This is a genomic window from Microbacterium sp. Beta (assembly GCF_005502545.1).
Taxonomy (GTDB): Bacteria; Actinomycetota; Actinomycetes; order Actinomycetales; family Microbacteriaceae; genus Microbacterium; species Microbacterium oxydans.
On record NZ_SCOG01000030.1, the window covers coordinates 1 to 42,674 of the forward strand.

Sequence of the window (42,674 nt, forward strand, 5' to 3'; positions counted from 1 at the left end):
CGCCCTGCCCGGCCCACCCCAGCGCCCTGAGCGGATGTCTCCCACCGGCATCCGCTCAGGGCAGAGCCGCTCAGGGCGGATTCGCGCCGTCCGCGATGTGCTGCGGCCGATGCTGGGGGCATGAGCGAAGACAACCCCATCCCGCAGTTCGGTCCCGAAGCCCGGCGCGCGCTGTTCCATGAGCGGGTGCTCGTGCTCGACGGCGCCCTCGACGACGACAACGGCACGCTGTTGATGACGCAGCTGCTCGCGCTGTCAGCCGAGGACCCCACGGCAGACATCGCCTTGTGGATCCACTCGCCCGGCGGGTCCGTGCCCTCGATGCTCGCGATCCGCGACATCATGCGGCTGATCCCCAACGACGTCGCGACCCTGGCTCTCGGTCTCGCGTGCAGCGCCGGGCAGTTCCTGCTCTCCGCCGGCACCCCGGGCAAACGCCGGGCGCTTCCGCACGCTCGGATCCTCATGCATCAGGGGTCCGCGGGCATCGGCGGCTCCGCGGGAGAGCTCGAGACGCAGGCCGACGACCTGCGGCACATGCGCGACACCGTGCTCGGACTGATCGCCGACGACACCGGTCAGCCCGTCGCGCGCATATTCGAGGACTCGCTGCACGACCGCTGGTACACCGCGACGCAGGCGCAGGACTACGGCTTCATCGACGCGATCGTGGTCTCGATCGGCGACGTGATGCCGCGACGACGCGCGCGCGTCGGTCTGGGGGTGGACGCATGAGCACCTACTCGATCCCCAACGTCATCGCGCAGCATCCCCGAGGCGAGCGCATCATGGACGTGTACTCGCATCTGCTCGCGGAGCGCGTCATCTACCTCGGCACCGGCATCGATGCGGGGGTCGCGAACGCCCTCATCGCACAGCTGCTGCACCTCGACGCGGACAGCCCGGAATCCGGCATCCAGTTCTACATCAACAGCGAGGGCGGCGATCCAGGGGCCGCGCTGGCGATCTACGACACCATGCAGCACATCCGTCCGCGCATCGCGACGACCTGCGTCGGCCAGGCCATCGGCCCCGCGGCGCTCCTGGTCGCTGCAGGAGACGTGGGGGAGCGGGCGGCCCTCGCCCACGCGCGCATCGTTCTGCATCAGCCCGCAGGGCAGTCGCGCGGTGCGATCCCCGACCTCATCCTCGCCGCCGACGAAGTGGTGCGGGTGCGTTCCGACATGGAGGAGATCCTCGCCAGGCACAGCGGTCGCACGGTCGCCGAGCTCCGAGCCGACACAGACCGTGATCGGGTGTTCACGGCACCCGCCGCGCTCGACTACGGACTGATCGACACCGTGCTCGGCGCGCGGAGCTGAGGCGGCGTCCGGGCTGCCGGACGGATGCATGAGCGACGGGCGGCTGCAGGACCGACGCGGGACCTGTGGTCATGCATCCGTCCGCCGCTCATGCAGGTGACGGGTCAGGACCAGATGACGGGTCAGCGACCACGGGTTCGGGGTCAGGCGGCGAGGGCGAACGCGCCGCGCGAGGGGGCCGTCGATCGCAGACTGTCGGCCACGTCGCTGGTGAGCTCGATCAGACTCGTGTCGAGCGCACCGGCGATCGCGGCGATCATCTCGCTCGACGGCTCCTTCAACCCGCGTTCCACCTCGGAGAGGTACTGCGGCGAGACGCCGGCCTTCTCGGCGGTCTCGGTGAGCGTCTCCTCGCGGTCGTGTCGTCGACGACGCAGCTGGTCGCCGAGGAGGTGACGCCACAGCGGCTCGGGGTCGTTCGACTTCGGGCGGTCGGAGCGAGGAGTGTGCGGGAACGAGATCAGGTCGGCCATGCCTCACGATAGGCCGGGGTGTCCGGACGGTTCGAGCGGTTCTGCTCAGAGCAGAACCGCGGGTCCTCAGGCGTCCGCGTGACCAGGGGCGGAGTCTGTCGAAGCCGAGGAGCCGGCGTGTTCGGTCGAGGGGGATGCAGCGGCATCCGTCGCCGCCCAGCTCGCGAGCATCCTCAACTTGTCGGCCGATGCCGTCCCTGGCTCCGCGGTGTACGTCGAGAGGTGCAGCCCGGGATCGGCCGGCAGCTCGAAGGCCTCGTAGGAGAGCTCGATCTCCCCGACCACGGGATGCGTGATGCGCTTGACCCCGGTGCGGTGGAAGCGCACGTTGTGGGCGGCCCACAGCGTGCGGAACCGCTCGCTCCGCGTCGAGAGCTCGCCCACCAGGTCGGTGAGCTTCCGGTCGAACGGATTGCGTCCGGCTTCCCCGCGCATCGCGGCCACGAGCTCCTGCGTGTTCCGATCCCATTCGGGGTAGAACTCCTGCGCGGCCGGATCGAGGAAGGCGAAGCGCGCGCTGTTCGGCTGCGGCTGCGCGAACACGGGCGCGTAGAGGGCGCGACCCAGGGCGTTCGCCGCCAGGTAGTCGAAGTAGTTGTTGCGCACGATCGCCGGAGCTTCGGTCATGGCGTCGAGGAGGCGCAGGATGCTCGGACGCAGCTCTGTCGTCTTCTTCCGTGGTGCGCGCGCGACCGGCGAGGTGTTCGCGGCGCGGGCGAGGTCGAACAGGTGCGCGGTTTCGGCCTCATCCAGCTGGAGCGCACGGGACAGCGCATCGAGCACGCTGTCCGATGCCCCGGACAGGTCTCCGCGTTCGAGACGCGTGTAGTAGTCGACGCTGACCCCCGCGAGCAGCGCGACCTCCTCGCGACGCAGTCCGGGAACGCGGCGGTTGCCGCCGAACGCCGGGAGTCCGGCCTGATCGGGGGTGATGCGTGCGCGCCTCGTGGAGAGGAACTCGCGCACCTCGCTGCGGGTGTCCATGCATCCGACGCTACGCGCTCGACGACCGCACAGGGAGGTACTGGCGGTACCGGTGACCCCGGGGGCCGTACGTCAGAGGGCCGCGGTCACGCCGGGGAGCAGCTTTCCGAGGATCGCCCCCAGCTGCTCGCGTTCCTCGCCCGTGAGGGGGTCGAGTACGAGCTCCCGCACCTGCTCGACGTGCACGGGGGCCGCCGTGCGGAGCATCTCCCGTCCGGCCGGCGTCAGCGAGGCCGAGAGCGTGCGCTTGTCGGAGCCGCAGGAGGTGCGCTCGACCCAGCCGCGCTCCTCGAGCGAGTCCAGCGCGTGGCTCAGACGCGACCGGCTGAGGCCGGCGATGCGGGCGAGCTCGGTCATGGTCACGGCGCTCTCACCCCGGCCGGCCAGGGTGATGAGGATGGCGTAGCGGGCGTGGTTGAGACCGACCTCTTCCTTCAGCGTGCGGTCGAGCACCTGAGGGAGCAGCTGCACGAAGCGGATGACCGGCAGCCAGGTGTCCATCTCGGTGTCGTCGAGCCGACGCGGATTCTGCTCCGCCGTCCCGTCCGCCTCCGAGGTCATGATGCCCTCCCGTGCTGTCGCGCCTGCCGTCATGCCGCGGACAGGTCGAGTGTGTGCGCCGTGTGGTCGCGCTTGGCCTGCAGGTAGCGGGAGTTCGACTCCGACAGGTGCACCTGGGTGGGTACGCGCTCGGTCACGCGGACCCCGAGGGCTTCGAGCTGCACCGCCTTGTCGGGGTTGTTGCTCAGCAGGCGGATGCCGTCGACGCCGAGCGCGTGCAGCATCTGCGCCGCCACCGTGTAGTCGCGCTCGTCCTCACCCCGGCCCAGGGCGACGTTCGCCTCGTACGTGTCGAGGCCGGCATCCTGCAGGGCGTACGCGTCGAGCTTGGCGTACAGGCCGATGCCGCGCCCCTCCTGGCGAAGGTAGAGCAGGAAGCCGCCCTCCTCCGCGATGCGCTCGACGGCCTCGCGCAGCTGAGGGCCGCAGTCACAGCGTTCCGACCCGAACACGTCGCCCGTCAGGCACTCGCTGTGCGGGCGCACGAGCGGGGCCTCGCCGCCGTCCTCTGCGCGATCGATCGCCGCCCGCCATTCGCCCAGCCCGAGCAGCAGGTGCTCGCGGCCGTCGGCCAGCCCGTCGAAGGTGACCACGTCGGCGGTCGTGGAGAAGCCGTCGCCGAATCGCAGCGGGACGCGGACGCGGGTGCGTTCCGTCGCGACCGGAGCGACGGTTGAACTTTCAATCATGCCGGGTGCAACGCGGCCTGCTGCGGAGTATTCCCCGCGGATCGGATTCCGAGGAGTTCCCTCAGTACCTCCCATCCGCCGTGGAATCGGAGTTGACTGGGGGTCACGCGACAGAAGGAGCATCACGAATGCGCGGAGTAGTCATGCACGCCCCAGGCGACGTCCGGGTCGAGGACAGGGAGAAGCCCACCATCACGCGGCCGACCGATGCCGTGATCCGTATCGCCGCGACCTGCATCTGCGGGTCCGACCTCTGGCCGTATCGCGGCGCGAACCCCGTGGACCACGATCCGATGGGACACGAGTACGTCGGCGTGGTCGAGGCCATCGGTGACGAGGTGCAGACGCTCGAGGTCGGCGACTTCGTCGTCGGCTCCTTCATGGCATCCGACAACACGTGCGAGATCTGCCGAGCCGGATACCAGTCCCGGTGCGTGCACGTCGTCCCGATGGGCCGGTACGGCACGCAGGCCGAGTACGCGCTCATCCCGCACGCCGACGGCACCCTGGTCGTCACTCCAGGACAGCCGGACGCCGACCTCATCCCGTCTCTGCTCGCCGCATCCGACGTCCTGGGAACCGGATGGTTCGCCGCGGTCGCCGCCGAGGTGGGGCCGGGCAAGACCGTCGCGGTCGTCGGCGACGGCGCGGTGGGTCTGCTGGGCGTCCTGGCCGCACGCGAGCTCGGCGCGGAGCGCATCATCGCGATGAGTCGCCATGCCGATCGGCAGGCTCTGGCGCGCGAGTTCGGTGCCACCGACATCGTCGAGGAGCGGGGGGACGAGGGGGTCGCCCGCATCAAGGAGCTCACGGACGGACTCGGCGCGCACTCCGTGATCGAGGCGGTCGGCACGCAGGAGTCGATGATGCAGGCGATCCGTTCCACCCGTCCCGGCGGCCACGTCGGCTACGTCGGTGTCTCCCACGATGTCGCCCTCCCCGGCGAAGAGCTCTTCTTCTCCGGAGTGCATCTGCACGGCGGCCCTGCTCCCGTGCGGCGCTTCCTCCCCGAGCTCATCCAGCTGATCTGGGACCGGAAGATCGATCCGGGCAAGGTGTTCGACCTCACGCTGCCGCTCGAGGACGCAGCGGAGGGCTACCGCGCCATGGACGAGCGACGCGCCACGAAGGTGCTGCTCACGGTGTGATGTGCGGAGGCGTGGGCTCCTGCGGGCGTCGTCGCTGTCGCTGTCGCTGTCGCTGTCGCACGAGCTTCACCTCGCTCGCGAGGATCCCGAGCACGACGAGTGCACCGCCGACGAGCGCGGTCGCGGGCAGGCGCTCGCCGGCGAGGCGTCCGATGACCCCCGCCCACACCGGCTCTCCCGCGTAGATGATGGTCGCGCGTGTGGGGGAGACCGACTTCTGCGCCCAGTTCATCGTCAGCTGGATCAGACAGCTCGCCGCCCCCAGTCCCACCGCGCAGCCGACCCAGATCCAGGAGAAATCGGGAACCCTCTCACCGACCACCGGCATGGTGAGCAGTCCCAGCAGGCCTGCCGTGAGCAGCTGCACGATCGTGATGCGTCCGAGGTCGATCTTCCCGGCGAAAAGGCTGATCAGGATGATCTCGGCCGCGATCGGCAGGGTGCTGATCATGGTCGCGATCTCACCGGTGCCGAGCGTCAGGGCGAAGGCATCCGGCCCCGCGATGAACAGCAGCCCCACGAACGCCAGTCCCGCACCCGCGAACGCCATGGCCGGGGGACGCTTGCGGAACACGGCCCACTGGGCCAGCGGCACCATCGGCACGTACATCGCGGTGATGAACGCCGAGGTGCTGCTGTCGATGGTCTGCAACCCCAGCGTCTGCAGGCCGTAGCCGAGGTAGATCATGACGCCGATCGCGATGCCGGCGCCGATGTCGCGCCAGCGGATGCCGCGCAGAGCGCGTCGGAAGATCACGACGCTGATGAGTCCGGCGATGAGGAAGCGGATGCCGACGAAGAACCATGGCCCGGAGTGCTCCATGGCCCAGTGCACGAGCAGGAAGGTGCCGCCCCAGACCGCGGTGATCGCGATGAGCGCGGCTTCCTGGGGGCGCAGACGCATCCACCGGAGACGAGAGGGCATCGTTGCCCCTTTCTCGACGTTGCCGGATAGAGCCTAACGGGCCGCAGTCGTCGTTCGAATCGCGCGGATGGTGCCGAACAGCCGTCGGATCGAGCCAGTTGCGCGATGCGAAAGTGACGGGAGAAGACGGCCGGGCGCCGATGCCGCTGCGGACTCGGTAGCCTCGCAGCATGAGCGACTTCGTGAGTGCCGTCGAACTGAACGACCTGCTGACCGGGGGTGCGCCGGTGCGTGTGATCGACGTGCGCTGGCGCCTCGATCGTCCCGACGCCGGACACGACGACTACCTCTCGGGCCACATCCCCGGCGCGGTGTTCGCCGCTCTCGACACCGAGCTCGCCACGTACGGCGAGGCCGCGGAGGGGCGCCACCCGCTCCCGTCCACGGCCACGCTCCAGGACGCGGCCCGTCGCTGGGGGGTGCGATCCGGCGACACGGTCGTCGCCTACGACGACTACAAAGGCATCGCCGCAGCCCGCGCCTGGTGGCTCCTGCGGCAGGCCGGCGTCGACGTGCGCGTGCTCGACGGCGGCATCAGGGCGTGGCGGGCTGAGGGGTTCGACATCGCGACGGACGACGTGAGCCCGGAGCCCGGCGATGTCGTGCTCGACCCGATCGGAGACGATGCGTTGTCGATCGACGAGGCCGCGGCCTTCCCGGCGTCCGGGGTGCTGATCGACGCGCGGGCCGCGGATCGGTACCGAGGCGACTCGGAACCGTTCGATCCCGTGGGTGGTCACATCCCCGGTGCGCGCAATCTTCCCGAACCCGTGCACTTCGACGCGGACGGGAAGATCCTCGACAGGGAGACGATCCTGGCGACCTTCGCCGAGGTCGGCGTGACGCCGGGAACGCCCGTTGCCGCGTACTGCGGTTCGGGTGTGACGGCTGCCCACACCGCACTTGTACTGCACGAGGTCGGCATCGAGGCCAAGGTCTTTCCCGGTTCGTGGAGCCAGTGGTCGAACACCCCGGGGCGTCCGGTCGCGGTCGGCGATCAGCCCGGTTGATCCTCGCGGGGGCCGTACCCCCACTGCAGGCCCAGCGCGCCAGGCCCGAAAGCCCGACGCACCAGGTGGACCGAGTTCCCGCGAGGCGGCGGGAGGGGGGTGATCGTGACCCCGTCCGGCGTCTCGATGTGCTCCTCGCACCAGTCCGGGATCGCGTCGGGGTGGAAGCGCGTCCACACCAGCAGCTCCCTGGCCTTCTGCGCCAGCGCGTGGCCGGTGTCGTGGGTCTCCGGGTAGTCGGGCGGATACTCGACCGACCACTCGACCATCGCGGTCTCCGGCGCTGTCAGGGGGACGTCGAGTTCGAACAGCACACCGTGCACCTCGCCGTCCGGGTGGGAGTAGCGCGCCGCGATCCTCCCCCCTGACACGGCCTTGAGCAACGGCGCCGGCGTGCGGACGCCCGGGGTGATCTCCAGGAACGGTATCGCCGTGATCGTGCCCACCGTCGACTGCACGATGCTGCGCGTGATGCTGTACGCGACGTTGCCGTCGGCCCCGACATCCGTCACCGAATGGGTGGTGAGCTCGCGGGAGGTGTCGGGGTAGGCCGCCCCCAGCGCTCGGAAGGCCTCGATCACGGCCACCTCGAGCTCCTCCTCGTCGATCGGGAACTGGTTCGGCCCGAGGGGGCCCGTGCGATTGGTCGAGCGGAGCATCCTGCTCAGCGCGCCGACGCGGAGTCCGAGGAGCTCCTCGATGTCGGCGAGGGCTGCCAGCGACTGCGCGCCCTCCGGTCGCCTTGCGCCCGACCGCCAGTAGCTCAGGGTCGCCATCGACACGCGGTTGCCCCGCGCCTTGAGCTGCCGCTGCAGCCAGGACAGGGTCACCGGTTTGGCGTTTATCGCGTCGCGCAGGGCGCTCGCGAAATCATCGTGCTCGGCTCTGCGCGCGTCATCTTCGATGATTCATCACAGATCCCCTCCGGTATGTGAAGATCAGCGCTTTAGAGTGAGCATACGACCGCACGCGCGTACCTCAGGGGACCGGGTGGGCATGTGGGGTCACTTGGCCGTCTTCGCGGGCAGGGTGCCCGTGCCTGCGAACGACCGGCCTGACGCAGTGATGCCCCCCTTGCTGCGTATGTCGTGAAGCCCGGCAATCGATCTGGGGAGATCCGCCGGGCTTCACGAATCCTCCCCCCGCACGGCTCCCGGCGTCGCGGCCACGCAGCCTTGCGTAGACTGGGAGCAACACCCCGGAGGACTCAGGACCGTCATGTCTGCCCCTGCTCGCGCATTCACCATGCGCCACGTGCAATTGCTGCGCGCGCTGTTCGCCGCCGTCGCCGCGCTCATGATCACGTTCTCGTCTGATCACTCCGCACCCGTCGGTCTGTCCGTCTTCAGCGGTTTCGTGTTCCTCACGGCGCTCGTGCACGTGCTCGCCGCCTGGCTGGTGCTGCCGGCCGGATCGCGCTGGCCGTCCGTGCTGCTCGCCGCCGTCGGGGTGGTCGCCGGCCTCGTGAGCGGCATCCCCGTCTGGCGGTCTGATGATCTGTTCTTCGTCGTCGTCTCCTCCTGGGCGATCGTCAGCGGCGGCATCGAGCTGCTCGCCGGCATCCGCTCCCGTCGTGCCGGCGGCATGCTGTCCCGCGACGCGATCTCCGTGGGGGCGCTGGGCGTGCTGCTCGGTATCGCTCTGCTGCTGATCCCGTCCGGGTTCCTCCAGGAGTACACGATCGACGAGGCCGGCACGTTCGTGCTCTCCGGCATCATCCTGGGCGTCGGCATGTTCGGCGGCTACGCGGCGATCGTCGCGGTGTTCCTCGGCATCGCCGGCCTCACGCCGAAGCAGGCCGACGCGGTCACGACGGCATCCGATTCGAACGACAGCACCGCTCCTGCGGGGCACGGAGGAGAGCGATGAGCGACGAGAAGCCCACCCGCCGGGACATTCTGCGACCCCTGCACCTGCTCCTCATCGCACTCGGCTGCGGTGTGTTCGCCATGGTCGTCACGCTGGTCTCCACCGGTGCCTTCACCGCGCGGGTGAACGCCTCCATCGCCAACGGCACCTACGAGGGGCTGACCCCGATCGCCCTCGGACTCGTCGTGGGCGGCGGTGCGTTCATCGTGACGCTGCTGATCCTCGCGATGCTGATCCTCGCCGTCGATCCCGCCGACGTGACGAAGACGATCGATCGTCCCGTGCTGTACGACCCGGAGCCCGAGGGCGAGAACCCCGATTCCGCGGCGCCCGGTCGCTCCGCCTCTTCCTGATCCGATAGCCCCTCGAGCAGGTTCACCCACTCGACCCCGGCGGAACATCGGGTTAAAGCACTCAGAAGAACGCGCTGTAGCCGACACTTTCGGCATATCTTCTGGACAATCGTCGCTATACATCCGATGTTTCATAGCGCACACTGGCTCCGACGCCTCGCATCCACGATCGGCTGCGAGGCCGCACGGCCCCAGTAGATCAACGATGCTCCGGAGGATTGCTGTGATGAAGGACCCCATTTCCCGTCGCCAGGCACTGCAGGTGGGCGGTCTCGCCCTTCTCGCCCCGCTCGTCCCCCAGTTCCTCGCCGCCCGCCCCGCCGCGGCGAGCACGTTCTCGGCGCAGGCTCCTCTCCGCGCCGTGCCGGCGGGGGCGATCCCGCGCCCACAGCTGTCGCCGTACGCGCTCTGGTACGCGACGCCGGCGACGGACTGGGAGACCCAGGCTCTCCCGATCGGCAACGCCCGTCTCGGCGCGAAGCTGTTCGGCAACCCGGACGCCGAGGTGATCCACTTCAGCGAGCAGAGCCTGTGGGGCGGGGTCAACGACTACGCTCTCGCCGGTCAGCCCGACGGTGCGTACGACACCAGCGTGACCGGCTTCGGATCCTTCCGCGACTTCGGCGAGGTGACGGTGGCGTTCGGTGCGCGCACGACCGTCAGCTCTCCCGGCGGCCCGTACCAGGTGTCCGGCGGCGAGAGCGTCGAGAAGACGTTCGACGGCAACCCCGCCACGAAATGGTGCCTGATCGCGCCGCCCGCAGAGGTGACGTGGCAGGCCGATCTCGCCGCCCCCGCCGTCGTCTCGTCGTATGTGCTCACGAGTGCCAACGACGTCCCTGCGCGGGACCCGCAGGACTGGCGCCTGGAAGGCTCGTCCGACGGAGCGGCGTGGGTCGTGCTCGACGTCCGCTCCGAGGCGCCGTTCCCCCAGCGACTCCAGTCCAAGAGCTTCTCGGTCGCCAACACCACCGCGTACGCCCACTATCGCTTCGTCTTCGCCCCGAAGGCGGGAGTCAGCCACTTCCAGGTGGGGGAGATCGCGCTCGGCGGCGTCGAACTGGCGCAGGGAAGCGCCGTCTACGTGTCATCGCCCAGCGGTCACGCGGACTCCCTCGTCGGCAGCATCGATGCCGATCCCGCGACCGTCTGGGCTGTTCCCGCGACGGGCGGTGGCGCGGTGTGGCAGGTCGAGCTCGCCTCGAAGAACACCCTGAACGGCTACGTGCTCACCAGCGCACCGGACACGCCGGAGCTGGATCCACGCGACTGGATCGTCGCCGGCTCGGATGACGGGCTGACCTGGAAGACCCTCGACACCCGAGTAGGGGAGACGTTCCCCGAGCGCGGCGTGGGGCGGACGTTCACGTACGCGAACACCACCGCGTTCGCGATGTACCGCATCTCGTTCTCCGCGCCGGGTGCCATCCGTCTCGGCGGCATCGCCTTCACCGGCGGCGGTTTCAGCACGGCGGGCGCCAAGGCGGTCGTGGACTACCGGCGTGCACTCGACATCGCGGACGGCACCCACAGCACTCACTTCGCGACCGCACAGGGGACGGTGTTGCGCGAGGCCTTCGCGAGCCGGGAGGCCGACATCATCGCGGTGCGGTTCACCGCCGATCGGCCCGGTGCGCTGACGGCGCTGCTCACTCTGACGTCCAAGCAGGACGGCGTCGCCACCGTGGCCGACGCGGGCGGACGTCGGCTGAGTTTCGCCGGGACGATGGCCAACGACCTCACGCACGCGGCCGTCGTCCGCATCGCCGAGACCGACGGCCGGGTCGTCGCCGCCGAGGGCGGGCTGCGCGTCTCGGAGGCGTCGAGCATCACACTGCTGCTCGACGCGCGCACCGACTATCGTCTGAGCGCGGCGCACGGCTGGCGAGGCGCCGCACCGCAGCCCGCGATCGAGAAGGCGCTGAACGCCGCCGCCTCCCGGTCGTGGCAGAGTCTCCGCTCTGCGCACACCGCACAGGTCTCCGAGCTGATGCAGCGCGCGAAGGTGGAGTGGGGAGCGACCGACGGCACCGTGACGGCCATGCCCACAGATCGCCGGCTGCTCCGCTACGGGAAGGGGGAGGCGGACCCCACGCTCGAGCAGACGCTCTATGCGTACGGCCGGTATCTGCTCCTCAGCTCGTCGAAGCCCGGGGGGCTGCCGGCCAACCTGCAGGGGCTGTGGAACAACAGCAACCAGCCGGCGTGGGCCAGCGACTACCACACCAACATCAACGTGCAGATGAACTACTGGGGCGCGGAGACCGCCGACCTCCCGGAGTCCCATGAGGCGCTCGCGACGTTCATCCGCGAGGTGGCGGTCCCCAGCCGGGTGGCGACGCGCAACGCCTTCGGCGCCGACGTGCGCGGGTGGACCGCCCGCACCTCGCAGAGCATCTTCGGCGGCAACTCGTGGGAGTGGAACACGATCGCGAGCGCCTGGTACGCCCAGCACCTCTACGAGCACTGGGCGTTCACGCAGGACAAGAAGTACCTGCGCGACCTCGCCTACCCGCTGATCAAGGAGATCTGCCAGTTCTGGGAGGACCAGCTCAAAGAGCTTCCCGACGGCACGCTGGTCGCGCCGATGGGCTGGTCTCCGGAGCACGGTCCGCGCGAGGACGGCGTCATGCACGACCAGCAGATCATCTGGGATCTGTTCCAGAACTACCTCGAGTGCGCCGAAGCCCTCGGTGCCGACAAGACCTACCGGAAGACCGTCGCCGACATGCAGTCCCGTCTGGCTCCCAACAAGATCGGCCGCTGGGGGCAGTTGCAGGAGTGGCAGACCGACCGTGACGACCCGAACGACATCCACCGGCATACGTCGCACCTGTTCGCCGTGTACCCGGGGCGGCAGATCACCCCCGACACCCCGGAGCTCTCCGCGGCGGCCCTGGTCTCGCTGAAGGCCCGCTGCGGGGAGAAGGAGGGTGTGCCGTTCACCGCCGCCACGGTCTCGGGAGACAGTCGCCGTTCGTGGACCTGGCCGTGGCGGGCCGGTCTCTTCGCGCGCCTGGGTGATGCCGAGCGGGCGGGGATCATGGTGCGAGGACTGCTCACCTACAACATCCTGCAGAACCTCTGGGCGAACCATCCGCCGTTCCAGCTCGACGGCAACTACGGCATCGTCGGAGCGATCGCGGAGATGCTGGTGCAGAGCCATGGTGGGGTGATCCGGCTGCTCCCCGCCGTGCCGGCGGACTGGGCGGTGAGCGGATCGTTCGCCGGTCTCCGCGCGCGGGGCGGGTATCGCGTGGACTGCACCTGGCGGGACGGGAAGGTCGTGTCCTACGACGTGGTCGCCGACCGCGCGCCGAACATGAGCAACGTGATCGTGGTCGTCAACGGGGAGCGTCGCAAGGTGAAGCCGGGCAACCCGAAGAACGGCAAGCCCATGCGCGACCTCGGTCCGGCGCACTGAGCAGGGGCGGCGAGAGGGACGGCGACGATCCGGAATACCGGTGGGGTGGATCGGCTTGCACCTGAGGTGACTGCCTCCGTCGACCGCGCCTCCATCGGACTCCGGTCGGAGCGCGGACCCATCCTCGGCGCGCTCATGCTCGCCACCGGGCTCATCGCGATCGACGCCACGATCCTCGCGACCGCCGTCCCGAGCATCGTGCGCGACCTCGGCAGCTACCAGCAGTTCCCCTGGCTGTTCTCGGTGTACCTCCTGGCGCAGGCCGTGAGCGTGCCCATCTACTCCCGCTTCGCGGACACCGTGGGCCGCAAGCCGATCATCCTGCTCGGCATCGCCCTGTTCCTGCTCGGGTCCATCCTCTGCGGGTTCGCCTGGAGCATGCCGGCGCTGATCGTGTTCCGCATCGTCCAGGGCATCGGAGCCGGTGCCGTCGCACCGATGTCGATGACCATCGTCGGTGACATCTACACGGTCGCCGAACGCGCCAAGGTGCAGGGATACGTCGCGAGCGTGTGGGCCATCTCCTCGGTGGTGGGCCCCGCGCTCGGCGGCATCTTCGCCCAGCTCGACGCCTGGCGATGGATCTTCTGGATCAACGTGCCCCTGTGTCTGATCGCCGGGTGGATGCTGCTGCGCAACTACAAGGAGCAGAAGCAGACCCAGCGGCACAGCATCGACTACGGGGGAGCGGTGCTGCTCACCATCGGGCTCACGGCGCTCATCCTCGGCATGCTGGAGGGAGGAAACGCCTGGGCGTGGCTGTCCGTGCAAAGCGTCCTCTGCTTCGGGATCGGCGTGGTCGCGCTGCTGGCCTTCGGGGTCGTGGAGCGCCGTGTCGCCGAGCCGATCGTCGACCTGCGGCTGGTGACGCGTCGGCTCATCCTCACGACCACGTTGGTCTCGCTCGGCATCGGCGCGCTCATGCTCGGTGTGACGAGCTTCGCCCCCGCCTACCTCGAGGGATCCATCGGCATCGCTCCCCTGCTGTCGGGTCTCGCGGTGGCAGCTCTGACCCTCGGCTGGCCGCTCGCCGCCGCGAACGCCGGACGGCTGTACCTGCGCATCGGCTTCCGTCGCACCACGCTCATCGGCATGAGCATCACGACGCTCGCCGCCATCATGCTCGCTGCCGTCGCCTCCTGGCCGAACCCGTTCGTCATCGCCGGCATCGCGTTCCTCCTGGGCTTCGGGCTCGGGTGGAGTGCGGCCCCGACGCTGATCGCCGCCCAGGCCTCGGTCGGCTGGGGCGAGCGCGGCGCGGTGACGGGGATGAATGCCTTCGCGCGGTCGGCGGGAAGCGCTGTGGGCGTCGCCGTGTTCGGCGCGATCTCGAATGCGGCCATCGCGCAGGGTGCGGGCGCGGACGACCCCGACACGATCATCCACGCGTCGGTGTGGGTGTTCGTCGCCGTCGCGGTGACCGCGGTTCTCACTCTCCTGGCGGCGTCGTTCATGCCGAAGGACAGCGTCGAGGAGCACTCCGGCGAGTCGGGCTCCTAGCTCCTCCCGGGTTCAGCGCGCGAGCCGCTCCGCGATGCCCGTGTAGGTGGCCGGGGTCAGCGCGAGCAGGCGCTGCTTTGCGGCATCGCCGATCTCGAGGCCCTGCACGAACTCGGCGAGGTCGGCGGCACCGACCCGGTGACCGCGGGTGAGCTCCTTGAGGAGCGCGTACGGGTCGGTGATCGAGGAGCGGCCTGCCACGACCTCGGCGCGGATGACCGTCTGGATCGCCTCGGCGAGCACCTCCCAGTTCACGTCGAGGTCGGCGAGCAGCACGTCGCGCGACAGCGATATCGCGTTCAGGCCGCGGCGCAGGTTGTCGAGCGCGAGCAGCGAGTGCCCGAACGCGACGCCGATGTTGCGCTGCGTGGTGGAATCGGTGAGGTCACGCTGCAGGCGGCTCGTGACGAGCGTCTGGCCGAGCGATGCGAGCAGGGCTCCCGAGATCTCGAGGTTGGCCTCGGCGTTCTCGAAGCGGATCGGGTTGATCTTGTGCGGCATCGTCGACGAGCCGGTGGCACCCGCGACCGGGATCTGCGCGAAGTAGCCGAGCGAGATGTAGGTCCAGATGTCGGTGGCGAGGTTGTGCAGGATGCCGCCCGCGTGACGCACGCGGTCGTACAGCTCGACCTGCCAGTCGTGCGACTCGATCTGCGTCGTGAGGATGTTGAAGCCCAGGCCCAGTCCCTCGATGTACTCGCGGGCGATGGTCGGCCAGTCGGCGTCCGGGTCTGCCGCGAGGTGGGCGGACCAGGTGCCGGTCGCGCCGGAGAACTTCGCGAGATACTCGGAACCGGCGATCTGGCTGCGCACGCGCTCCAGGCGCCAGGCGAAGACCGCGAGCTCCTTGCCCATCGTCGAGGGCGTTGCGGGCTGGCCGTGCGTGCGCGAGAGCATCGCGGCGTCGGCGTGCTCGACCGCGAGCTCGCGCAGCTTCGCGATCACGGTGTCGAGGGCCGGGAGCCAGACCTCCTCGACCGCGCGCTTGACGGTGAGGGCGTAGGACGCGGAGTTGATGTCCTCGCTCGTCGCGGCGAAGTGCGTGAGCTCGGAGATGCGGTCGAGGCCGAGCGTCGAGAGCCGGTCGCGCACGAGGTACTCGATCGCCTTCACGTCGTGCTGGGTGACGGCTTCCTTCTCGGCGAGCCAGTCGATCTCGGCCTGACCGAAGTCGCGGTAGAGCGAACGCAGGCGCTCCTTGTCCTCGTCCGACAGCGGGCTCGTCTCGAACAGCGAACGGTCGGTGAGCGCGATCAGCCACTCGACCTCGACCTCGACGCGTGCCCGGTTCAGGCCCGCCTCGGACAGGAAGTCGGCGAGACCGGTGACGGCGCCACGGTAGCGGCCGTCGAGGGGGCTCAGGGGCTGGGGCGGGAGCGAAGGCTGGAAAGTCAGGGGAGTCCTCCTGATCGGGCCCCTCAGAGGCGGGGCGTGCGGGGGAGACGCAGAGCGGGTTCGAGCTGGCGGAACAGGCCCCGAGTCGCCGCCTCAATCATACCGAGCACGGAATCGAACATCTCCGCGCCCGCGTAGTACGGGTCGGGCACGTCGTGGGTGGTCGCCGTCGGGTCGAAGGCCAGCAGCAGGGTGACCTTCCCCTCCTCGTCCTCGTCGTGGGCCCATTCCCGCAGGATGCGCTCGTGCGTGCGGTCGAGCGCGACGACGAGATCGTTGTCGGCGAAGGCGGCCGCGGTGAACTGACGGGCGCGGTGCTGGGAGCCGTCGTAGCCGCGACGCGCCAGCGAGTCGATCGTACGGTGATCGGCACGCTCGCCCAGATGCCAGTCGCCAGTTCCGGCGCTGCGCGAGACGATGCGCGGGCCGAGTCCCTGCCGCTCGGCGAGGTCGCGGAAGACGACTTCGGCCATGGGAGAGCGGCAGATGTTCCCCGTGCAGACGAAGATCACGCGGAAGGGATCCGGGGATGTCACAGATACATTCTGCCCGCCCATGGCCGTCCTGCACAGCGCGAACCTGCTCGCGCGGCCCCTGCACACCGTGGGCGGGCGACCACCTGTCCACGGGTTGCGTATTCCGGGCGACCCGCGTGGAGCGCGATCCCGAATGCTGGAGCCATGTACTCGTTCGCACCCGAGCAGTCCGGTGGATCCGCGCAGTCGTGGGGGCAGGCCCTCGGGCACCGGGGGATCGGTGATGCCATCACGACGCTGGAGGAGGCGGGAGCGCTGCTGGTCTCGCTCGTCGACGCGACGGACTGGAGCTCGGAGGGGTTCCGCGCGCTCCACGAACTCCTCGCGCGGGTACGCGATGACACCGGAACGCAGCTCGGAAGTCTTCGGATCCGGCAGTGGGAGCTGGAGGGATCGGAATGATAGGGGTCGCACGCGCGCACGACGCCTCCGTTGCCGGCGGCCTGGAGATCGACCACGGCGGCGCGATCGCGATCGACACCGAGCAGTTGCGCGAGGTCGGCGCGCACCTGCGGACGGTCGCGGCGCGATACGAAGAGGCTCGGGATTCGGTGGTCACCGCTGCGGAGGCGATCTCGTCATCCGATGCTCCCGCGCTGCGCGTCGACATCGGCGCTCTGCGACTCAGCGGCGAGCGGATCGGTGCACTCGCTGCGGAGATCGAGAACGCCTGCACGGGAACGCTGTTGATGGCCGACGCATTCGAGCTGGTGGAACTGCGGGCACAGGCCGAGGCGCTCGCCCTCACCGACGCCGCGGCGGCGAACGACGTGCGCGCACGGGCCGACGAGATGATCGCCGACGACGAGCGCGTGGGGCGGATGGCGGACTGGCTGGTCGCCGGCTGGGAGCGACGGAGGTTCGAAGGGCTCGGAGATCAGTACGACCTGGGTGGGATGCTGCCGCCGATGTTCCTGGTCGGGGCGCTGGTCGGGCTCGCCTCGGGGTATGGCAAGGTGCGGCCGGGGGTGGCGGGATCCGAGGTGCCGGGCGTGAAGGCTCCGACCTCCGTGCAGGTGGATCCGGTGCAGGTGACACCGGTGAAGACGTCGACTCCGCGCGCGCCGGACGACCTCGCCGGAGCGTTCAGGAGGATCCCGGGCGGGGGAGCCCAGGTCGCCGTGGAGAAGTACACGATGGTCGGCGACGCGACCCGCTATGTGGCCTACGTGGCCGGTACCCAGAATTCACTGCTGTCCCTGAAGAAAGGCGCGGAGCCGTGGGACATGACCTCGAACATCGAGCTCTATCAGGGCGCTACGTCGGCGTCGTACCAGGCGACTCTCGATGCTCTGGCGGCCGCCGGTGTCGAACCGGGCGATCGCGTCGACGTGGTCGCGCACTCGCAGGGCGGGATGATCGCCACGCGACTCGCCGTGGAGAGCGAGTACGAGGTGTCGATGCAGATCACGGCGGGGAGCCCCACCGAACCGACACTCCGGGAGGAGCAGACGCTGATCCAGCTCCGTCACACCGACGATGTCGTATCGGCGCTCGCCGCGGGCGGGTCGGCAGAGGGGACGGGGTCGCCCGACAGCTTCACCGCCTCGCGGGTCGGTGATCCGGGGGACGGCGTCGAGGACCTGCGGTTGAAGACCCACGGTCTCGAGACGTACATCGAGACCGCCGAGATGGTGGATGCGTCGACCGACCCTCGCGCGGTGGCTCTCGAAGGGTACTGGGATGAGCTCGGGCGGGCCGTCGAGGTCGAGCGCACCGAGTACCGCGCGGAGCGGAGCGGGTGACCGTGGTGGCTGTCGCCGGTGGCTGTCACCGCGGTGTCAGCGGGTCAGTCGCGACGGCTCTTGCTCTGCGGGCGCAGGATGAATCCGAAGATGCCGTTGATCACCGAGATGATCAGTGCTGCGAGCACGCCCCACCAGAAGTCGCCGACCGTGAGACCCCAGCCGAATCCGCTCGTGATCCAGGCGGTCAGCCACAGCAGGAACCCGTTGATCAGGAAGCCGATCAGGCCGAAGGTGATGATGTAGAGCGGGAACGCGACGATCTTCACGACCGTTCCGATGATCGTGTTCACGAGTGCGAAGATCGCGGCCACCGCGAGCAGGGTCAGCACCAGCTGCAGCGTCTCGCCGGGCGGGAAGGCCCTGATGGTCACCTGCAGGGCAGGGATCAGCGTGACGACCCAGAGGGCGAAGGCGTTGACGACGACGCGGATGATGAAGCGCATAGTCCGACCAGTGTCCCACGGACTCTCGTGCGTGTCAGCGGGCGGTGTCTTCCACGGGAATGCGGTTTGCGCGAATGCGTTGCTCCGACTCATCCAGATCGATCGTGCCGGACGCTACGCCGATCACCAGATCGAATGCGTCGTCTGTCGTGAAGCGGTGCTTCCAGCCGTTGATCCACAGAAACGCCACGAAACTCGTCCATGCCGTCCGCTTGTTCCCGTCGAACAGCGGGTGGTTTCGCGCAAGGGATTCGAGGAGAGCTGCAGCCTTCCGGTCGATGGTCGCGTACGCGTCATCACCGAAGAGCGAAGCCGCTGGGCGGGCGAGGGCTGACGCAAGCAAGCCCGCGTCGCGAACGTGAAAGCCGAACCGCTCGACGATCTGGAGACCGTCTTCCAACGTGAGGTATTCGGTCATGCGTCTTCGAGGCGCTCGAGCAGGACCTTGTCATTGTCGAACACGAAGTCGACCGCAGAATTCACGAGAGCCGACCGGCTGGTGTCATTCGCGAACCGCGTCGCTGCCTCGATGATCACCGCATGCTTCGAGGTATGACGGGCGCGTGCGATCGCCTCGAGCTGGGCATCGAGTTCTTCCGGGAGTCGCACCGTCATGGCCATACCAGAATGGTACCACTGGGCATCGAGCCGCGACAGGGGGCGAACGAGCGCGATCCGTCCCCTCGGGCTGTGCTCGCCCGCCCTCGTAGACTCGACCTCGTGACCGAGCCGATCCTGCCCCGCATCCGTCCCGCCATCGCCGCTCTCGCTCCGTATCGCCAGGGAAAGCAGGCCGGCCCCGATGCGTTCAAGCTGTCGAGCAACGAGAACCCGTTCGACCCGCTGCCGTCGGTGCTCGACGCGCTGAAGAGCACCACTCCCATCAACCGCTACCCGGATGCCACCGCCGGTCGCCTGCGCGCGCGTCTCGGGGCCCGCTATGGGGTCGAGCCCGACCAGGTGCACGTGGCCTCGGGCAGCGTGTCGATCCTGCATCAGCTGATCCTGGCCACCGCCTCGGTCGGCGACGAGGTCATCTACGCGTGGCGCTCCTTCGAGGCGTACCCGAGCCTTCCGCTCGTCGCCGGAGCGACCGGTGTGCAGGTGCCGCTCACCGCCGACTCCCGCCATGACCTCGAAGCGATGGCGGATGCGGTGACCGAGCGCACCCGCGCGATCATCCTGTGCACGCCCAACAATCCGACCGGTCCGATCATCACCTCGGCCGAGTTCGCCGCCTTCGTCGCGCGGGTGCCCGGCGACATCCTGATCATCCTCGACGAGGCCTACGCCGAGTTCGTCACGGCGCCGGGTGCGGTCGACGGTCTGGCGGAGCGCGTGTTCGAGCAGCACCCGAACGTGGTGGTGCTGCGCACCTTCTCGAAGGCCTACGGTCTCGCCGGGCTGCGCGTCGGCTATGCGATCGGGCACGAGAAGGTGCTCGACGCCGCCCGCACGACCGGCATCCCGCTCTCGGTCACCTCCGCTGCCGAGAACGCCGCGATCGCCAGCCTCGACGCCGAACCGGAGCTCCTGGAGCGCGTCGCCGTGATCGTCGAACGCCGCGGCCGTCTCGTGGAGGGGCTTCGTGCACAGGGGTGGGAGGTGCCGGACTCCCAGTCGAACTTCGTCTGGCTGCCCGCGGGCGAACGCACCGACGAGGTGGCTGCCGCATTCGTCGATAACGACCTCATCGTGCGTCCGTTCTCCGGCGACGGCATCCGCATCTCGGTGGGCGAGGAGGACTCCGTCGCCCGCGTGCTCGAGGTCGCCGGCTCCCTCCGCTGAGTCGCCGCATTCCGCGCGTTCTCGCGGATTTCTCCGGTTTCCAGGCATTTACGAGGGCGTCCTAGGTATGCGTGACCCGGCATGCGGGCGCGGGTAGCGTGAGAGCGTGACCACCTCCGAGACACCCCTTGTGAGCGTTCTGGACGAGACCGGACGGTACGCTCCGTCCGCCGCCGCAGAACGGTACCTTCCTCTGATCGACGCGATCGGCGATGCGGAACTCGAGCAGTTCTACCGGGACATGGTCGTCATCCGCGCGATCGATACCCAGGCGACGAACCTGCAGCGTCAGGGCCAGCTCGCGCTGTGGCCGCCGAGTCGTGGACAGGAGGCGGCGCAGGTCGGATCCGGGCGCGCGCTCCGCGCCCAGGACACCGTCTTCCCCTCCTACCGCGAGCACGCCGTGACCCGCATCCGCGGCGTCGATCCGGTCGACATCATCAAGCTCATGCGGGGCGTCTCGCACGGCGGGTGGGACCCGACCGACCCCGAGAACGGCAACACCCGGCTGTACACGCTGGTGCTCGGATCGCAGGTGCTGCACGCCGCGGGCTACGGCATGGGCCTCGCCTTCGACGGACGTACCGGCTCCGGTGATCTCGACCGCGACGAGGCGGTCATCGTCTACTACGGCGACGGCGCATCCAGCCAGGGCGACGTGCACGAGGCGATGGTCTTCGCCGCGAGCTACCAGGCTCCGACGGTGTTCTTCCTGCAGAACAACCACTGGGCCATCTCGGTGCCCGTCTCCACCCAGTCGCGCGTGCCGCTCGTGCAGCGCAGCGCGGGCTACGGCATCCCGAGCGTCCGTGTCGACGGCAACGACGTGCTCGCCAGCTACGCTGTCTCCCGTGTCGCGCTGGATGAGGCTCGCGAGGGCAAGGGGCCGCAGGCCATCGAGGCCGTGACATACCGGCTCGGCGCACACACGACGAGCGACGACCCGACCAAGTACCGGGGCAGCGACGAGGAGCAGTACTGGGCCGGTCGCGATCCCATCGTGCGGATGCGGGCCTTCCTCGAAGCGCGCGGAGCGTCGGAGCAGCTGTTCGCCGATGTCGAGGCCGAGGCGGCCGATGCCGCAGAGGATCTGCGCGCCCGCACGGTCGAGCTCGGGCCGCCCAGCGCCGACAAGATGTTCGACCACGTGTACAGCGAGCCGCATCCGCTGATCGACCAGCAGAAGGCCTGGCATGCGCAGTACGAGGCGTCCTTCGAAGGAGGAGCCCAGTGACTCTGGAGACGATGCCGCTCAGCAAGGCGCTGAATGCGGGTATGCGCAAGGCGATGGAGAACGACCCGAAGGTCCTGCTCATGGGCGAGGACATCGGCAAGCTCGGCGGCGTCTTCCGGGTGACGGAGCATCTGCAGCGCGACTTCGGCGATCGCCGGGTGCTCGACACCCCGCTGGCCGAGTCCGGGATCGTCGGCACAGCGATCGGCATGGCGATGGTCGGGTACCGCCCGGTGATCGAGATCCAGTTCGACGGATTCGTGTTCCCCGCGTTCGACCAGATCACCACGCAGCTGGCGAAGCTGACCAACCGGCATGAGGGCACGATCAGCATGCCGATCGTGATCCGCATCCCGTACGGCGGACACATCGGCGCGGTCGAGCACCACCAGGAGAGCCCGGAGGCGTACTTCGCGCACACCCCCGGCCTGCGTGTGGTGTCGCCGTCGACGCCGAACGATGCGTACTGGATGATCCAGGAGGCGATCGCGTCGAACGACCCGGTGATCTTCATGGAGCCGAAGAGCCGGTACTGGCAGAAGGGCGAGGTCGAGCTCGACGCCTCGGCCGTTCCACTGCACTCCTCGCGCGTCGTGCGCACGGGCAGCGACGTGACGCTCGTCGGGCACGGGGCGATGGTCACCACGCTCCTGCAGGCCGCCGCGCTCGCCGAGGCCGAGGGCACGAGCTGCGAGGTCGTCGACGTGCGCTCGATCTCTCCGGTCGACTACGAGCCCATCCTCGACTCGGTGCGCAAGACCGGCCGCATGGTCTACGCGCAGGAGGCGCAGGGCTTCGGCAGCATCGGCGGCGAGATCGCCGCGACCGTCATGGAGCGCGCGTTCTATGCGCTCGAGGCTCCGGTGCTGCGCGTCTCCGGCTATGACACTCCGTTCCCGCCCGCGAAGCTCGAAGGCGCGTACCTCCCGGATGCCGACCGCATCCTCGAGGCCGTCGACCGCTCGCTGGCATACTGACACTCCCGCTCGGCCGAAAGGACTCGTCATGAGCACGCAGAACTTCACCCTTCCGGACGTCGGCGAAGGCCTGACCGAGGCCGAGATCGTGGCCTGGAAGGTCGCTCCTGGCGACACCGTCGCGATCAACGACGTGGTGTGCGAGATCGAGACGGCCAAGTCGCTCGTCGAGCTGCCGTCGCCGTATGCGGGCGTGGTGGGCGAACTCCTCGCGGCGGAGGGCACGACCGTCGAGGTCGGCACCCCCATCATCACGTTCCTGACCGAGCCGGCGGCTGGCACTGCGGCCGCTCCGGCTCCTGCAGCGCCGGCGGCGGAAGAGGGCGGCGGCTCCGTGCTGGTGGGCTACGGCACGGGAGGCGGAGCCACCTCGCGGCGCAAGCGTCCGGCCGAGCGACCCGTCCGCTCCTCGGTGGGGGTGATCGCGAAGCCGCCGATCCGCAAGTTGGCCCGCGACCTCGGCGTCGACCTCACCGCGGTCGCCGCGACCGGTGCCGACGGGGAGGTCACGCGCGACGACGTGATGAAGCACGCCTCGCAGGCGAGCGTCTTCCGCAACATCGAGACCCCCGAGTGGGGGACCGTGCGCGAGGAGACGGTGCCCGCCCCGCAGGCCGCGCCGGCAGGACTCGCTCGCGGCCTCACCGCAACGCGTCCGTCGGCTGCAGGTGACGACCGCACCGAGTCGATCCCGGTCAAGGGTGTGCGCAAGGCCACGTCGTCGGCGATGGTGCAGAGCGCGTACTCGGCCCCGCACGTGACGGTGTGGAAGGAGATCGACGCCACCCGCACGATGGATCTCGTCAAGCGCCTCAAGGCCTCGCCCGACTACGCCGACATCAAGGTGTCGCCGCTGCTCATCATGGCCCGCGCCGTGATCTGGGCCGCCCGTCGCACCCCGATGGTCAACGCCGCCTGGATCGAGACCGAGTCCGGAGCCGAGATCGCCGTCCGCCACTACGTGAACCTCGGTATCGCCGCCGCCACCCCGCGCGGCCTGCTCGTGCCCAACATCAAGGACGCGCAGGACCTGAGCATGAAGGAGCTGGCGCGGGCGCTGAACCGTCTCACGCTCACGGCCCGCGACGGCAAGACCCCGCCCGCCGATCAGCAGGGCGGCACGATCACGATCACGAACATCGGTGTGTTCGGGATGGATGCCGGCACCCCGATCATCAACCCCGGCGAGGCCGGCATCGTGGCGATGGGCACCATCAGCCAGAAGCCGTGGGTCGTCGACGGCGAGGTGCGCCCCCGTTGGGTGACCACGGTGGCCGGATCCTTCGACCACCGCGTGATCGACGGCGACGGCATGAGCCGCTTCATCGCCGACGTCGCCTCTATCCTCGAGGAGCCCGCACTGCTCGTGGACTGACCCGCATCACGCACGTGACCGCCCGGTCACGCACTTTGGCGCAGACGTTCCTCCGCCAACCGCGGCACCGCGTGCTCCCTGGCCGCGCGTCGGGCGGTCGCCACGGCCCCGCGTGAGACGACCTCGGCACCCAGTGTCGACGCGAGGATCTCCGGGGCGGGCAGGTGCAGCTCCTGGGGGAGGATGCGGCGGGCAGCGGTCAGCACGGGCTCGATGCTCTCGGCGACCGCTCCGCACACGATGACGCGAGCCGGGTCGTACATGCTGCCGAGCACACCGACGACGCGGGCCACGGTGGCCCCGACGCGGGAGGTGATCAGCACCGCGTCCCGGTCGCCCGACGCGGCGAGGGTCAGCACGAGTCGAGGGTCGATGCGACGTGTGCCGACGAGGCGTCCGACGGCGCTGTCGTGCGAGATCTCACCGGAGTCGACTGCCGCGCGCACCTGGTCCTGCACGGCATAGCGCAGGCCGAACGCCGAGCCGACACCCACGATGTGATCGAACACGACGCCCTCGCCGACACCGCCGTGCGCGCCGTGCAGCACGTGCCCGTCGACCACCACGCCGCCGCCGAAGCGCTCGCTCGCGAGCAGGGCGACGTAGTCGCGGCATCCGATCGCGGCTCCCTCGGCCCCTTCGGCGATCGCGGCGAGCTGGGCGTCGTTCTTGATCTGCACGACGGGTGCCCAGTCCTCCAGTGCCTCGGCGAGCCCGGGGTTCGTGCGCTCCCAGAAGCCTTCCGGGTGCGGGGGCGAGATGCCGTCGCGGTTCACCGGTGCCGCGACCCCGACGCACACGGCGAGCACCTGCTCGCGCGCGACCCCGGCTTCGGTGAGCGCATCGCCGAGGCGCCCGAGGATCGTCGCGCGCCGCTCGGAGACCGTCTGCGTCGGATCGAACTCCACCCGGTGGTGCACGAGCGTCTCGTCGAGCAGGTCGGCCACGGTCACGGCGAGGTGGGTGTCGCCCGCATCGACGCCGATCACGACGCCCAGGTCGGCGGGCAGCACGAAGCGGCGAGAGGGTCGCCCTGCGCGGTAGGTGCCGGCGGCGCGGGCGTTGGGGAGTTCACGGAGGATCTCCGCGCCGACCAGGGTGTCGATCGCGTCGATGGCGGTCGAGCGGGTCAGCGAGGTGCCGGCCATGGCCTCGGACGCGGTGAACTCGCCAGCCGTCCAGGCGAAGTCGAGCACGGCGCTCACGCTCGCTCGACCGGTGCCCAAGCCTGCGGAGACATCTGCCACGGCGCTTGACCTTCCTCTCGTCCAATGAGAGAGTACCGTTCGACAGAGTAAATTCGCTCACTAGATTTAGTGCACGGATCTACGGGATGGAAGGACGACGGTGTCTGGCACACGAACACGCGCGGCGCGAGCGGTGGCCGCGGCCCTGGGGGTCACCCTGGTCGGCACGGCGCTCGCGGGATGCGCCCCCGGCTCGGGAGCGGAGACCATCCGCTTCACCTTCAGCAAGCGCGAGGCGATCGAGTTCATGACCGCCCTCGTCGCCGAGTACAACTCCTCGCAGAGCGACGTGAAGGTCGAGATCGACACCTCGGGCGTCGACGTCGTCTCGGCGAGCTTCGTGCGGGGCAACCCGCCCGACGTCATGCTCGCCAACTACAACTACGAGATCGCCCGTTTCGTGCAGCGGTGCGCGCTCACCGATCTCTCCGAGACCGACGCCGCTGCGGGCATCCGCGATGACCTGCAGCCGCTCATGGACCAGTACGGCTCCTGCGAGGGCCGCACCAGCGCCCTACCGTACTCGGTGATGGCCGCCTCCGTCATCTACAACAAGGAGATCTTCGACGCTCAGGGCCTCGAGGTGCCGACGACGTGGGACGAGCTGCTTGCGGTGTGCGAGCAGCTGAAGGCGGCGGGCATCGACCCGTTCTACGGCACGTTCAAGGACGACTGGACCGTGGGCCAGGGCTGGTACGACTACACCGCGGGCGGCTCGGTCGACGTGATCGACTTCTTCGATGCGCTCGCGGACGAGGGCGCCGACGTCGGTCCCGACTCCGAGGTCTCGTTCTCGAAGGACTTCGCCGAGCCGATGGACAGGATGCTGCAGCTCGCGAACGACTACACCAACGCGGATGCCCCGAGCCGTGGCTACGGCGACGGCAACCTGGCCTTCGGCAAGGGCGAGGCCGCGATGTACCTGCAGGGTCCGTGGGCGTTCAGCGAGATCGCGAAGACCGCACCCGACCTGCGGCTGGGCACCTTCCCGCTGCCGATGACGAACGACCCGGCCGACCTCGGGGTGCGCGTGAACATGGACCTCGCCGCGATGATCCCCGAGGGGTCGCGCCATCAGGAGGCCGCCCGCGACTTCCTCGAGTTCCTCTACGAGCCGCAGAACATCGAGGAGTACAACGCCTCGCAGCTCGGCTTCACGCCCACGAAGGGCGCTTCCGCCCCCGACGACCCCCGGGTCGAGGGGATGGTCGAGTACTACGACAACGGGCAGATCTATCAGGGCCCGTCCGTGCTCGTGCCCAAGACGCTTCCGATGATGAACTACGCGCAGGCGATGGTACTCGGGGCTTCTCCGACCTCGATCCTGCGCACCATGGACGCCGACTGGGCACGCATCGCCTTCCGGGCGCCGATCCCGTCGACCCAGGACAACGCCGCCGGCGAGGAGGGCGCATCATGAGCACCACGACGACTCCCTCTGCTTCCGACAGCACGACCGTCATCGTCACGGGTGGCGACCGGAAGCTCCGGCGCCACACGCGCCGCGTCGAGCCGATCTACTACCTGTTCCTGCTGCCGACGCTCGTGATCTTCACCCTCGCGATCACGGTGCCGGGGGTCATCGGCATCTTCTTCAGCTTCACCGACTCGATCGGCATCGGGGAGTGGAGCTTCAACGGACTGACCAACTACATCGCGCTGTTCAGCGATCCCTCGATCCTGCAGAGCTACCTGTTCACGTTCGGTTTCTCGATCGCCACGGTGATCGTCGTGAACGTGATCGCATTCCTGCTCGCGGTCGGACTCACCTCGCGCATCCGCTTCAAGACGGGCCTGCGCACCATCTTCGTGATCCCGATGGTGATCTCGGGGATCATCATCGCCTACGTCTTCAACTTCCTGTTCTCCAACTCGATCCCGGCAGCGGGAGCCGCAGCGGGCATCCCGTGGCTCGAGACCAGCCTGCTCGCCAATCCCGACCTCGCCTGGATCGCGATCGTCATCGTCACCGCCTGGCAGGCTGTGCCCGGCACCCTGCTCATCTACATCGCCGGCCTGCTCTCTGTCCCCGGCGAGGTGTACGAGGCGGCGAGCATCGACGGCGCCAGCAAGACGCAGCAGCTCACCCGCATCACGTTGCCGCTCGTCGCGGGATACGTGGTGATCAACGTGATCCTCGGGTTCAAGGGCTTCCTGAACGCCTACGACATCATCGTCGGTCTCACCAACGGCGGGCCGGGCACATCGACCCGCAGCGTCGCGATGACGATCATCGCGGGCTTCAACGGCGGCGACTACGCCTACCAGATGGCCAACGCGACCATCTTCTTCATCGTCGCCGTGCTCATCTCCCTCCTCCAGCTGTCGCTGACGCGCGGAAGGAACGCACTCTGATGTCGACGCAGACACTCACCACGATCCCCACCTCAGGGAAGAAGCCGCGCATCCGCATGGAGCGCGTGAACTGGTCGGGCACGATCATCCTGATCCTGTGCGCCGTCACCGTGCTCCTTCCGCTGTACGTGACCATCTCGATGGCATTCAAGACCACAGGACAGGCGGTCGACGGCAACGCCTTCTCTCTCCCGGCGCCGTTCAGCATCGACGGCTTCGTCGAAGCCTGGACGCTCACGAAGTTCCCGGTCGGCGCGGGCATCTCCCTGCTCGTCACGGCGGGCACCGTGATCGCGACCATCGTGCTGGCGGCCTTCGCCTCCTACGCCATGGTGCGCAACTGGGACCGACGGCTGTTCCGCTACTCGTTCTTCTACCTGCTCGCGGCGATGTTCATCCCGTTCCCGGTCGTGGCCCTGCCGCAGATCCAGCTCACCGGACGCGTCGGACTCGACAACCCGTTCGGCGTGATCATCCTCGCCACCATGTTCCAGCTGAGCTTCAGCGTGCTGCTGTTCACGGCGTTCCTGCGGTCTATCCCGATCGAGCTGGAGGAGAGCGCGCGCATCGACGGCGCGACCACCTGGCAGACCTTCTGGAAGCTGATCTTCCCGCTGCTCGCCCCGATGAGCGCGACCGTCGGCATCTTCGCGTTCCTGTACGCCTGGAACGACTTCATGATGCCGTCGCTCATCATCGCCGACCCCGCGCTGCAGACGCTCCCCGTTCGGCAGAACCTCTTCCAGAACCAGTTCAGCAACAACTACAACGTCGCCTTCGCCTCGTACCTGATGGCGATGGCCCCCGCGATCGTGGCCTACCTGTTCACGCAGCGGTGGGTCATGGAGGGCGTCACGCAGGGCGCCGTCAAAGGCTGACACCGCACGACCACCGCAAGAGAGAAGGAGTTCTCCCCTCATGACCGACGCGCTTCTCGTCGAGACCCGCACCGCCGAAGACGCCGCCTGGTGGCGTCAGGCCGCCGTCTACCAGATCTACCCGCGCAGCTTCGCCGATGCGAACGGCGACGGCATCGGCGACATCCCCGGCATCGTCTCCCGGGCCGACTACCTCCAGGGCCTCGGCATCGATGCGGTATGGCTCAGCCCGTTCTACCCGTCCGCACTCGCCGACGGCGGATACGACGTGGCCGACTACCGGGACGTCGACCCGCGGCTCGGCACGCTCGACGACTTCGACGACATGGTCGAGGCGCTGCACTCCCGCGGCATCCGCGTGATCGTCGACATCGTCCCGAACCACTCCTCCGACCAGCACGAGTGGTTCCAGGAGGCGCTCGCCGCCGGACGCGGGTCGGCCGCGCGCGAGCGCTACATCTTCCGTGAGGGCACCGGTCCCGACGGCTCCGAGCCGCCGACCGACTGGGAATCCGTGTTCGGCGGCAGCGCGTGGGAGCGCGTGGCGGACGGGCAGTGGTACCTGCACAACTTCGCCGTGGAGCAGCCCGACCTGAACTGGGACCACCCCGAGGTGCGCGCCGACTTCCTGAAGACCCTGCGCTTCTGGTCGGACCGCGGCGTGGACGGGTTCCGCATCGACGTCGCCCACATGCTCACGAAGGACCTCAGCGAGCCGCTTCCCTCGCGCGCCGAGCTCGACGCGATGGACCGCACCTCGGGCACGCACCCGATGGTCGACCGCGACGACGTGCACGAGATCTATGCCGAGTGGCGCGCGGTCTTCAACGAGTACGACCCGCCGCGCACGGCCGTGGCCGAGGCGTGGGTGGACACCCCGGAGCGCCGTGCGAAGTACGCCTCGGCGGAAGGACTCGGCCAGGCGTTCAACTTCGACCTGCTCGTGGCCGACTTCGACGCGCGGCAGTTCCGGAGCATCATCGCCGACAACCTGCAGCAGGCGCAGGAGACCGGATCGTCGACCACCTGGGTGCTGTCGAACCACGACGTCACCCGTCATGCCACGCGTTACGGCCTCCCGGCCCTGAACGGACGACCGGTCAAGCAGGGCACGGAGTGGGTCAAGGCCGGCGGTCCGGCGGACGGCCTCGACCGCGAGGGCGGACTCCGCAGGGCCCACGCCGCGACCCTGCTGCTGCTCGGCCTTCCCGGCAGCACGTACCTCTATCAGGGTGAAGAGCTCGGCCTGCACGAAGTGGCGCAGATCACGCCGGAACAGCGTCAGGACCCCGGGTTCTTCCGCGGTGCGGAGTTCGACGGGCTCGGCCGTGACGGATGCCGTGTGCCCCTTCCCTGGACGGCGGCCGGCTCCTCGTACGGCTTCGGCGCCGAGGGCGCGCACCTGCCGCAGCCCGAGTGGTTCGCGGAGTACGCGGTCGACGTGGAGGCCGCCGATCCGGCGTCGACGCTGTCGCTGTACCGCGAGGCCCTGCGCCTCCGACACCTGCTGCAGACCGGGGAGACCCTGGAGTGGATCGACACCGGACGTGCCGACGTGCTGCGCTTCACCCGGCCGAACGGATGGCAGGTCGTGTCGAACTTCGGCACGGAGCCGTTCGACCTCGGGGATGCGGCCGCGGATGTCGTGCTCGCGAGCGCCCCGCTCGACGGCTCTGCGCTCCCCGGGGAGGCCACGGCCTGGATCGCACCGGCCGGTCTGCTCGGCTGAGCTTCCGCCCCTTTGCCGAAACGGAGATGATCCGCGCCCCGCGCGGGGTGTCGAGCACTGACACGCCGCGCGGACGTCGGGTCGTCTCCGTTTCGGCCGTGAGTGACCGAGCGGCCGGGGCGATTTGATAATGGTTCTCATTAGCGTTTAGAGTGAGAGCATGAAGAAGCCCGTCGTCGCCCTCGCCCTCGCATCCGTCGCCGCACTCACGCTGGCCGGATGCTCGACCCCCTCGGCGGGAGAGGGCGACGACGGCACCATCACGGTCGTGGCGAGCACGAACGTCTACGGAGACATCGCGTCGACCATCGGTGGAGACCGCGTCGACGTGCAGTCGATCATCACGTCGGCGTCGCAGGATCCGCACTCCTACGAGGCGAGCGCTCGCGACCGGCTGACCGTGCAGAAGGCCGACCTCGTGATCGAGAACGGCGGCGGGTACGACGCCTTCATCGACACGCTGCTGCAGGATGCGAAGGATCCGCACGTGGTGACGGCCGTCGAGTACTCGCACGACTTCCCCGGCAACGAGGGGCACGACGACGAGGGACACACGGACGAGGCCGACCACGATCACGCCGATGAGACGGCCACCGAGGCGCCCGAGGAGAGCACAGCTCCTGAAGAGGACGCCCACGATCACGAACACGCCGAGGGCGAGGACGGCCACGAGGGGCACGACCACATCGAGGGCTTCAACGAGCACGTGTGGTTCGACCCGCACACGATGATCCATGTCGTCGAGGCCATCGCCGATGAACTGACCGAGCTCGACCCCGACGGCGCGAAGGAGTTCGCCGCCAACGCCGCCACGCTCACCGCCGACCTCGAGGGCTTCGAGACCAAGCTCGCGACCCTCAAGGCGGAGGCGCCGAACGTCAACGTCTTCATCACAGAACCGCTGCCCGGCTACCTCGCGGCCGCCGCCGGATTCACCGACGTCACCCCGGAGGGCTTCGCCGAGTCGGTCGAAGAGGGCACTGACGTCGCGCCCGCCGTGCTGCTCGAGGCGCTGAACGTGATCGACAGCGGACAGGTCACCGCGCTGCTGACGAACGCCCAGACCGGGGGGTCCGAGACCCAGCGCGTCGAGACCGCGGCGAAGGACGCCGGGGTTCCGGTCGTCGCCTTCACGGAGCTGCTCGAGGACGGATCGTCGTACTCTGAGTGGATGAGTGACGCGATCAAGAGCCTCGCCGCCGCCGTCCAGCCGTGAGCGGCGCCCTTCAGCGCGAGAAGCCGGTACTCCAGATATCCGACGCGTCCCTGCACCGTGGGGATCGCGAGCTGTGGTCCGGCCTCGATCTCACGGTCGAACCGGGGGAGTTCATCGCCGTGCTCGGTCCTTCCGGGTCGGGCAAGACCACGCTCCTGCGCAGCATCCTCGGCCTGCAGCCGCTGTCATCCGGGACGATCCGCGTGGCGGGTGAACCCGTCCATCGGGGCAACTCCCGCATCGGGTACATCCCCCAGCAGCGGAATCTCGCCCCCGACACGAGCATGCGGGCCCGCGACCTGGTCGCCCTCGGGGTGCAGGGCAGCCGCTTCGGCTTTCCCATCCCGCACCGCGGCGACCGGGCGAAGGTCGACCGACTGCTCGACGCGGTCGGTGCCTCCCACTTCGCGGATCGCCGCGTCGGACTGCTCTCGGGCGGCGAACAGCAGCGGCTCCGGGTCGGCCAGGCCCTCGCCGACGAGCCCGCACTCCTGCTGTGCGACGAGCCGCTGTCGAACCTCGACCTCGCCAACCAGGTCGCCGTGACCGACATCATCGACCGTCAGCGCCGTGAGCGCGAGGCGGCGGTGCTGTTCGTCACCCACGACATCAACCCGATCCTCGGGCGGGTCGACCGCATCCTCTACATCGCCGGCGGGCGGTTCCTGCTGGGAACCCCCGACGAGGTGCTGCAGACCCGCGTGCTCACCGACCTCTACGGCACCCCGGTGTTCGTCCTCCGCGCCGGAGATCGTCTGGTCGTCGTGGGCGTGCCGGACGCCGAGCCTCACCACGATCACGGTGATCACGCGCACGGGGGAGCGGCATGAACGCGGCGGCAGCCATCGCGCCCATGGTCGGCTGGGATGACATCTTCTCCTTCCAGGACTACGGCGAGCTCGTCGCCCTGCTCGCGAACTCGATCATCGCGGGAGCCGTGCTCGGGATCGTGGGCGGCCTGATCGGCGTCTTCGTGATGCAGCGCGACCTGGCCTTCGCCGTGCACGGCGTGAGCGAGCTCTCCTTCGCGGGCGCGGCGGCGGCCCTGCTCTTCGGCGGCAGCGTGGTGGCCGGATCCCTCGGCGGTGCCCTCGTCGCCGCGATCCTGATCGGCGTGCTCGGGGCCAAGGCCAGGGACCGCAACTCGATCGTCGGTGTGCTCATGCCGTTCGGTCTCGGTCTCGGAATCCTGTTCCTGTCGCTCTACGACGGTCGCAGCGCCAACCGCTTCAGCCTGTTGACGGGGCAGATCGTCTCGGTCTCGAGCCCCGACCTCGGGTGGCTGATCGGCATCAGCATGGTCGTGCTCATCGGGCTGCTGGTGATGTGGAACCCGTTGCGCTTCGACTCGCTCGACCCGGAATCGGCCGCCGCCCGCGGGGTGCCGACCCGCGCCGTGAGTCTGCTGTTCATGGTGCTGCTCGGCCTGATCGTCGCCGTGAGCGTCCACATCATCGGCGCGCTCCTCGTGATGGCACTGCTGGTCACGCCCGCCGCCGCCGCGATGCGCGTCACGGCCGGCCCCATCGCGGTGCCGTTGCTGGCTGCGCTGTTCGGGTTCGTCTCCGCGGTCGGCGGCATCCTGCTCGCCCTCGCCGGAACGCTGCCCGTGAGTCCCTACATCACCACGCTGTCGTTCACGATCTACGTGATCTGCTGGATCGTGCAGCGCTCGCGTGCCCGCATCCGCCGGGTCCAGGCCTGAGATCCACTCCCAGCCCCCGCTGATCGCCGCGGCCTAGACTCTTCTTATGGCTCAGCGGAACACCTGGCAGCGCGAACGCGTGCGCGAAGCACTCGCCGACGCGCGCGGATTCGTGAGCGCGCAGAGCCTGCACGCCTCGCTGCGCGATGACAACACCGGTATCGGCCTGGCCACGGTCTATCGCGCCCTCGCCGGGCTCGCCGCCTCCGGAGACGCCGACTCGCTGCAGAGCCCCGAGGGTGAGGCGCTCTACCGGGCATGCACCACGCAGGGCCACCACCACCACCTGATCTGCCGGTCCTGCGGTCTGACCGTCGAGATCGAGGCCAAGGACGTCGAGCAGTGGGCGCACCGCACGGCTGCCCTGCACGGATTCACCGAGGCCGCGCACGTGGTCGACATCTTCGGACTGTGCACTCCGTGCGCGAACAAGCGCGATGCCGAGAGGGCCGCGTCCGCGTGAGCTCCTCGGCAGCAACGGCGACCCGTCACGGCCACTCCCATCGCCCGGCACCCTCGCCGCGTTCGGCATGGATCGGCGTCGGCCTCGGCGCGGCCATCATCGCCGCCCTGTTCCTGATCGACGCCTTCCTGCCGAAGCTGTTCCCCGCCTCGCTGCCCACCCGCGCGCAGGACGGCCTCACGCTCGCGCTGAGCGTGCTCATCGAAGCCCTGCCGTTCGTGATCCTCGGTGTGCTGCTGTCGATCGTGGTGCAGGTCTGGCTTCCTGCCGACGTCATCCACCGCTGGCTGCCGAAACGCGCGTGGGCCCGTCGCGCGGTGCTGTCGCTGCTCGGCATGCTGATCCCGGTGTGCGAGTGCGGCAACGTTCCTTTCGCCCGTGGACTCATGATGCGCGGCCTCGCGCCGGCGGAGGCGATGACCTTCCTCATCGCCGCACCGATCGTGAACCCGATCGTGATCCTCACCACGCACGCGGCGTTCGGCTGGGACGGCGGCATCCTCGTCGCCCGCCTCGTCGGCGGCTACCTGATCGCCAACCTGATCGGCTGGATCTACAGCCGCCACCCCGACCCCGACGGCATGCTCACGCAGCGTTTCGTCGACACCTGCGACCGGGTGACCCACGAACCGGGCACCCCTGTGCGCCGCAGCCTCACGCAGTTCCTCATCGAGCTGCGTGCCGTGATGCCCGCGCTCGTGATCGGCTCGGCGCTCGCCGGAGCCGTGCAGGTGCTCATCCCGCGGGAGTGGCTGCTGGCGATCGGCTCCAACCCGGTGCTGTCGATCGTCGCGATGATGGCCCTCGCGATGACGGTGGCCATCTGCTCGAATGTCGACGCCTTCTTCGCGCTGTCGTTCGCGTCGACGTTCTCGTCCGGCGCGATCGTGGCCTTCCTGCTCGTCGGGCCGCTCGTCGACATCAAGATGCTCGCGCTCATGCGCACGACCTTCACGGGACGCACGCTCGTCGGGATCGTCGGCATCGTGCTCGCCGCGGCCTTCGCCATCGGGATCGGGGTGAACGTCCTTGTCTGAGCACGTGGCACTGTCTGAGCGCGTGGCGCTGTCTTCGCCCACCGCAGCGCGCGTTCGCGCTCTCGGCACCCGCTGGCTGGGTGTGGGGCTGGCCGCCGTGATCTCGGTCGTCACCCTCGGTCTCGGTCTCACCGGACGCCTCACCCTCTACATCAGCCCCGAGTCGGTGTGGTTCGCGTGCACAGCCGCCGTCGTCACCCTGGCCGGTGCGATCTGGTCGTGCACCCTCCCGCTCGGCGAGGAGAGCGACCACGGTCACGATCACGGGCATGCCCCCGCTCCCACGCGCCGCAGGGCGCGCGCGGACGACGCCGACCCGCAGCACGGCGACGGGCGCCCAGCCACTGCGCCCTCGTCGCGCCGCACGCTCGCCGGTGTCGCCGCCGTCACCGGTGGGGTCATCGCCTCGGGGGTGGTGGTGGCCGGCCTCGTGCTGCCGCCCGCCTCGCTGTCCGTCGAGCTCGCGATGTCGCGCGCGGGAGAGCAGAGTGCGTTGTTCGCCGGTGCCGACACGGTGGCCCTCGGCGTCGCCGACACCTCGACGTTCGGCGTCGGCGACTGGGCGAGCGTGTTCGCCGCAGCGACGAACACTGCCGCGTATGACGGTGCGCCGGTGAAGCTCACGGGGTTCGTGACCCCGGACGATGCCGACGACGGCGTCAATCTCACCCGCCTGGTCATCACGCACTGCGTGATCGACGCGCAGACCGCCATCCTCCCCGTCGACGTGAAGCCCGACGACTACGCGACCGGCCAATGGGTCGAGATCACCGGAACCGTGCGTGCGGATGCCGATGGGAAGCTCCGCATCGAACCGACCGACGTCGTCGCGATCGACGAGCCGGGGGACCCCTATGAGTACTGACGACGAGCGCCCAGAGGTGCCCGCCGTCCCGCGCACACGCGCGGAGATGCGTGCGGCGCGAGAAGCCGCCGAGGCAGCGGAGGCGGAGCGGATCGACCGCGTGATCGCCTCCGCCGAACACGTCGCCGCGGCGCCGGACCACGCTCCGCACACCGCGGATCCCTCGTCTGCCGCTACGGCTTCCGCGGATCCCTCGTCTGCCGACCAGCCGGATGCCGTCGCAGGCGAGGCAGTCCTCCGTGAAGCTGCCGTCCGTGAAGCTGCGGTGCGCGAGGCGGGCGACCGCGAGGTCGCCGAGCAGGAGGCCGCAGCCCGGAAGATGGCAGCCTTCGAGGCTTCAGCCCGAGAAGACGCGGAGGCGACCACCCTTCCGCCCGTCCCGCTCGCGACTGAGCCCGTGTTCGTCGGCGCGGCCCCGGACGTCGAGAGGGAGGGCGCAGAGGCGGCGGAGCCGAACACGCCTCCGGCCCCTCGCGTCGCGGCAGAGCCGGAGCCCGGGCAGACTCCGGGGAGCCGTCGTCGCTTCGTCGTCACGCTCGCCGCCGTGCTGGGTGTCCTCGTCATCGTCGGAACGGGGCTGGGTGTCGCGAGCCTGCTCCAGGGACCGCGCATCAGCGACGTACAGGTGAACGCCGCGCAGGCGATCGAGTCCTCAGGCAGCCGCGTCATCCTCACCGCGAACCAGGCGCTCGCCGACATCGACCCCGCGCAGGTGACGGTCGAGCCGGCGGTGCCGTTCACCGTCGATGCCTCCGGTCGCGGCGTGGGGGTGCGATTCACCGTCCCGCTCGACGATTCGACCGAGTACACGATCCGCGTGGCCGATGTCGTCGGTGCCGGAGGCGGCCCGACGACGACGCTGACCACGAGCTTCACGACGCCGCCGTCGAACATCTTCCTGCTACGCCGCGACGTCGAGGGCAAGGACAAGATCTTCCTCACCGACCTCAGCGGAGAGAAGGCCGTCGCGGTGTTCGAGCACGACAAGATCAACGACTTCCGTGCGACATCGACGCAGCTCGTGGTCTCGGTCGAGGAGGACGACGGATCCCGCCTGCTCGTGATGGACCGCGACGGCAAGAACCAGCGTGAGCTGAAGCTCCCCGGTGACGGCTACGTGGGGGCGATCCAGGTCTCCGAGCGCGGCGGCCTCGTCGGCTACAGCTACTCGGACAAGGAGCTCAGCGATACCGAAGGGCGCGCGAGCGTCCTCGTCACGCAGTCGCTGAGCGGCGACGACGACCCTCAGATCATCGAGGTCGCCGGTGCCGAGGCGAGCGTCTTCGTGTGGCAGTTCGTTCCCGACAGCGCGGCAGTGCTGTTCATCGACTTCGACGGAGCGCTCTCGCTCGTCGACCGCTCGACCGATGCCGGCGTGCAGTCGCTCGGTCTCGCGGCCACCATCCAGGGGATCTCCCGAGGCACGTACACCGCGATCGTGGAGCGGCTCGACGGAGCCGTGGTCGAACTCGATCTGGCCGACGGCTCGGAGCAGCCCCTCGCCGCTTCGGACCCCGACTACGGCACGGCGAGCTCCATCACGCCGTTCCCCGGCGGCACACTGCGTCACGTCGTCGCGCGTGACGAAGAGGGTCTCCCGATCGGACAGGTGGTCGTGCGGGTGGACGACGACGGTGCGGCGACCCCGCTGGTCGAGGTCGGGTCGACGGACTCGATCCTCCAGGCCTGTGCATCGCCGAGCGGTCAGTATGCCGCCGTCGTCGTCGCGCCCGACCTGGCGAACAACGCCTACGACGGGATGCTGCTGCCGCTTCCGGAGAACGTCGAGACGCACCTGATCGACATGGACTCGGGCAGGGAGCTCGTGGCCCTCACCGGCTTCGACGCCTCGTGGTGCCAGACGGCCCCGAGATTCTGAGATGACCGGCGGCCCCGACCCCGTGCGCGGTGCAGAGCCGCAGGAGGCTCTGCACCGCGCCGCCCGCACCGACCTGAGCGGCTCCGCCGTCGACGTCGCTCCGCGCCTGCTGGGTGGAGAGCTGCGCACGTTCATCTCCACAGCGACGGAGGCGGACCCGGTCGAGGTGCGGCTGCGCATCACCGAGGTCGAGGCCTATCACGGGCAGGGCACGGGGGAGATCCCCGACCCCGGCTCGCACGCCCGCATGGGACGGACGGCGCGCAATTCGACCATGTGGGGTGAGCCGGGGCGTCTCTACGTGTACCTGAGCCACGGCATCCACTCCTGCGTCAACGTCGTGTGCGGACCGGAGGGACAGGGCGACGGCGTGCTGCTCCGCGCCGGTGAGGTCGTGGCAGGGGTGGAGGCTGCAGCCCTGCGTCGTGGCGTCGCCCTTCCGCTCGGACGCATCGCGCTGCGGGACCTCGCCCGCGGGCCGGGCCGCCTCGGGCAGGCTGTGGGCCTGCGACATCCGCTGCACGACGGGATCGACGCCGTCACGGCAGGCCAGCAGCACGGGGCGCGGGCGGAACTCTGGCTGGGGCCGCAGCGCGACGACGTGGTGAGCGGCCCTCGGGTCGGAGTGGCAGGCGTCGCGGGGACCGCGGCATTCCCGTGGCGCTTCTGGATCGACGCGGATCCCACGGTTTCCCCGTTCCGATGGGGACGCGGTGCGGCCGAGGCGTCGAGTCGCGCGAACGGCTCGATGTCGGGCTGAGACGATGTCGGCCTGAGATGGTGCCGTGTGCGCGATGCGAACCGCGGCGCCGGCCGTGCTAAACTGACTCTTTGTCTGCGCACACTCCTGTGCGCAGTTCGCATGCTTCCCCTTCTGCGGCCGAGAGATCGGCGGGTCGTGGTCGTGTGCAGACAAGGGATCTTGGGTGGGGCCGTCCGGCCTCACGGTATAGAAGGAGTCACATCATGGCAGCAGTGTGCCAGGTGACCGGAGCTGTTCCCGGCTTCGGACACAATGTCTCGCACTCGCACCGCCGGACGAAGCGCCGCTTCGACCCGAACGTGCAGAAGAAGACGTATTTCGTTCCCTCGCTCGGTCGTAAGATCACGCTCAACGTGTCCGCCAAGGGCATCAAGGTGATCGACGTCCGCGGCATCGAGAACGTGGTCAAGGACCTCCAGGCGAAGGGTGTGAAGCTCTAATGGCCAAGAAGGCTCAGGACGTCCGTCCGATCATCAAGCTGCGTTCGACGGCAGGTACGGGTTACACGTACGTGACGAAGAAGAACCGCCGCAACACCCCCGACCGCCTCGTGCTCAAGAAGTACGACCCGGTCATCCGTCAGCACGTCGAATTCCGAGAGGAGCGTTGATCAATGGCTAAGAAGAGCAAGATCGCTCGCAACGAGCAGCGCAAGGTCATCGTCGAGCGTTACGCCGAGCGTCGCGCCGAGCTGAAGAAGACCCTGATCGACCCGAACGCCACCGACGAGGCCCGCGAGGCCGCACGCGTCGGCCTGCAGAAGCTGCCGCGCAACGCGTCGCCGGCTCGCGTGCGTTCGCGCGACGTCATCGACGGCCGCCCCCGCGGTGTCCTCACGAAGTTCGGCATCTCGCGTGTCCGCTTCCGTGACATGGCACACCGTGGCGAGCTGCCCGGTGTTACCAAGTCGAGCTGGTAAGTCTCAGCAGACAGTCGAAAGGGGCGAGGATCTTCGGGTCCTCGCCCCTTTCGCGTCCCTGCACCGCGCGCCGGGTCAGGTGATCACGCCGGATCACGCCGTTTCCTGGACCTGCTCTCCCGCCCGCCGAGGCCCCCGAACATGTGACTGGAGTGACAAAAGTGACGCGACACGCCCAGTAATTGCCCAAAACCCGCGAAATGACGCGGAAATGAGGGTGGTCGTTGGTACATTCAAGGCGGTCGACAGACCAGGAGCATCCGCTCCGACACCCCACAACGATGCGACGGTCTTCGTCGCTGGAGGATGACATGGCTGACAAGTCCATCACCAAGACCGAGCTCGTCGCGAGCATCGCTTCCGCCACCGGCCAGAGCCAGGCCACCGTCTCCGGTGTCCTCGACTCGCTGTTCGCCACGGTCTCCGACGCTGTTGCCAAGGGCAGCAAGGTCTCCATCCCGGGCTGGATCTCCTTCGAGCAGGTCGACACCGCTGCTCGCACGGGCCGCAACCCGCAGACCGGTGCCGAGATCAAGATCCCGGCCGGCAAGCGCGTCAAGGTGACCGCTGGTTCCAAGCTCAAGGCTGCCGTCAAGTAATTCGACCGCACCTCTTCGAAGGCCGCTCCCGTTCCGACGGGAGCGGCCTTCGTGCTTTCTCATCGCCGGGCGCGCCTAGGCTGGAGGGGTGAGTTCCCGCAGCGAGTCGACGAGTCGGATTTCGGCGTATCGCGTCTCCGGCGTCGCCATCCTCCTCGTCGCCGCCCTCGTGGCCCTGGTGCTGGCGCTCCTCGTGGGCGGCGGGGCCAAGCCGCCCCTGCTGCAGGACCCCGGTCCGTTCGTGCTCTGGGGCACGCCCGTGGCCAAGCTCGTCATGAACGTCTCCGGTGCCGTCATGCTCGGCTCGCTCGTGCTCGCGCTCTTCGGTCTGCGCGCGGGGGAGCGGTCGTTCGATGCGGCTCTGAACATCGCCTCGGTCGGTGCCGCCGTGTTCACGGTGTCCGCGGGCCTCGCCGGGTTCCTGGCCTTCATGGCCGCCTTCAACCCGAAGCTCAGCATCGAGCGCGAGTTCGGCTCTCAGCTCGGCCGCTTCCTGCTGGAGCTGCCGCTGGGTCAGTCCTGGCTCATCACCACCATCTTCGGTGCCATCATCACGGTGCTGGCGTTCGCCTGGCGCTCGTGGACGCCCACGCTCATCACGGCGCTGCTCGCCGCGGCGTCCTTCCTCCCCCTCGCGACGCAGGGGCACGCCGGAGACCTCGCCGGGCACAACATGGCGGTGAACTCGATCCTGCTCCACACGATCGGCGCCGCGGTCTGGCTCGGTGGCCTCCTGCTGCTCGTGCTGCTGCGGGGGCGGACCGACGTCGACCCCGTGCGCCTCGTCGGCCGCTACTCCTCCCTGGCGATCGCCGCGTTCGCCGTGGTGGCGTTCTCGGGGGTCACGCGGTCGGTCGTCGCGGTCGGGAGCTGGGAGGCCCTGTGGGCGACTCCGTACGGCTGGATCGTGCTCGCCAAGATCGCCCTCCTCGGGGGCATGGGACTGCTGGGCGCCTGGTACCGGGCCCGCCTCATCCCCAAGCTGACGGGTCAGCGCGCTGCGGGCTGGTTCTGGCTCCTGGTGCTGTGCGAGGTCGCGCTGATGGGCCTCGCCTCGGGTGCGGCAGCCGCTCTCGCACGCACGCCTCCGCCCACCGGTGAGGTCGCTGCCTTCGCCCAGACCCCCGCACAGATCCTCACCGGCTCGACGCTGCCTCCGGAGTTGACGCTGGAGCGCTGGTTCACCGCCTGGGACTTCGACGTGCTCTGGCTCGTCGCTGCCGGCTTCGGCCTGTTCCTGTACCTCGCCGGCGTGCGACGCCTGCGGCTGCGCGGCGACCGGTGGCCGATCCATCGCACCGTGTTCTGGGTGCTCGGCATGCTGTTGCTGGTCTGGGTGACCAGCGGCCCGCTCAACGCGTACCAGGAGTACCTGTTCAGCATCCACATGATGGGCCACATGATGCTGTCGATGGCCATCCCGCTGCTGATGGTCTCCGGCGCCCCCATCACGCTCGCCCTCCGCGCGATCCACAAGCGCGACGACGGCACGCGCGGTGGTCGCGAATGGATCATGTGGGCCGTGCACTCTCCGTTCGCGCGCGTCGTGACCCACCCGTTCGTCGCTGCCGCGATCTTCATCCTGTCGCTGTGGGCCTTCTACTTCACCGATCTGGTGCGGTGGTCGATGTACGAGCACCTCGGCCACGAGTGGATGGTGATCCACTTCCTGATCTCGGGCTATCTGTTCGTGATGAGCCTGATCGGCGTCGACCCCGTCCCGTACCGTCTGCCGTACCCTGGCCGTCTGATCACCCTGATCGCGGTGATGGCGATGCACGCCTTCTTCGGCATCGCCATCATGATGCAGGAAGGCCTCATGGTCGCCGACTGGTTCGGCTCGATGGGGCGCGACTGGGGTGTCGACCCGATGATGGACCAGTACGTGGGGGGCGGCATCGCATGGTCGATCGGCGAGATCCCCACCCTGATCCTCGCGATCACCGTCGCGATCCAGTGGAGCCGAAGCGACACGAAGCTGCAGAAGCGCCGCGACCGGCATGCCGACCGCACCGGGGACGCGGAGCTCGAGGAGTACAACGCCAAGCTGGCGGCCCTCGCCGAGCGTGACAGCCGCGAGGGGCGCTGACGCCGAAGCGGGGTCCGGTCAGTCGACCGGGGCTTCGCTGGGGGAGCCGACCCTGATCGATGCCGTGCCGTCCGGCAGGATCGTGATCGTCCCGTTGAGCTGGAACGGCACGTCTTCGGACAGCGGCTGGACCTTGCCGTCGAACAGCGACCTGATGTCGACGTCGACGTGGGCGACCGCGTCCGTCGACGGAATCCGCCACTGTCCGCCGTCGGGTGCGACCGTGACACGGGGCTGGGTGGCGATCGACCACTTCGGAGCGGACGCGAGACGATTCGTGACCCGCAGGCCGAACGGGCAGGCGGTCGGCTGGAGGACCTCCTGCGTCGTGCACTCGGCGAGGAAGGACTCGACGCGCTCCTGGACCACGTCGATGAACGCCTCCGTCGGCTCGGTCTGCACATCGAGCGGCGTGATGGCCAGCGGTGTGTCCGCGAGCACCCCGTGGCCCGAGGCGGTCGAAATCGGGGTGTCGACCGTCACGGCATACAGTCCCGGTGTGAAGACGAGCAGGGGCAGCGGGTCGAGCGAGGCGGCGTCGACCCCGTCGACCGAGATCTGGCGCCTGTCGACCTCGAACCCGTTCACGGCGAACCGGTCTGCGCCACGCAGCGTCAGATCCACCACGGCCAGCGGGCTGGTGGTGAAGCGCCAGTTCGGGGTGACGCCCGCCCATCCGTCCTGCTCGATCAGGAAGGTGCTGGTTCCCGGATGGCCGCTCGCCCGGTAGTCGACGGTGACGGCCGTACCGCCTTCCGCCGGCTCCTCGGAGGTGACCTTCACATCGGTCAGGGGGGCGAGCGCGGCGTGACGGAGCATGGCCTCGGACGCGGCGGGATCGATGCCGGCGGCGTCGAGGGTCTCGCGATCGACCGCGACACCCGGCACGCGCAGCGCATCGGCGGCGCGGCCGGAGGAGAGCAGGTCGAGGTAGCGCACGACGAATGCCGACGGTCCGTAGAACTGCTGGTAGAGCGTGGCTCCGCCTGCCCCGAGAGCGGCGACGAGCACGAGGCCGACGACGGCGAGCATCGCCAGGTCGACCCCCAGGCGCGCGCGCCGGGGCGCGCTCGCACGTGCCCGGTCCATGGCGTCAGTCTAGGAGGGCGTCCTGGGGGGACGCCGAGCGTCGGCGGCCGTGCGCGGATGCCGGGACGTAGCATGGACGAGCGCCCT

General features: G+C 69.1%; 44 protein-coding genes. 31 read left to right on the forward strand and 13 right to left on the reverse strand.

All coding sequences use genetic code 11. The features are described from left to right. The first annotated feature begins 120 nt into the window (after positions 1–120). On the forward strand, positions 121–735 hold the full coding sequence (locus FFS56_RS18495) for an ATP-dependent Clp protease proteolytic subunit (RefSeq protein WP_046748605.1): 615 nt from the start codon (positions 121–123) through the stop codon (positions 733–735). Continuing rightward, entirely contained in the window at positions 732–1,322 is a 591-nt protein-coding gene (locus tag FFS56_RS18500; RefSeq protein WP_046748606.1) for an ATP-dependent Clp protease proteolytic subunit, read from the forward strand. Before FFS56_RS18495 ends, FFS56_RS18500 begins: the two co-directional genes overlap by 4 nt. Positions 1,323–1,465: 143 nt before the next feature. Here FFS56_RS18500 and FFS56_RS18505 read toward each other — a convergent pair whose 3' ends face one another. The 4 genes from FFS56_RS18505 to ribA form a co-directional block, all read right to left on the reverse strand. Further along, positions 1,466–1,795 (reverse strand): helix-turn-helix transcriptional regulator, encoded by a 330-nt coding sequence (locus FFS56_RS18505; RefSeq protein ID WP_046748607.1) that lies wholly within the window; start codon positions 1,793–1,795, stop codon positions 1,466–1,468. A 66-nt stretch (positions 1,796–1,861) separates the two neighbouring features. Next, positions 1,862–2,779 carry a helix-turn-helix transcriptional regulator gene (locus FFS56_RS18510; protein ID WP_127012803.1) on the reverse strand — a complete coding sequence of 306 codons (918 nt, stop codon included), beginning with the start codon at positions 2,777–2,779 and terminating at the stop codon, positions 1,862–1,864. A 72-nt stretch (positions 2,780–2,851) separates the two neighbouring features. Further along, positions 2,852–3,340, reverse strand: coding sequence for a MarR family transcriptional regulator (locus FFS56_RS18515; RefSeq protein ID WP_058632825.1), 489 nt, complete (start codon positions 3,338–3,340; stop codon positions 2,852–2,854). Positions 3,341–3,369: 29 nt separating this feature from the next. Next, complete coding sequence (gene ribA / locus FFS56_RS18520) at positions 3,370–4,029, reverse strand: GTP cyclohydrolase II (protein WP_127012802.1); 660 nt, start codon at positions 4,027–4,029, stop codon at positions 3,370–3,372. A gap of 128 nt (positions 4,030–4,157) precedes the next feature. Between ribA and FFS56_RS18525 the strand changes: the two genes are divergently transcribed. Then, positions 4,158–5,177 carry a zinc-dependent alcohol dehydrogenase family protein gene (locus FFS56_RS18525; protein ID WP_046748610.1) on the forward strand — a complete coding sequence of 340 codons (1,020 nt, stop codon included), beginning with the start codon at positions 4,158–4,160 and terminating at the stop codon, positions 5,175–5,177. Here FFS56_RS18525 and FFS56_RS18530 read toward each other — a convergent pair. Further along, the gene (locus tag FFS56_RS18530) at positions 5,167–6,102 is read right to left on the reverse strand and encodes a DMT family transporter (RefSeq protein ID WP_164734126.1); all 936 of its coding nucleotides are present in this window, start codon (positions 6,100–6,102) and stop codon (positions 5,167–5,169) included. The genes FFS56_RS18525 and FFS56_RS18530 overlap by 11 nt on opposite strands. A 170-nt stretch (positions 6,103–6,272) precedes the next feature. Here FFS56_RS18530 and FFS56_RS18535 point away from each other — a divergent pair, with 170 nt between their 5' ends. Then, positions 6,273–7,112 (forward strand): sulfurtransferase, encoded by an 840-nt coding sequence (locus tag FFS56_RS18535; RefSeq protein ID WP_046748612.1) that lies wholly within the window; start codon positions 6,273–6,275, stop codon positions 7,110–7,112. On the opposite strand, the gene FFS56_RS18540 is transcribed toward FFS56_RS18535, so the two are convergent. Continuing rightward, positions 7,100–7,942 (reverse strand): hypothetical protein, encoded by an 843-nt coding sequence (locus FFS56_RS18540; protein ID WP_249353004.1) that lies wholly within the window; start codon positions 7,940–7,942, stop codon positions 7,100–7,102. The two genes, FFS56_RS18535 and FFS56_RS18540, sit on opposite strands and share 13 nt — an antisense overlap. A 388-nt stretch (positions 7,943–8,330) precedes the next feature. Between FFS56_RS18540 and FFS56_RS18545 the strand changes: the two genes are divergently transcribed. The 4 genes from FFS56_RS18545 to FFS56_RS18560 all read left to right on the forward strand — a co-directional run bounded on the left by FFS56_RS18545 (position 8,331) and on the right by FFS56_RS18560 (position 14,258). Further along, positions 8,331–8,981, forward strand: a complete 651-nt coding sequence (locus tag FFS56_RS18545; RefSeq protein ID WP_046748614.1) for a hypothetical protein — start codon at positions 8,331–8,333, stop codon at positions 8,979–8,981. Next, a complete protein-coding gene (locus tag FFS56_RS18550; protein WP_046748615.1) occupies positions 8,978–9,334 on the forward strand; it encodes a hypothetical protein in 357 nt (118 codons plus the stop codon). Before FFS56_RS18545 ends, FFS56_RS18550 begins: the two co-directional genes overlap by 4 nt. A 226-nt stretch (positions 9,335–9,560) precedes the next feature. Next, a complete protein-coding gene (locus FFS56_RS18555) occupies positions 9,561–12,758 on the forward strand; it encodes a glycoside hydrolase N-terminal domain-containing protein (protein ID WP_127012801.1) in 3,198 nt (1,065 codons plus the stop codon). Between the two features lie 66 nt (positions 12,759–12,824). After that, positions 12,825–14,258 carry an MFS transporter gene (locus tag FFS56_RS18560; RefSeq protein ID WP_127012800.1) on the forward strand — a complete coding sequence of 478 codons (1,434 nt, stop codon included), beginning with the start codon at positions 12,825–12,827 and terminating at the stop codon, positions 14,256–14,258. A gap of 12 nt (positions 14,259–14,270) precedes the next feature. On the opposite strand, the gene purB is transcribed toward FFS56_RS18560, so the two are convergent. Together purB and FFS56_RS18570 are read right to left on the reverse strand one after the other, a co-directional pair. After that, the gene (purB, locus tag FFS56_RS18565) at positions 14,271–15,653 is read right to left on the reverse strand and encodes an adenylosuccinate lyase (RefSeq protein ID WP_046748617.1); all 1,383 of its coding nucleotides are present in this window, start codon (positions 15,651–15,653) and stop codon (positions 14,271–14,273) included. A gap of 23 nt (positions 15,654–15,676) precedes the next feature. Then, positions 15,677–16,189, reverse strand: coding sequence for a low molecular weight protein-tyrosine-phosphatase (locus FFS56_RS18570; RefSeq protein ID WP_258546247.1), 513 nt, complete (start codon positions 16,187–16,189; stop codon positions 15,677–15,679). A 144-nt stretch (positions 16,190–16,333) separates the two neighbouring features. Between FFS56_RS18570 and FFS56_RS18575 the strand changes: the two genes are divergently transcribed. Both FFS56_RS18575 and FFS56_RS18580 read left to right on the forward strand, forming a co-directional pair. Further along, the gene (locus tag FFS56_RS18575; protein ID WP_046748619.1) at positions 16,334–16,591 is read left to right on the forward strand and encodes a hypothetical protein; all 258 of its coding nucleotides are present in this window, start codon (positions 16,334–16,336) and stop codon (positions 16,589–16,591) included. Beyond that, the gene (locus FFS56_RS18580; RefSeq protein ID WP_127012799.1) at positions 16,588–17,934 is read left to right on the forward strand and encodes a hypothetical protein; all 1,347 of its coding nucleotides are present in this window, start codon (positions 16,588–16,590) and stop codon (positions 17,932–17,934) included. Before FFS56_RS18575 ends, FFS56_RS18580 begins: the two co-directional genes overlap by 4 nt. Before the next feature lie 44 nt (positions 17,935–17,978). Here FFS56_RS18580 and FFS56_RS18585 read toward each other — a convergent pair whose 3' ends face one another. From FFS56_RS18585 to FFS56_RS18595, 3 genes are read right to left on the reverse strand one after another with little or no spacing between them, the layout of a single operon-like run. Next, positions 17,979–18,380, reverse strand: coding sequence for a phage holin family protein (locus FFS56_RS18585; protein ID WP_046748621.1), 402 nt, complete (start codon positions 18,378–18,380; stop codon positions 17,979–17,981). A gap of 34 nt (positions 18,381–18,414) precedes the next feature. Next, positions 18,415–18,798 (reverse strand): type II toxin-antitoxin system death-on-curing family toxin, encoded by a 384-nt coding sequence (locus FFS56_RS18590; protein ID WP_127012798.1) that lies wholly within the window; start codon positions 18,796–18,798, stop codon positions 18,415–18,417. Beyond that, entirely contained in the window at positions 18,795–19,001 is a 207-nt protein-coding gene (locus tag FFS56_RS18595; RefSeq protein WP_052748773.1) for a ribbon-helix-helix protein, CopG family, read from the reverse strand. Before FFS56_RS18595 ends, FFS56_RS18590 begins: the two co-directional genes overlap by 4 nt. 99 nt (positions 19,002–19,100) lie before the next feature. Here FFS56_RS18595 and FFS56_RS18600 point away from each other — a divergent pair, with 99 nt between their 5' ends. The 4 genes from FFS56_RS18600 to FFS56_RS18615 all read left to right on the forward strand — a co-directional run bounded on the left by FFS56_RS18600 (position 19,101) and on the right by FFS56_RS18615 (position 23,754). Further along, positions 19,101–20,168 carry a histidinol-phosphate transaminase gene (locus FFS56_RS18600; RefSeq protein ID WP_127012797.1) on the forward strand — a complete coding sequence of 356 codons (1,068 nt, stop codon included), beginning with the start codon at positions 19,101–19,103 and terminating at the stop codon, positions 20,166–20,168. A gap of 106 nt (positions 20,169–20,274) precedes the next feature. Further along, positions 20,275–21,402, forward strand: coding sequence for a pyruvate dehydrogenase (acetyl-transferring) E1 component subunit alpha (pdhA, locus tag FFS56_RS18605; protein ID WP_046748623.1), 1,128 nt, complete (start codon positions 20,275–20,277; stop codon positions 21,400–21,402). A gap of 11 nt (positions 21,403–21,413) precedes the next feature. Continuing rightward, entirely contained in the window at positions 21,414–22,379 is a 966-nt protein-coding gene (locus tag FFS56_RS18610; RefSeq protein WP_046748758.1) for an alpha-ketoacid dehydrogenase subunit beta, read from the forward strand. Between the two features lie 28 nt (positions 22,380–22,407). Next, entirely contained in the window at positions 22,408–23,754 is a 1,347-nt protein-coding gene (locus FFS56_RS18615; RefSeq protein WP_058632980.1) for a dihydrolipoamide acetyltransferase family protein, read from the forward strand. Between the two features lie 26 nt (positions 23,755–23,780). On the opposite strand, the gene FFS56_RS18620 is transcribed toward FFS56_RS18615, so the two are convergent. Beyond that, complete coding sequence (locus tag FFS56_RS18620; protein ID WP_046748625.1) at positions 23,781–25,001, reverse strand: ROK family protein; 1,221 nt, start codon at positions 24,999–25,001, stop codon at positions 23,781–23,783. A 100-nt stretch (positions 25,002–25,101) separates the two neighbouring features. On the opposite strand from FFS56_RS18620, the gene FFS56_RS18625 reads away from it, so the two are divergent. The 17 genes from FFS56_RS18625 to FFS56_RS18705 all read left to right on the forward strand — a co-directional run bounded on the left by FFS56_RS18625 (position 25,102) and on the right by FFS56_RS18705 (position 41,498). Further along, positions 25,102–26,421: an extracellular solute-binding protein gene (locus FFS56_RS18625; RefSeq protein ID WP_046748626.1), complete on the forward strand. Its 1,320-nt coding sequence runs from the start codon at positions 25,102–25,104 to the stop codon at positions 26,419–26,421. Then, positions 26,418–27,356, forward strand: a complete 939-nt coding sequence (locus tag FFS56_RS18630; RefSeq protein ID WP_058632982.1) for a sugar ABC transporter permease — start codon at positions 26,418–26,420, stop codon at positions 27,354–27,356. The genes FFS56_RS18625 and FFS56_RS18630 overlap by 4 nt, the downstream gene beginning before the upstream one ends. Continuing rightward, positions 27,356–28,234 (forward strand): carbohydrate ABC transporter permease, encoded by an 879-nt coding sequence (locus FFS56_RS18635; RefSeq protein WP_127012796.1) that lies wholly within the window; start codon positions 27,356–27,358, stop codon positions 28,232–28,234. The genes FFS56_RS18630 and FFS56_RS18635 overlap by 1 nt, the downstream gene beginning before the upstream one ends. 40 nt (positions 28,235–28,274) lie before the next feature. Then, the gene (locus tag FFS56_RS18640; RefSeq protein ID WP_046748629.1) at positions 28,275–29,963 is read left to right on the forward strand and encodes a glycoside hydrolase family 13 protein; all 1,689 of its coding nucleotides are present in this window, start codon (positions 28,275–28,277) and stop codon (positions 29,961–29,963) included. Positions 29,964–30,123: 160 nt separating this feature from the next. Continuing rightward, complete coding sequence (locus tag FFS56_RS18645) at positions 30,124–31,179, forward strand: zinc ABC transporter substrate-binding protein (RefSeq protein WP_137772200.1); 1,056 nt, start codon at positions 30,124–30,126, stop codon at positions 31,177–31,179. Continuing rightward, complete coding sequence (locus tag FFS56_RS18650) at positions 31,176–32,009, forward strand: ABC transporter ATP-binding protein (RefSeq protein WP_058632986.1); 834 nt, start codon at positions 31,176–31,178, stop codon at positions 32,007–32,009. The genes FFS56_RS18645 and FFS56_RS18650 overlap by 4 nt, the downstream gene beginning before the upstream one ends. Before the next feature lie 23 nt (positions 32,010–32,032). Beyond that, positions 32,033–32,884, forward strand: coding sequence for a metal ABC transporter permease (locus FFS56_RS18655; protein WP_046748759.1), 852 nt, complete (start codon positions 32,033–32,035; stop codon positions 32,882–32,884). Positions 32,885–32,930: 46 nt separating this feature from the next. Continuing rightward, entirely contained in the window at positions 32,931–33,347 is a 417-nt protein-coding gene (locus FFS56_RS18660; protein ID WP_045263847.1) for a transcriptional repressor, read from the forward strand. Further along, on the forward strand, positions 33,344–34,384 hold the full coding sequence (locus FFS56_RS18665; RefSeq protein WP_082108678.1) for a permease: 1,041 nt from the start codon (positions 33,344–33,346) through the stop codon (positions 34,382–34,384). Before FFS56_RS18660 ends, FFS56_RS18665 begins: the two co-directional genes overlap by 4 nt. A 4-nt stretch (positions 34,385–34,388) precedes the next feature. Continuing rightward, positions 34,389–35,249 carry a TIGR03943 family protein gene (locus tag FFS56_RS18670; protein ID WP_233437344.1) on the forward strand — a complete coding sequence of 287 codons (861 nt, stop codon included), beginning with the start codon at positions 34,389–34,391 and terminating at the stop codon, positions 35,247–35,249. Continuing rightward, positions 35,239–37,128: a hypothetical protein gene (locus FFS56_RS18675; RefSeq protein ID WP_233437343.1), complete on the forward strand. Its 1,890-nt coding sequence runs from the start codon at positions 35,239–35,241 to the stop codon at positions 37,126–37,128. The genes FFS56_RS18670 and FFS56_RS18675 overlap by 11 nt, the downstream gene beginning before the upstream one ends. A gap of 1 nt (position 37,129) precedes the next feature. Further along, positions 37,130–37,888: a DNA-3-methyladenine glycosylase gene (locus FFS56_RS18680; protein WP_046748632.1), complete on the forward strand. Its 759-nt coding sequence runs from the start codon at positions 37,130–37,132 to the stop codon at positions 37,886–37,888. Positions 37,889–38,094: 206 nt separating this feature from the next. Next, positions 38,095–38,331, forward strand: a complete 237-nt coding sequence (gene rpmB / locus FFS56_RS18685; RefSeq protein WP_017203559.1) for a 50S ribosomal protein L28 — start codon at positions 38,095–38,097, stop codon at positions 38,329–38,331. Beyond that, the gene (gene rpmG, locus FFS56_RS18690) at positions 38,331–38,501 is read left to right on the forward strand and encodes a 50S ribosomal protein L33 (RefSeq protein WP_017203558.1); all 171 of its coding nucleotides are present in this window, start codon (positions 38,331–38,333) and stop codon (positions 38,499–38,501) included. The genes rpmB and rpmG overlap by 1 nt, the downstream gene beginning before the upstream one ends. Before the next feature lie 3 nt (positions 38,502–38,504). Beyond that, positions 38,505–38,810, forward strand: coding sequence for a 30S ribosomal protein S14 (gene rpsN, locus FFS56_RS18695; RefSeq protein WP_017203557.1), 306 nt, complete (start codon positions 38,505–38,507; stop codon positions 38,808–38,810). A 311-nt stretch (positions 38,811–39,121) separates the two neighbouring features. Further along, positions 39,122–39,409 (forward strand): HU family DNA-binding protein, encoded by a 288-nt coding sequence (locus FFS56_RS18700; RefSeq protein ID WP_017203554.1) that lies wholly within the window; start codon positions 39,122–39,124, stop codon positions 39,407–39,409. A gap of 88 nt (positions 39,410–39,497) precedes the next feature. Then, a complete protein-coding gene (locus FFS56_RS18705; RefSeq protein ID WP_082108679.1) occupies positions 39,498–41,498 on the forward strand; it encodes a cytochrome c oxidase assembly protein in 2,001 nt (666 codons plus the stop codon). Positions 41,499–41,516: 18 nt separating this feature from the next. Here the strand turns inward: FFS56_RS18705 and FFS56_RS18710 are convergent, their stop codons facing one another. Next, positions 41,517–42,587 carry a hypothetical protein gene (locus FFS56_RS18710; RefSeq protein ID WP_127012795.1) on the reverse strand — a complete coding sequence of 357 codons (1,071 nt, stop codon included), beginning with the start codon at positions 42,585–42,587 and terminating at the stop codon, positions 41,517–41,519. Between the last annotated feature and the right edge of the window lie 87 nt (positions 42,588–42,674).

Excerpts from the sequence above, each read along its gene's own strand:
- FFS56_RS18680 (WP_046748632.1), top strand. The coding sequence starts at position 37,130 with ATGACCGGCGGCCCCGACCCCGTGCGCGGTGCAGAGCCGCAGGAGGCT.
- FFS56_RS18585 (WP_046748621.1), bottom strand. The coding sequence starts at position 18,380 with ATGCGCTTCATCATCCGCGTCGTCGTCAACGCCTTCGCCCTCTGGGTC.
- FFS56_RS18700 (WP_017203554.1), top strand. The coding sequence starts at position 39,122 with ATGGCTGACAAGTCCATCACCAAGACCGAGCTCGTCGCGAGCATCGCT.
- FFS56_RS18525 (WP_046748610.1), top strand. The coding sequence starts at position 4,158 with ATGCGCGGAGTAGTCATGCACGCCCCAGGCGACGTCCGGGTCGAGGAC.
- FFS56_RS18505 (WP_046748607.1), bottom strand. The coding sequence starts at position 1,795 with ATGGCCGACCTGATCTCGTTCCCGCACACTCCTCGCTCCGACCGCCCG.
- rpmB (WP_017203559.1), top strand. The coding sequence starts at position 38,095 with ATGGCAGCAGTGTGCCAGGTGACCGGAGCTGTTCCCGGCTTCGGACAC.
- rpmG (WP_017203558.1), top strand. The coding sequence starts at position 38,331 with ATGGCCAAGAAGGCTCAGGACGTCCGTCCGATCATCAAGCTGCGTTCG.
- FFS56_RS18645 (WP_137772200.1), top strand. The coding sequence starts at position 30,124 with ATGAAGAAGCCCGTCGTCGCCCTCGCCCTCGCATCCGTCGCCGCACTC.
- FFS56_RS18535 (WP_046748612.1), top strand. The coding sequence starts at position 6,273 with ATGAGCGACTTCGTGAGTGCCGTCGAACTGAACGACCTGCTGACCGGG.
- FFS56_RS18530 (WP_164734126.1), bottom strand. The coding sequence starts at position 6,102 with ATGCCCTCTCGTCTCCGGTGGATGCGTCTGCGCCCCCAGGAAGCCGCG.
- FFS56_RS18660 (WP_045263847.1), top strand. The coding sequence starts at position 32,931 with ATGGCTCAGCGGAACACCTGGCAGCGCGAACGCGTGCGCGAAGCACTC.
- FFS56_RS18595 (WP_052748773.1), bottom strand. The coding sequence starts at position 19,001 with ATGGCCATGACGGTGCGACTCCCGGAAGAACTCGATGCCCAGCTCGAG.
- FFS56_RS18635 (WP_127012796.1), top strand. The coding sequence starts at position 27,356 with ATGTCGACGCAGACACTCACCACGATCCCCACCTCAGGGAAGAAGCCG.
- FFS56_RS18615 (WP_058632980.1), top strand. The coding sequence starts at position 22,408 with ATGAGCACGCAGAACTTCACCCTTCCGGACGTCGGCGAAGGCCTGACC.
- FFS56_RS18580 (WP_127012799.1), top strand. The coding sequence starts at position 16,588 with ATGATAGGGGTCGCACGCGCGCACGACGCCTCCGTTGCCGGCGGCCTG.
- FFS56_RS18550 (WP_046748615.1), top strand. The coding sequence starts at position 8,978 with ATGAGCGACGAGAAGCCCACCCGCCGGGACATTCTGCGACCCCTGCAC.
- FFS56_RS18610 (WP_046748758.1), top strand. The coding sequence starts at position 21,414 with ATGCCGCTCAGCAAGGCGCTGAATGCGGGTATGCGCAAGGCGATGGAG.
- FFS56_RS18640 (WP_046748629.1), top strand. The coding sequence starts at position 28,275 with ATGACCGACGCGCTTCTCGTCGAGACCCGCACCGCCGAAGACGCCGCC.
- FFS56_RS18545 (WP_046748614.1), top strand. The coding sequence starts at position 8,331 with ATGTCTGCCCCTGCTCGCGCATTCACCATGCGCCACGTGCAATTGCTG.
- FFS56_RS18510 (WP_127012803.1), bottom strand. The coding sequence starts at position 2,779 with ATGGACACCCGCAGCGAGGTGCGCGAGTTCCTCTCCACGAGGCGCGCA.
- ribA (WP_127012802.1), bottom strand. The coding sequence starts at position 4,029 with ATGATTGAAAGTTCAACCGTCGCTCCGGTCGCGACGGAACGCACCCGC.
- FFS56_RS18655 (WP_046748759.1), top strand. The coding sequence starts at position 32,033 with ATGGTCGGCTGGGATGACATCTTCTCCTTCCAGGACTACGGCGAGCTC.
- rpsN (WP_017203557.1), top strand. The coding sequence starts at position 38,505 with ATGGCTAAGAAGAGCAAGATCGCTCGCAACGAGCAGCGCAAGGTCATC.
- FFS56_RS18630 (WP_058632982.1), top strand. The coding sequence starts at position 26,418 with ATGAGCACCACGACGACTCCCTCTGCTTCCGACAGCACGACCGTCATC.
- FFS56_RS18590 (WP_127012798.1), bottom strand. The coding sequence starts at position 18,798 with ATGACCGAATACCTCACGTTGGAAGACGGTCTCCAGATCGTCGAGCGG.
- FFS56_RS18555 (WP_127012801.1), top strand. The coding sequence starts at position 9,561 with ATGAAGGACCCCATTTCCCGTCGCCAGGCACTGCAGGTGGGCGGTCTC.
- FFS56_RS18515 (WP_058632825.1), bottom strand. The coding sequence starts at position 3,340 with ATGACCTCGGAGGCGGACGGGACGGCGGAGCAGAATCCGCGTCGGCTC.
- FFS56_RS18500 (WP_046748606.1), top strand. The coding sequence starts at position 732 with ATGAGCACCTACTCGATCCCCAACGTCATCGCGCAGCATCCCCGAGGC.
- FFS56_RS18710 (WP_127012795.1), bottom strand. The coding sequence starts at position 42,587 with ATGGACCGGGCACGTGCGAGCGCGCCCCGGCGCGCGCGCCTGGGGGTC.
- FFS56_RS18675 (WP_233437343.1), top strand. The coding sequence starts at position 35,239 with ATGAGTACTGACGACGAGCGCCCAGAGGTGCCCGCCGTCCCGCGCACA.
- FFS56_RS18575 (WP_046748619.1), top strand. The coding sequence starts at position 16,334 with ATGTACTCGTTCGCACCCGAGCAGTCCGGTGGATCCGCGCAGTCGTGG.
- FFS56_RS18495 (WP_046748605.1), top strand. The coding sequence starts at position 121 with ATGAGCGAAGACAACCCCATCCCGCAGTTCGGTCCCGAAGCCCGGCGC.